Consider the following 57,671-nt stretch of genomic DNA (forward strand, 5'->3'; position numbering starts at 1 on the left):
GATTTTCCCCGGTTTTGGGCGGGGTGTAATCCACACTGTTCACGGTACGCAACCAGTGCGTTTTCTGGTGTGCGCTGAACTGGCCGGTAGTGGTATCAAATACCCCGTTACGAAAACCTATCAAGTGCCGGACGGGTGTTCCCATTTGTGGCACCATCAGCTTGAGCGTATCGAGTACGCTGTTTATCCCTGATGCTGAGAACGGGGCGCGGATTTTATGGAACAGAGCGGCAATCTCCCGACTCAGTACACGATACGGCAGCACCTGCCATGCCCCTTTCTCATAGCGGCACAGGTCTTCACCCACCTGTGGCACCGCCAATAAGTGCTGATAGTGCTCGGCTAATAGTTCGGCCTTTTCACTGGCGCTCATGGCTTTCAGGTCGGCGTCACTGAGCGTATCAAACGGGCTGGTCTGTTGCGGCTGATTGAATGCTTGTAACTGGGTCAGAGTAGCCAGTTTGCCTTGCTGCTGATAAACGTCGTTCCAGTCACCGACAACCGACGGCAACGCCAGCTTACCGCCGCTCAATTGGGCGGCCTCTGTTGCGCGGCTCTGGCCGGTGCCGTTCTCGTCATTATCGGCGGCCAACAATAGCAATGCATCCGGGTAGTGGGTACGCAACTGTTGCGCCAGTGCGGGCAGATTGTTAGCGCTGAGCGCGACACACACCGCTTCCCCGGTCAGGTGATGCACCGTTAGCCCGGTAGCATAGCCCTCTGTCAGCCAGATAACGGCGTTATCCTGCCCAGCCAAAAAATGACAGGCGGCTTTCACCTGCCCCCCGGCCAGTGTCCGCTTGTCACCGTCGGCGTTAATCAACTGAACATTAACCACTTCACCGGCACTGTCGGTTAGGGGAAATAACAGGTCGCCGGGCTGATAGGCAATACCCCCAACACGCAACGGTTTACCGTGTAATGTCAGCGTCTCCAGCTCTGGCCAGCCTTTGGCGGTCAGATAGGCATTCCCGGTCTGTAGTCTCGCTGCTGTCAGCAGTTGTTTAGCCTGTTCTGCGGCCTGCTGCCGTACTTGCGCTTTCTCCTGCGTTTCCTGTTCGGCATTGTGTGCCGGTAATGGCGGGAATGAGGGTTCCCCTAGCACCTCAGCCACTTTGCAGGCGGCTTCCTTGGTCGTGACCGCCAGCGCCTTTTCAACCAGATTCAGGCCATCGCCGCCGCCGCATTGGTTACAAAACCATGTGCCACGCCCTTGCAGGTTATCAAAGCGGAAACGGTCTTTACCGCCACACATTGGGCAGGGCTGCGCCCGACCTCCAGCGGTGATATGAATACCAAGAGCAGGGAGCAATACCGGCCACTGGCCGGTGGCTGCACGTGAGGTTTTTGAAACGTTTAATAGTGTCATTCTCTGTTTTTCCTCAGTGCAGGGTGGTTTGACTGGTTGTGGTTATCTGCGCTTGGCAAAGCTCATCCATCATTTTTTGCCCTAATACTGTCAGGCGCGGCGGAGCCAGCAAAATATCCGGCTGCACCATGTCACTGAGCATGGTACAGGCCATATCCATACCGGCTTCTGGCCCGTGCTGGCGCACAAAGTAGCCCTCAATATCCATCGCAATGGTCATTTGTAATTCATCCAGCGAGTAACCAAGGCTCACCCCGTGAGACACGCAGGTATCCAGATAGGCATGGGCTAACGCACGGCGATAAACAGCGGTACGGACTTCAACGGGCAGACAGGATTGATTCAGGGTATTCATACGATAGGTGCCTCCATGCGGGATAAAATTTGAGATTCGCAGGTGTTCATCACCTGTCCGAGCTGGTCAGTCAGTAACGCCACCATTGAGGCGAACGATTCAGGCGACGGCGGGGTAATGCCGTGCAACAGACTGCTTTGCGTTTCCAACATATCGAGGAACGTCACACCGACATTGTGTGCATGCTGGAGACGTAAGAAATCGGCGTGAGGGATGCTGTACTGCGTATCAAAGTCATAACGGGCGGCAAGGGTATTCATGCGACCTCCCCCAGTGGCAGACGGCCAGCAAACGACAGGATGTAGTCACGGGTTAAACGCAGGCGGGCATTTTTCTCACTGCTGGCGGTGGTACGCAACATGCAGGGACGCGCCGTTAATTCAGTACGGCGAACAGCAGCAAACAGATAGATAAATTGCGGGTGTAACGGGGTGAGGGATGTAGCCATAGTGGCAGCCTCCATTGAGTCATGGTTATTGCTACCACCGAAGTTCCTACGCTTATGGGTGGTAGCCCAGACGGGGGTAGGAATACCGGCCTCAATGGATACCGGCCAGCCCGAAGGCTGCCCCGCCTGAGCCACCATTGCTTGATAGCGACAGCGGTGTAGAAACCACTGCGCAAAAAACTGGTAGGCCGAGGCCACGACATAAAAAAACACGCCTGGCGCGTGTTGAGTCGCCATTGAGTAACACGGGTTCCTACGCCCGGCTGTCGATTTTGCGACAGCACGGCGACTATAACGCAAGGCCTGCAAAAAATGCAAGCCAGAGAAAAGCCCTTTATGCGGGATGAGCGTCATCGGTTTAACAGTCAGTCTGAATATCAGGCTTGGGCTGAGCAGGAGCACGGGAGTAGAAATTGGCCTGTGCTGGCGTACTCGGCGCATTGCCTGACATCACTTGCACCACGCCGTTTAGCTGGCTGCGGTACTTGGGTAAAGCAAGGCCGGGTTGTTGCTGCGCAATTTGGAACGCCTCAGCGATGTACTGCACGTCTCCATCATTCAGAGTGAAGAATTGCTCGCCGACTTTTAGAGTGATCATGCTGATACCCCCTGACGGTTAGCAATACGCTCTGCCATCCAGCCCTCAATCTCAGAGGCCAGCCATGCGACGTTCTTACCGCCGAGGGAAATCTGTGCGGGGAAGTGGTCACGGCTAATCAGTTCATAAATGGTCGAGCGGGATAATGCGGTGGTGTTAATCACTTCAGGCAAACGCATAAAGCGGTCACGAGGGTAGTGTGTTGCCATGGGTGGTGGCGTATTGGATAGAGCCTGTTGGGTCATTGCAAGCATGAAAAGCTACCTTGTTGTTGTCCGGCCATATACCGCCGGGTTTGCTGGGATTCAGTTGGGTAGCTCCCTATTGTGAGAATATTTTTATCTGATGCAACAAGCCGTTGTTGTGTGATTTCCCACAACAAACACGCGTAAAAATGACGGTATTTGACTCTCTGGGTCTATGTGGGTGTATTCGGGTATATGTGTGGAAGGGGTGTTTTTTTGTACTGAGTCGTTAAAGCTAAAATGAATTAAAAGACATTGATTGATATTAAAATGCTCTAAAAAGAGTGGTGGTGGTTGAGCACAACAGTGAGGGTTTTGCCTGCTTTTTAAGCTAGCCAGAGAAAAAGCTCTTTTTAACCCAGTGAACAGTAGTGAACACTTGGTGAATAGTTTCAAATGAACTGTTCACCCTTTTATTTATTGATTATTAATACTTTTTTCCTAAAGTGAAGAGTAGTGAACAGTTTTTATAAAACTATTATTTTTATGGCCTTTTTAGCTTGATGTGCAGAGTGTGTTGTATGGGGGATGGTACAACGAGCATTGATTGAGACGTTGTGTGAGAGCTTGCAAAATGACTCCACCTTGACTGAGACGGAGTTATAACTAGATGAGCCAAACAACCCCACACCCGATTACGCCCACCCTTGAAAACTTCAAAGTGGCGAAAGCGCAACACCTGAAGAATGAAGCAACCTACGAAGAAATTATTGCCTCCATTGCCCGTAGCCAGCAAAAACAGCGCGACGCGGAAAATCACAGTCAACAGGCTGATGGCAGTTGGCGCAAACTGTTTCGGAGTTTGCGCGGTGAAATGACGGATGAACTACAAACTGAACATATCCGTCGGATTTCACAGCGGGAGCTGGCACAAGAATTCGGGCATCTGATTGAAGAGCTGGAGTTGGATAAAGATTACACGTCACTGCAATTATGTGCTTCTGCAAGACCTTATAAAGACACGCATAGAGTAGCGTTGATGGAATACGCGAGGCTGGAAATGTCTGCTGCGATGAAAACCCTGTCACCCGAACTCATCCGGGCAGCGAAAATAATGGTAGCTGCGAACGAACTCTACACAGACTCATCACCGGCGAAGGCACTGGGTACACTGACAGCGACTCTTCTTTCATTAGCGGGGCTTTATTCGTTTGATATGGAGAAAGAATCGATATTAGCCGAACTCACACTACAACAACCACAACCGGGTTATGTGGACTCTACTCTGAATAATAGCCCGATAAAGCGGATGCAACTGGGCAAGCTGATACAGGAAAAGCGGGAGAAACTCAATCCAACCGGGGAACCGTCAATATGATGCGTTGTCCAGTATGTAAACATGCGTCTCATACTCGCGCCAGTCGCTATTTATCTGAGCAAACCAAAGAAGCGTATTATCAGTGTCAGAATATAGAATGTTCTTGTACCTTTAAATCGATTGAGAGTGTGGATAAAATAATTACCCGCCCTCCGATTAAAGAGCCTGAAATAATACCAGAGGTTATTCTACCAGAGCGAAAAGTATTAAATCGTTACGGCTCTAACGCACGAATTCATTAATAGTCTCACCCCGTCTGTAACCTCTCAAGGCGGGGGATTTTCTCCCGCTCTCGTCACTTCGCCCTTGCCGTTTAAGGGCTTTTTTTCTGGCTAGCCTGCCAAAATGAGCACTGCATGCATATAGTGCATGAATTTGCATGCAACACCCCAGCATCAAAACACCTGAAACACCGCACCACAAGGGCTTGTAGGCTCTCTATGTCATGCATGAAAAGTGCATGATAAAGTCAGAGCGCGTAGGCGGGGGACCATTGCGCGCAAGCGCAAATCAAACATATGTTGACTAGACAACTTTGGCAGTATAAGAATATTATTAATCACTAACTTAAAGTAATACATTGAATATTATAAGGATAAAAATGCGCCTAAAAGCTTTTCGTATTAATCATTATAGATCAATTAATTCAGAAGTCAGATTAGATACATTAAAAGGATTATCAATAGTCGGACCTAATAATTGTGGAAAAACCAATATTCTAAAAGGTATTAAAACTTTCTTCTCTGCTAAAGATGATGATGGTGCCTATTCATATAAGAGAGATATTCCTTTTGGAAGTAAAACTGGTCAGTCAAGTTTCACTGCAACCTTTGAGTTTGATGAAAATGATACACTAAAAGAACAATTCAATGAATTATTCGAAATGGTTGAAATAACATCACAAGATTTAAATGAGATAAATCTATACCTTACATTCTCTAATAAAGGGAATCCGTCATATGGTTTTTTTAAAGGTGTTAAAAGAAAAGAGGGTGTAAAATCTAATACATATACATATTTAGAACGAAAACTTGTGGACAAATTACTTAATTGTTTCGAATGCGTATATGTACCGTCAGCTAAAAGTGTAGAGCAATTATATAATACTTTAGTAATGCCATACCTTAGAAAAGTAGCATCAGATAAACTCAGTAACTCATTGCAGGTTCTCAAAGATGGACTGAAAGAAATATCGGAAAGTGTAGATACTGAACTCAGAGAATGCGGTATAGATGGCTACTCTACAGAATTCAAAGTTCCAGATGATCAACTCGAAAAAATCATTAGTGGGTTTGATTTTTCAATAACAGACACTGAAGAAACTGATATATTCAATAAAGGGATGGGTATACAATGCACTGCTTTATTTTCAACATTCTCATGGATTTCAAAAAAGAAAAAAACAGAAGAGGATAAAAGTCTAATATGGCTTATCGAAGAGCCTGAGTCATTCTTACACCCTGAGCTTACACGAAGCTGCAATAAAATACTTGATAATCTGAAAGATCATGCTTATGTTGTTCTGACTACACATTCATTATCATTTGTACATCAAGATACCAGAAAAGTTATTGGAGTTGAGAAAGTAGATGGGAAAACCACACCGATAAAATTTAAGACATACCCTGAAGCCACTAAAAAAATAAGAGAATCACTCGGCATAAAATTTAGTGATTTCTTTAATTTAGATAAATACAATATATTCTTGGAAGGACCAACTGACAAAGAATATTTTACTTGGTTCCTTGATATTACCTCTAGTGATCCCGAAATGGGAGTAATGTGGCAAGAATTACGAAAAGCTAAGTTTGAAGATTTCGGAGGAGTAAAATTCCTAACTGGATTCTTAAGAGCAAATTTTCAATTTTTATATAAAGAAACTATTTGCATCAGTGTTTTTGATGGAGATAAAGAAGGTAGTGATGAGCGGCAAAATATTCAAAGTTTTATAAGAGGAAAACTCCAAATACCTTTCGAACCTAATCGTGATTTCATATCTATAAGAAGTGGGTTTGCTGTAGAAGGATTATTTCCCGATGAATGGATTAAAGAGGCATACGCACAAAGCCCTACATGGTTTGATAATTACTCTGTAGATGCAGCTAATACTGTTGAACCATTCAAAATAAATGATACAAAAAAGAGATCATTCCTCAATTTTATGTGTTCCCACGAACGTGATACAGAAAAAGAATGGGCAATACATTGGATAGCTGTATGTAATGCTTTAGATAACGCCATAGTAAAAAAAATACGAATCTATTAATTAATTTAGATATGAGACAACCGAAATTGCCCCATATTATTATGGGGCAAGACAGTCTGAATACCACTGCAACATCTCTCTTCGCTTTTCAAGATACTGCGCATGGTTATAAGTACCGCGAATACTATTCTTATCAACGTGAGCCAATTGTAGCTCTATCCATGCACTATCATAGCCTTGCTCATGCAATATCGTTGACATGGTATGTCTAAATCCGTGACCCGTCGCACGGCCTTTATAACCCAGTAATTCAATGACCTGATTTACTGTTTCTTTACTTATAGGCTTTTTACGGTCATTTCGTCCAATGAAAATATAAGGATAATGTCCGGTGATAGGTAAGAGCTGTTTAAATAGGGCTATAACCTGCGTAGACAACGGCACGATATGAGGGCGGCGCATCTTCATTCGTTCTGCTGGAATCTCCCACAAGCCGCTCTCAAGATCGATTTCCTGCCAAGTAGCAAAACGCATTTCCTTAGTTCGTACACCAGTCAACATCAGTATCTTTGCGGCGTTCTTGGTTATAATACTGCCGGTGTAACCCTCTAGGTCACGAATAAAATATGGCATCTCTTCGGCAGACAGGAACGGGTAGTGCTGTTTCTTTGGCGTACTTAATGCGCTGGCAAGGTCAGGGGCGGGATTATATTCAGCCCGGCCGGTAATGATGGCATAGCGAAAGACTTCCCCGCAGCGCTGGCGTACTTTACGCGTTTTTTCTAAGGCTCCGCGCTTTTCGATACGTTGAAGCACATCAAGTAATTCCAGCGGTGTGATTTCTGCAATTGGCCGTTTACCAATATACGGGAATATATCCGCCTCAAAGGTACTCATGATTTCTTCCCTATATCCCAAAGACCAACGATCCGCTTTAGCTTTATGCCACTCGCGGCTAATGGCCTCAAAAGAGTTTTCCGATGAAAGCCGCTGCGCCAACTTCTCAGCCTTTTTCACCTCTGCGGGATCTGTTCCATCTGCAACCTGTTTACGTGCCACATCTCGCTTAGAGCGAGCTTCAGCAAGGGATATCAAGTCATAAGTCCCTAATGACATTAATCGGGCTTTACCGGCAAAACGATAGCGAAAGCGCCACCCTTTGCTGCCGTTAGGTTCAATTAAGAGTGATAGCCCTTGCCCGTCACTCAGGGTATAGGCTTTTTCTTGTGGTTTAGCACGGCGAATCTGGATATCTGAAAGTGGCATGTGTATAGCTCAAAAAGGTATAGGGTAATTCTATACCCTTTACTATACACAATTGTTACGGATTTAGAGAGATAAGCTCGGACACCTACGGACAATAAAACGCTATATCTATTGGTTTTACTGGGGTTTTAGGACTTTTGGGGAGTAATACGGAAGAGCTTTGGCGGAAGATCACAGGAGTCGAACCTGCCAGGGACCGCTGGCGGCCCCATCTGGATTTGAAGTCCAGCCGCCCCACCGGGGACGATGATCTTCCATCTGGAAGATGGGTAGTAAGTCGGTGATTATAGCGTGTTTATTATATGACGCTATTCATTCGATAGGCGCAGTGAATAAATCTCCTTCGAAAATTGGATGATAGAATCATCATTAGCGGCTCAAAAACAGTTAATAGCTGACTTCGCCATATTTATCACGATGCTCTTTCGGGGTAATTGAATAACCTTTTTTGAATACCGAATAGAAATATTGCAGCGAGGGATAACCACACATTTGTGAGATTTCATTAATAGGTAATGAAGTTGCAGACAACAAATTGAGCGCCCGATCGAGTTTTTCTTCATGGATAACGCCATGAATAGTCTGCCCAATATCATCTTTAAAGCGCTTTTCCAGATTCGATCGCGACATCCCAACGGCATCTAGCACCTGTTCAACCTTAATCCCTTTACAAGCATGATGGCGGATATAATGCATCGCCTGAATCACGGCGGGATCGCGCAATGAGCGGAAATCCGTCGAGCGCCGCGCCATTACTTTCACCGGCGGCACCAAAATGCGCTGTAATGGCGGGGTTTCTTGTTGTTTCTGGCGTTGATTGAGGCGCTGGTGCAGTAACTTAGCCGCCCGATAGCCCATTTGCCGCGTCCCTTGCACGACCGATGAAAGTGCCACCCGCGATAAATATCGAGTTAACTCTTCATTATCAATGCCAATCACACTCAATTTCTCCGGTACAGCAATATCCAAATGCTCACATACTTGTAATAAATGCCGCGCCCGAGCATCTGTTACCGCAATGATCCCCGTCTGATGTGGCAGCGTTTGTACCCAGTCCGCCAACCGGTTTTGGGTATATTGCCAATTAGCCGGAGCAGTGGCCATTCCCTGATAAACCACCCCTTGATATTGCTCTGCCGCCACTAATTGCCGGAAAGCATATTCCCGCTCCTGCGCCCAACGCTTATCACTACTGGCGGGTAGGCCGTAAAATGCAAAACGGTTTAAACCCTTTTCTTTCAAATGCATAAAAGCGGCTTCAACCAAGGCGGTATTATCGGTCGCGATATAATCTACCGGTGGATAATCTTCTGGTTGATGATATGACCCTCCGACGCCGATAATCGGTACATCGACATTTTCCAGCAATTGCTCTATTTGCCGATCATCAAAATCAGCAATAACACCGTCACCCAACCAGTCCCGAATATTATCAATACGGCAGCGAAAATCCTCTTCGATAAAAATATCCCAATCACATTGGGATGCCTGCAAATATTCGCCAACACCTTCCACCACTTGCCGGTCGTACACTTTATTAGCGTTAAATAGCAAAGTTATCCGGTAGCGTTTCTCGAACATGGAAATGGCTCCTGAAATAGATGGGAAAGGGATATAACAGACAAAGAGATCAATGCAGTATGGCATTGATCTCTTTGCAAAGATGGGATCAGACTCGGCGTTTGGTAGCGGAATCCATCCACACCGCCAGCAGCAAAATTGCGCCTTTAACAATGTACTGCCAGAAAGTCGGTACATCCAGCATGCTCATCCCATTATCGAGAGAAGCCATGATAAATGCGCCCATGACCGCACCTGCTACACTACCAATCCCGCCGGCTAGACTGGTGCCACCAATGACACAGGCGGCAATCGCATCCAGTTCAGCAATATTACCGGCAGACGGCGAACCGGCCCCCAGCCGTGAACTAAGAATCAAACCCGCTATTGCCACCATCAATCCATTGATAGCAAATACCGCGAGTTTGGTGCGCTCTACATTAATCCCCGACAAACGGGCGGCGTCGATGTTGCCCCCAATGGCATAGATCCGGCGACCAAAAGCGGTGCGAGTGGCCATAAAAATACCTGCCAGCATCAGTGCTGTGAGAATCAATACCGGCGTAGGGACACCCCGATAATCATTCAGTAAATATATAGCGCCAAGAACGATAACTGCGGTAATAGTCTGACGAGTAACATCCCCTTGTGGAGCCGCAACCGGCAAACCCAGCCGGATACGATGGCTGCGCCGACGCCATTGCCACACCACGAACAACATTAACCCAATGGCACCAATACCAAATCCGAAGCCATTGGGCAGATAACTTTGACCAATCTGCGACATAGCATTACTGGTCGGCGACACCGTGGTGCCGTTGGTGATTCCAATTAAAATGCCGCGAAAAGCCAGCATCCCCGCCAAAGTAACAATAAATGACGGCACTTTGCGATAAGCAACCCACCAACCATTCCATGCGCCGAGTACTAGCCCCAATCCGAGGGTGACAACAATAGTCAGAGGTAGTGGCCAACCGAGCCACACATCAAAAATGGCCGCCGCGCCACCCAATAACCCCATCATCGAGCCAACCGACAAGTCAATTTCTGCCGAAATAATGACAAAAACCATTCCCACCGCCAAAATGCCGGTGATTGCCGTTTGGCGAAGTAAGTTCGAGATATTCCTGGCGCTGAGATAGGCCCCTTCAGTGGTGAAAGTGAAAAACAGCATAATAATGGCGATAGCCGCCAACATGACAAAAACTTGCAAATTGACCGATTTTAGTCGAAATAATGGCTTTTTATCGCCATTTTCGGGTGTATTTACTTCAGTTTGATTAGCTTGCGACATGGGTTTCACTCCTGAGTGCGGCTTCCATGACCTTTTCTTGCGTCAGATTATGGTTAATAAGATCGGCTTTGATGCGCCCTTGATGCATGACCAACACCCGATCGCTTAATCCCAAGACCTCCGGTAATTCAGAGGAAATCACAATGACCGCAATTCCCTGCTGGACCAATTGGTTGATAAGTTTATAAATTTCATATTTTGCGCCGATGTCTATACCACGCGTCGGTTCATCGAGGATCAAAATCCGTGGGTTCAGCAGCAAGCATTTGGCTAAAATAGCTTTTTGTTGATTGCCCCCACTGAGTCGGGCAATCGCCAGCTCTGAAGAGGAGGTTTTCACCTTTAACCGGGCCAGAGATTGCACAATTGTCGACTGTTCTTTGGCATCATCCAGCATGCTAAAAGAGCCAGTGAAATCATCTAACGCAGCCAGTGTGATATTAGCCCCCACACCCATAACCGGTATGATGCCGTCTTTCTTGCGATCTTCCGGCACCATGGCAATGCCGAGTTTCATGGCTTGCTGGCAATGATTGATGGTCACCGCTTTACCATCAATGAATATTTCTCCCTGCCAGCGGCCTGGGTAAACACCAAACAAGCATTGCACGGTTTCTGTTCGACCAGAGCCGACCAGCCCGGCAATGCCCAATATCTCTCCGCGTCTCAGAGAGAAAGAGACCTTATCCACTCGGCGAATATGGCGGTTTACCGGGTGCCAGGCGCAGATATTTTCCACCCGCAGAATTTCCTCACCAATGTGGTGGGCTTCGTGTGGATAAAGCTCTTTAAGTTCGCGGCCCACCATCATGGCGATAATGTCATCTTCGCTCATGGTCGCCGCAGGGCGAGTCCCAATATGGCGGCCATCGCGGATCACACAGATATGATCGGATATCGCTTTTACTTCATTTAATTTGTGTGAGATGTAAATACAGGCAATGCCGTGATTCCGTAGATCACGGATAATATCCAGCAAAATAGCGGTTTCACTTTCTGTCAAAGACGCTGTCGGCTCATCCAATACCAACAACCGGACTTGTTTATTCAGCGCTTTTGCAATTTCGACTAATTGTTGCTGCCCAAGCCCCAATTCCCCCACTGGAGTATTCGGGTCTACCACCAGTTTTACTTGTGCCAGCATCCGTTGACAACGCAAGTACATGGCGTCGTAATCCATAATGCCAAAACGCCCCCACTCAGAACCAAGGAACATATTTTCCAGCACCGACATTTGCTTTACCAAAGCTAATTCCTGATGAATTATCGCAATACCTTTTTGTTCCGTTTCACGAATATTTTTAGCTTGAAGCGTTTCACCTGAAAAAATGATTTCTCCCTGATAGGAACCTGTGGGGTAAATACCACATAACACTTTCATTAGTGTGGATTTCCCAGAGCCATTCTCACCACACAACGATAATACTTGCCCGGCTTCCAGTGTCAGGCTGATATTATCTACCGCCTTAACGACACCGAATTGCTTAGTAATATTTTTCATTTCCAGCAGGTTGGGCATAATTTCCTCCATATATCTTTTATTCTTGAAGTTGCAGCATGATTAGCTACAACCTCAAGAAATTCGGATATATTAAACATCGAAAAAGCAATTAATAAACATCAGCTTTTTTGTGGAAACCATCAGCAATAATTGTGCTGTCGATATTGTTTTTATCCACTTGAATCGGTGTCAGTAAATAAGCTGGGACATCTTTTATTCCGTTATTTAATTGACTATTTGCTTTCGGCGCTTCGCCTTTACCCAAAGACACAGCAATTTCTGCGGCATCATTGGCTAATTTACTGATGGGTTTATATACGGTCATGGTTTGGGTGCCCGCAACAATACGTTTTATTGCTGCTAAATCAGCATCCTGCCCAGAAATAGCCACTTTGCCCGCCAGTCCTTGTGCTGCTAACGCCTGAATAGCCCCACCGGCGGTGGCATCATTAGACGCCACAACAGCATCAATTTTGTTATTGTTAGCTGTTAGAGCATTCTCCATGATTTTTAAGGCATTTTCCGGTAACCAGGCATCAACCCACTGATCACCAACAATTTTTATTTTCCCTTCTTTTATCAATGGATTAAGCACTGTCATCTGCCCCTGGCGGAACAGTTTGGCATTGTTGTCGACCGGCGAGCCACCCATCAGGAAATAATTACCCTGAGGTACCCGCTCAACCAAACTTTTAGCTTGTAACTCACCCACTTTTTCATTATCGAAGGAGATATAAAAATCAATATCAGCATTATTTATCATACGGTCATAAGCTAATACTTTTATACCTTCTCGCTTTGCCTCGGCGATCACATTACTTAATACTTGCCCGTTATAAGGAATAATAACCAGCACATCGACACCACGGTTAATCATATTTTCAATCTGTGACATTTGGGTTTCTTCATTGCCATTTGCCGATTGAACAAATACTTTAGCGCCGAGGGACTCAGCTTTGTTAACAAAAATATCGCGGTCTTTCTGCCAACGTTCAAGACGAAGATCGTCTATCGCCATCCCGATTTTAATTTCTTTACTGAATCCGGGCTGGCTAAACATTACCAGAGCGGCGCATGCGGAGAGTAAAATGTTCTTAAATTTCATCTTTCAGTACCTTTCTTATTGTGCAAGCAGGGTAAGAGAAACGGTAAACATCAACTGCAATAGGGATTGTTATCGCTTATTTGCACATCGGCAATTACAGATTTTCGTCCGCCAATTATGTTTTTTGGTTTAATGTTAATTTTATGATAACGATCATGTTTTCTTTCCTGCAAAATGCATAATTCCAGTCAGAGATGTTATCCATATAATGAATATCAGAAAGTTTCTATAATTAATCGGGTATTTATGAGATCTACACCACAATTAATAATTCTCTGAATTTAAGTGTGAAATAACGTAATTGTGAGAATCGCCAACAACTCCGAAGATAAAAGCTCATTAGCCCGATAACGCGGGTCAGCTTCCAAGGAGTATTGCATGCAATCTTATTTTAATGAATTAGAACAAGTGCGTTACGAAGGCAGCCAGAGCACTAACCCACTGGCATTTCATCACTACAATCCGGATGAAATTATCCTTGGTAAGCGAATGGCCGATCACCTGCGGTTCGCCGCCTGCTACTGGCATACTTTCTGCTGGGGCGGGGCGGATATGTTTGGCAGCAATGCGTTTGAACGCCCATGGCAGCAGGCCGGCGATGCACTCACACTAGCCAAACGCAAAGCCGATGTGGCTTTTGAATTCTTCCATAAACTGAATGTGCCTTATTACTGCTTCCACGATGTGGATGTTTCACCCGAAGGCGCATCATTAAAAGAATATCTGAATAATTTTGCCGTCATGACGGATGTATTGGCCGAGAAACAAGAGAGTAGCGGCGTAAAATTATTATGGGGCACAGCTAACTGCTTCACTCACCCGCGCTACGGTGCTGGGGCCGCGACCAATCCAGATCCAGAAGTTTTTAGCTGGGCTGCGACCCAAGTCTTTACCGCCATGAATGCCACCCAAAAGCTCGGCGGTGAAAACTATGTATTGTGGGGCGGCCGTGAAGGTTATGAAACGCTGTTAAATACCGATTTACGGCAAGAACGTGAGCAAATTGGCCGCTTTATGCAAATGGTGGTCGAACATAAACATAAAACCGGCTTCCAGGGCACCTTGTTAATTGAGCCAAAGCCACAAGAACCGACCAAGCATCAGTATGATTATGATGTTGCTACTGTTTATGGTTTCCTTAAGCAGTTTGGGCTGGAAAAAGAGATCAAAGTTAATATTGAAGCCAACCATGCCACTTTGGCCGGGCACTCTTTCCATCATGAGATTGCCAGCGCGATTGCATTAGGTATTTTCGGCTCTGTGGATGCCAACCGTGGCGACCCGCAATTGGGTTGGGATACAGACCAGTTCCCAAACAGTGTGGAAGAAAATGCACTGGTGATGTTTGAAATCCTTAAAGCTGGAGGGTTCACTACCGGCGGGTTGAATTTTGATGCCAAAGTACGCCGCCAAAGCACCGATAAATACGACCTGTTCTATGGTCATATCGGGGCGATGGACACCATGGCATTAGCCTTGAAAATTGCAGCGAAAATGATTGAAGATGGTCAGTTAGATCAGCAAGTTGCGAAACGTTATGCCGGTTGGAATACAGAGTTGGGCCAGCAAATTTTGAAAGGCAAACTGTCGCTGGAAGATTTGGCGCGCTATGCCGGTCAACATAATCTGAACCCACAGCACCACAGTGGGCATCAAGAGCAACTGGAAAATCTGGTTAACCGCTATATCTTCGGCTGATAGTTTTATTTATCTGATGTCTGCATCGAATAGATGAGATTTTGTTGAAAAATAGCTGATAGGCGTTATTGGTGCCAGCAGTTTGGACCTGACCAGCGCACAGAAACCGGAGCGTACACGCAGTACGTGAGGATTTCGAGCACTGCTCAGGTTCAAAATGGCAAGTAAAATAGCCTATTAATATGAGGAACACATATGTACCTTGGCATCGATCTAGGCACCTCCGGCGTTAAAGCCATTCTCCTGGCCGAAAACGGGCAAGTTATTGCCAGCCAAGGTGCTGCATTATCCGTTTCCCGCCCACATCCTTTATGGTCTGAGCAAAACCCCGCCGATTGGTGGCAAGCCACTGATCAAGCTATGCAATCCTTAGCCGCAGACCATGATTTAAAACAGGTAAAAGCCCTCGGGCTGACCGGCCAAATGCACGGCGCAACCTTGCTGGATAAACAGCATCGGGTGCTGCGTCCGGCTATTTTATGGAATGATGGCCGCAGTTTTGCCCAGTGCCAAGCACTGGAAAAATCAGTACCAGAATCCCGCCAGATTACCGGTAATCTGATGATGCCGGGCTTTACCGCACCGAAGCTAAAATGGCTGGCAGAATATGAGCCAGATATTTTTAATTGCATTGATAAGGTGCTCTTACCCAAAGATTATTTACGTTTTCTGATCAGTGGTGATTTTGCCAGTGATATGTCCGATGCCGCCGGAACAATGTGGCTCGATGTAGCAAAACGCGACTGGAGCGATGAAATGCTGGCGGCCTGCGGCCTAAATCGCCGGCACATGCCCGCCCTCTTCGAAGGTAGCCAAATTACCGGCCATGTCAGTGCCGATATTGCGCGCCGCTGGGGCATTAACCCGGTTCCGGTGGTTGCTGGCGGAGGTGATAATGCTGCCGGAGCAATCGGGGTGGGCTTGTATCAAACCGGGCAGGCGATGTTGTCGCTGGGCACATCTGGCGTCTATTTTGCGGTCAGTGAGGGTTTTTTGAGTAACCCTGCCAGCGCCGTGCACAGCTTTTGCCATGCTTTGCCGAACACTTGGCACTTGATGTCAGTAATGTTGAGCGCTGCATCATGTCTTGATTGGGCTTGCCAACTCACTGGGGCCGAGAGTGTCCCTGCGCTGATTGATGAAGTGGAAAATACGCCGCAAGCCGCCACGCCAGTGTGGTTCCTGCCCTATCTTTCCGGCGAACGAACTCCCCATAACAACCCAAATGCTAAAGGGGCTTTCTGGGGCTTTACCCATGAACATCGCCGGGCAGATTTAGCCCGTGCGGTATTGGAAGGAGTAGGATTTGCTTTAGCCGACGGAATGGATGCCCTGCATGCCAGTGGATTACAGCCCAAATCGGTCACATTAATTGGTGGCGGAGCACGAAGCCCTTATTGGCGTCAAATGCTAGCAGATATTAGCGGCCAAACGTTGGAGTATCGAACTGGAGGTGATGTCGGCCCTGCTTTAGGTGCCGCCCGATTAGCCCAAATTGCTCTCAATCCGGATATTCCATTAGCTGATTTATTGCCTGCACTGCCACTGGAGCAAACACATTTTCCAGATGCACTGCGCCATCAGAATTATGCTGCTCGTCGCGTCATCTTTAAAAAGCTTTATCAGCAATTACTGCCATTATGTCAATAAGCTAAATTGTGTGAATAAGCTAAAGTGCAGGCTATAAGGCACCACAGGTTGTGGAGAGAATTATTTCTTTTCCACAGCCTGAATCTGGCAATGACCTATCGAGCAGTTAACATGACGAATGATCATCTGACCAAAATCATCTATATAGCCGATGCTATAATGGTCGCCACTATATCCGGGAGTCTTGATGGACTCAGTGTTAAATGGCGCAATCATGACACTGTCAAAACCGGGGAAATTACCGCGATTATCCTGATTTAAATGCCCTAGCGTGACGTAATACGGCGTAGGATTATGAATTTTAAGAATTTCTCTTTGCTGGCTGAACTGCAATTTCTCCTGCCAGACACTCTTATTATCCGCTTTAATCGCCGCTGGCCGATAAAATAATTTTATTTTGCTTTGGATTGCTATTTGTACCGCATCAGTTACTTCACTCTTCGTCGGTATTTCCCGTACATTAAAATAGAACAAAGTTTCACGGTCAGTGGCTAACTGTTCCACATCCGGTAGCGAGATAATGCGTACTAAGGTTTTTTGACCCGCATCAATCCGCTGTATCGGGGGCAACACAGATAATGGGCTTTCCACTTTTTGTCCGGCTGTATTTTCTAACCAAGCTTGCGCCAAATAAGGCGATTTCTCGCTTTTATTTTGCAAAACAATGCTGGCTGATGTGTCCGCACTATTGAAAATAATCCGCGTTCTATCCAGATTGATTGCCGCCTGACTCACTCCCGTGCCAAGCAAAAGCGCTATTCCCATCAGGACGTTATTTAACTGATAGCTTTTCTTTATCAACATCGCGTTATTAAGGTCTTTCATGGTTTATTCCATTCCAATGTATATCGTCTTGCCGTGAATAACGTTTTTCCTTAATCAGTGTTTTCGGCCAATAAACTATTTTAATGAATATTTTTCTTATTAACTTTTTAATCTACTGGAGCGGAAGTGAAATCTGGTCCCTTTTATCCCCTATGATGGCCGGATTTGGCATTCCGTTCAGCCTAAAACCCACTAATAATGGAGCCATACCCATATGGTGGAGGGCCGGAAATGACTAACAGCGCATTACTGATCATTGATGTTCAACAATCTTTCGAACATAAATCTTTTTGGCAGCAAGAAGACTTACCCGCTTTCTCTATAGCGCTGAACCAACTGATTGCGGGCTGTAAACAGCGGGACATTGCACTAGTGGATGTCTTCCATGTTGCTCCTGATGGCCCGTTTTCATTGGCTTCTGGCTATGTGAAGCCCATGTCGCTGGTATCCCATCAAGCGGATGTCACCGTGCATAAACGGGTGCATAATGCACTGACCGACTCAGGGCTGGATCAATGGCTTAAAGAGCGGCAAATAAATCACCTGATTATTGCTGGCATGCGCACTGAACAATGTTGTGAAACCACAGCGCGCGTGGCGTCAGATTTGGGTTATCAAGTCACTTTTGTCACGGATGCCACATTGACATTCCCTATGACTCAGCCTAATGGCATTGTCTTGAGTAGTGCTGAATTAAAATTACGCACCGAAACCGTGCTCATCGACCGGTTTGCCGCGGTTCGTACCGTAGCAGAAACATTGCATGCCCTGGATGAATCATGCAATAAATGATATTCAACCAAAGCACCTGATATCCCCTATCGCCAAAAGGGGATAAATCAATCGGTAACTGTAGATTAATAATGCAACGAAATGTCTATTTTCTCTTGCTGCCCGGCGTGTTATCGCTGGATTTAACCGGCCCCGCTGAAACACTACGGCTGGCGGGGGCATTTAAGTTGTTTTATATCAGCCCGTTACCAGAAGTGATGTCCTCCACGGAGATGATGTTGGGCCAGTTGCAGCCACTGCCAGACAGCTTACCGGAAGGCAGTTTACTGGTGGTGCCGGGTGTGAGCGATTCGCACCACTATTTTGCGACCGAAACTGCAGCAATAGCTCGCCACTGGCTACAACAGCAAAAAGCCGCCATTACACAGCAAAAGACGACGCTGGTTTGTGTCTGTTCTGGGGCGTTGTTAGCCGCCCAAGCCGGGCTACTGGATGGCTACCAGTGCACGACTCATCACCATGTGCTTGAACGGCTGCGCCAACAGGCTCCGGCGGCCCAAACCAAAGAAAATCGTATTTTTGTGGAAGATCGCGGGGTCTACACCAGCGCAGGGATTACCGCCGGCATTGATCTCTCGTTGCATCTGATTAGCCGCTATTGCAGCCCGCAAACCGCGCTGGAAGTGGCCCGTGAGATGGTGGTTTATTTCCGCCGTTCCGGTGATGACCCCCAACTGTCGCCGTGGTTACGTTACCGCAACCATCTCCATCCGGCGGTACATCGAGCGCAGGATGTGATGTCCGCAGCCCCCCAAGCGGAGTGGTCGCTGCTTCAGGTCGCGCAGAAAGCCCATGTCAGCAGCCGTCATTTAACCCGGTTATTCCGCGAACATGTCGGGATCAGTGTGCGAGAGTTTCACGAGCAACTACGGGTCGCCGTGGCTGAAGTCCGCCTGCAAGAGGGGTTTAATCTGGAGAAAGCGGCACTGGCGGCGGGTTTCTCCTCCACTCGCCAGCTTCGACGCGCACAACAGCGCGGGCAGGCCACAGCTAACTGACTAATCGCCGCCGGTCAATGCGCTGTAATCCCATGGATAGTAAGGTACTCAGCGCCAGCGCTAACGCGAAGACATAGAAAATATCCAACACCGGATAGCCAGTAAAATCATAATGATGGGTGCGGATAAAATGAATAATAAGCGCATGGAAACCGTAAATCGCTAGCGAATGCCCGGCAAGCCAACTCAACCAGGCAATGGGCTGATTCAGACAATTTTTAAACCATACCAGCAGTGATACCGCCGCAACAAAAACTAACGGGCCGCAGTACATATAGAATGTATCCGCAAAGCTGCCATTGATTCGCGTCTGTTTCTCCGTTGAGACAGCAATAAATATCACGCTCATAATAAACAACAATGCAGCGCCCCAACTGATGGCCCGTCCCCGCGTATCAAGCATGCCAATGGCCCGCCCCAGCAACGCATACAACAAGTAATAGAAGGTATCGCCGTAGATATAGAGATTGATTGGCAATAAATGGAAGTGGTCAAAGGTGTATTGGCTGGTCTGCGGGTTAGCCACCACCGCTAGCAACAGAATGACCACCGCCAGATAGCGGCCTGATACCGGTTTAACATTAATCAGCGGTGAAACCAGGTAAACCACGATAATGGCGTAGAAAAACCATAAATGATAAAACACCGGTTTTTGCAGGATATTGTTCAGCGCCGCCCAACCATTGATGGGAGTCAGCGTCGAAATATAAATCAGTGCAATCAAACTGTAGAACAATAAACACAGCCCAATGCGGGTAAAATGCTTTTTCTGTGCGCTTTTTTCACCAAAAAATAGATAACCGGAGATCATAAAGAACAAAGGCACACAAGCTCGGGAGGCCGAATTCAGCAGATTGGCAATGTCCCAATTCATTTCTCCCACCTGCGCACCACTGGTGACGTAATAAGTCGTGGCATGGATCATGACCACCATAATGCAGGCGACGGCCCGCAAGTTATCAATCCACCCTATCTTATTGGTCATGCATACTCTCAATCACCTATTTTTATACTTAGAAGCGCCTAGTTATTTAGGGCATCAATAATCAGGTTGCAAACAATAACGTAAATTCAACTTATACCCAAAGTAAATGAAACTGCGTCAAGGACAAAGGCATTACCCAAAATCTACAAAGGGTTATTGTTGCTAAAACGTTATATTGACGGCAAAATAACCGCCCTAATACACTCAGATGCTATACTTTATCTGAGTGCCTCCATTTTTTATGTTTATTATTAATAGCTTAACTTATGCAAACTTCATTTTCACCCGCGACGCGTTTAGGTCGACGGGCGCTTTTATTTCCCCTGTGTTTGGTATTATTCGAATTTACCACCTATATCGCCAACGATATGATTCAGCCCGGTATGCTGGCGGTGGTTGCCGATTTTAATGCCAGCATTGAGTGGGTTCCGACCTCCATGACCGCTTATCTGGCTGGCGGGATGTTTCTGCAATGGTTGCTGGGGCCATTATCGGATCGCCGTGGACGTCGCCCGGTGATGCTGGTTGGCGTCGCATTCTTTGTGGTGACGTGCCTTGCCATATTATTGGTCACGTCAATTGAACAGTTTATCGCCATGCGCTTCCTGCAAGGGATCGGCTTGTGCTTTATCGGCGCTGTCGGCTACGCCACTATTCAGGAGTCATTTGAAGAAGCGGTCTGTATTAAAATCACCGCGCTGATGGCAAATGTGGCGTTAATTGCTCCGCTGCTCGGCCCCTTGGCCGGTGCCGCCTTGATACATGTCGCCCCGTGGCAATCCATGTTTGTGATATTCGCAGTGCTGGGTGCCATTTCATTTGCCGGATTGTGGCGCGCAATGCCAGAAACCGCCTCGCGCAAAGGGGAGAAACTGTCAGTAGGGGCGATGTGGCACGATTATAAGCAAGTGCTCGCCAACCGCCGTTTTCTGTGCGGATCCCTGGCATTGGGTTTTGCCAGTTTGCCCCTGCTGGCATGGATTGCACAATCGCCAGTGATTCTGATCAGTGGTGAAAAATTATCTACTGTGGAATATGGCGTTTTGCAGGTGCCCATTTTCGGCGCACTGATTATCGGTAACCTGGCACTGGCGAGACTGAGCGGCAAAACCTCAATTCCACAGCTTATCCGCTATGGCGCAGGCCCGATGATTATTGGCCTAATGATTGCCGCCGGCTCTACCCTCTATTCATCCCATGCTTATTTGTGGATGACGGCGGGATTGAGTCTTTATGCTTTTGGTATCGGCCTGGCAAACGCCGGTTTGGTGCGCCTAACCCTATTCTCCAGCGATATCAGTAAAGGCACGGTGTCGGCTGCCATGGGGATGATCTGTATGATGGTCTTCACCTTGGGAATTGAGTTCGCCAAAGTGGCCTATTTGTGGGGCAACAGTGGAATATTTAATCTGTTCAATCTCATCAGTGGCCTGCTATGGCTGGGCTTGGTGATGATTTTTATCCGCCGTCAGCCGGATACAGTGGTCGCGGAGTAGTCTATTTTGTGTTGGGGAATAAACTCCCCAACATGTTTATAGTCGAAATCAGTGTGTAACTGCGACCAATGTGCACGTAACATAATCTTATGTTCTTCATTCATCGGTAATGTAGCCAACATATCAGGCCAGTCGCGACGGGCTGTTTGTACCGCGTCTTCCAGATGGTTTTTTATCGCAGGATAGGATACTCCGATGCGTTCACTCCATATTTTGAACGTCGCCAAACTCATTGAATACCAGCGTTTTTCTCTCGCCATATTCAACGCCAACTCAGACTCATGCGGAATATAGGCTTTAGTAAAAACAATATCATAGGCTGGAGAGAGTGTTGCGTGGCGACCATCAGGGTAGATGACGGTCCAATTTTTAAGATGAGCATCACCATTAGCCAACATGATGTTAGCCAACAATCGGCAGGCCATTCGTTGAATATCAGCTAATCCACCGCCGTTGTCATGCAAAATACCAGCAATTTGTTCATAATTATTACCTTGGTATTTTTTGTCGGGGTACACATTAAATATTTGTGCAAAGTCTTCAGTATGTACTCGCCCCTGCACTGTGCGATCAAAACGTCGGATCAGATAAATATGCTCACCCGGCGGTAATTGGATGTCAGGTAAATAATCAATCTGCTCTCTGGATACCAATTTAATATCGGGTATAGTGAACCGACACCCCGATGCGAACCTCTCCCAGAAACAGTGCCAGCCCTTCAACTCTCTCAACCTGTTGGCGCATCAATTAATCCTCCAGATGTTTATATTTCTGCTGCTATGGGTTGCTATGCTCGCCGTTCTTTTCAATCTCTGCCATGCTTATCGAGTTCAGCCCTTGGCGCAATTCCCGAGCTTGTTCACGCGTCACGAAGACCATTTCCAAATTAAAACCATCCAGAATACGCAGCAGAGTGGAAAGATTGATATCTCCGCCTTTTTCAAACTTAGAAACCTGTTGTTGCGTCATGCCATTAACCAGCCGCATATCAGATTGTTTGAGTTTCTGCTGCTGACGGATACCTTTTATTTCCTCTGCAATCTCTGTCAATGTTCTCATATCAGCTCAATTACATTCTTTGTGATGTATTTTAACCATAGCTCATGTTAAGAGATGTTAGATAAATGAGAGAGTCAATTCCCAGAAGAAAACAGCCCGCTGTCGCGCAGGAAATGGTCATTGCCCCGGCGGCGGGTGAAGCCACTGCGGTCAAAGAATTCAAGAATTTGAATCGCCAATTTGCGACCGATACCCAGTCTATCGCGAAAATCTGCTGCACTGGTACTGCCTTGGCTGGCATCCAGCTCACGAATTAAATCAGCAAACTGCTCAATACGCTGGCTCAGATAATAGCGGTCGGGAACAATTGCCGTGATGTAGCCCAGCTGCGCGGCCTTGCGTAATAAGTTGCGCATTTCGCCTTCATCCATTGCCAACTCTGCGGCTAAATCACGTACCCACCATGGTAAATCAACAAAATAGTGGGAAACTTGCTGCCATCGTGCTTGTTCTTGCGCAGTAAATCCTAATCCATGTTCGGGCAGGTGCAGCCAACCGCGAGTATTCTTTAGCGCGCCCTGTTTTAGCAAATTATCAATCAAACGAAACACTAAATTTTCATCCAGTGTCGGCAATGCCATGCGCCGCAAACGCGCCCGACCTAACCCTAACTGATCATTATGTTGCTGATGATAAAGGCATAAAACATGCAATAAGGTTTGTTGCGCTTGTTGGGCATGAGGGCTAGACAATGCAATATCACCGGCAATAACGCAGTCAGTATCTGCCAATAATGCGGCCATATCATGGCTGCTAAGCTGGCGCGCCCAACTGAACTTACCCACAGAGAGCGGCCCTTGCGCCAAATGCAGCTCCAGCACTTCACTGTCTGACTTCGCTTGCGCTAACGCGGTTAACCACGCCAAAAATGCCGGTTGCCGCTTACCTCGTTTTGGCACCGCCAGGTGGAGAACCCGCGCGGCACCCAAGGTCTTTTTCGCGGCAATATCCCGCAGGATTAGCCGGTCATTCTCAGCCAGCCATAGGGGGGTATCCAGCAATATCTCGGCCAGTATCGATTGGGATTTATTGCCCTCCGGCTGAGAGCTGCTCAGCAGTGAAAAGCGCCCGGTAATATGGCTGGCAGCATGATGCAAATGCAGCGGTTGCCAATGCTGTATCGGTTCATCGGCATCGACAATAACCAAAACCCGATCAACGGATTCTGGTGGCTGTTGCCCTAATAGCCAGTCGCCGCGATTGATTTGTTGTTTGCTAATATCGCCGGTGATATTCAGCGCAATGCGCTGCCCCACTTGCGCCTGTTGCGTATCTTGGTTTTGAGCATGGATGCCCCGCACCCGCACCGGACAATCGCTGCCAGTGAGCCATAGAGTATCGCCCACCGCCACTTTGCCCGCCAGCGCCGTCCCCGTGACCACTAAACCGGCACCTTTCACACTGAATGCGCGGTCAATCGCCAGCCTAAAACGCCGCTGTAGCCGGCTATTATTTTCATCTTGCTGATGACATTGCGCCAGATGCTCGCGCAATTCGCTGATACCGCAATCGGCTGTCGCTGCCGTGACAAACAGAGTGACTTGCTCTGCTGGCCAGCCTTGAGCTGACAGTTCAGCCATCACTTGCTGGCGGACTTGCTCAATCCGCTCGCCAGATGCTCGGTCAGCTTTAGTCAGCGCGACCGTCAATGTCGGGTGGCCCGTCAGCCGTAAAATCGCCAGATGCTCGCGAGTTTGCGCCATTACGCCATCATCACACGCCACCACCAGCAAAGCTTGATCAATGCCGCCCACGCCAGCCAACATATTGGCAAGAAATTTCTCATGTCCGGGGATATCAATAAACCCAATGATGCTGTCATCCGGTTGTGGCCAATAGGCATAGCCCAAGTCAATGGTCATTCCGCGCTGCTTTTCTTCCGGCAAGCGGTCAGCATTGACCCCGGTAATCGCCTGTAAAAGCGTGGTTTTACCGTGGTCAACATGTCCCGCGGTTGCAATAATCATGGTGCCAACTCCCTGAGCAACGCCGTTTCATCCTCCAGACAGCGCAAATCCAACCATAAACGCCCATCAGCCACGCGGCCAATAATGGGTTTAGCCAAGCTACGCCAGCGTGCCGTCAATGCCTCCAGCGCACTGCCGCTGCCATTTTTAGGCGTAAATGTTACCGCCCAACTGGGTAACCGGCCTACCGGTAATGAACCACTGCCAATTTGCGACCAGCATGGCTCAACAGCCAATGTAAAATCGACACCATAGCTGCCATTGAGTGCCGCCAACACCCGCTGGGCGCTCTCGGCAATATCCTGCGCCGGACGAGTCAGTCGCCGCAGGGTCGGTAACAACTCACTCAAGCGGTCGGGCTGCTGATAGAGGCGCAAAGTGGCGTCTAGCGCGGCTAATGTCATTTTATCGGCTCGTAATACCCGCTTGAGCGGATGCTGCTGTAATTGTTCAATCCACTGTTTTTTACCGAGAATGATCCCCGCCTGTGGGCCGCCAAGCAGTTTATCCCCCGAGAAAGTCACTAAATCGACACCCGCCGCAATCAACTGCTGTGGCATCGGCTCAGCCGGTAAGCCGTAGCGGATCATATCCACCAGCGAACCGCTGCCCAGATCTGTTGCGGTCGGAATCGCAAATTCATGCCCCAAAGCTGCCAATTGTTGCTCCGCCACCGAGGCCGTAAAACCCTCAATACTGTAATTGCTGGTGTGCACTTTCATCAGCAGGCCAGTGTGTTCATTAATGGCCTGGCGGTAATCTTTCAGATGGGTGCGGTTGGTAGTGCCGACTTCAACCAGGTCACAACCGGCCTGACGCATCACATCCGGAATGCGAAAAGCACCGCCAATTTCGACCAACTCGCCACGAGAAACCACCACCTGCTTCCCGGCCGCCATGACCGTCAGCAGCAAAAATACTGCGGCGGCATTATTATTGACGATGCAAGCATCTTCCGCCCCGGTCAGTTCGCAGAGTAAATCGGCCACCGCGCGATCACGATGGCCGCGACCGGCACCACTCAGGGAATATTCGAGAGTTACCGCGCCACGCATGGCGTCAGTCACCGCAGCAATAGCGGATTCCGCTAAAGCGGCTCGTCCTAAATTAGTGTGTAAAACCGTGCCGGAGAGGTTAAAAACGGGTTTCAATGCGGGTTGACGTTGGTTTAATCGCTGACGTAAAGCCGCTGGCCAGTCTGCGCACCAATCAGCCAATGTATGGAATTGACCAATATATTCACGGGCCTCGGCCTGCATCAAACGCAGGGTTTCAGTTAACAGAGCTGCGCCATATTCATCAAGTAAAGGGGCCATTTCTGGCGACCGCAACAAGCTGTCTATGGCGGGTAACTGGCTGTAAAGATGATGGGATTCTGCGCTCATAGTCACTCAGCGGGGTTATTAAATGATACTGTAACCAATATTATATATGACTCACCGGGAAGCTGACTCCCCGGGATACTTATTCCCCAGAAAACCTATTCACTCGGAAAAAGTTACTCACTTGGAAAAATAAAGGGATTAATACTGCTGCGAGCAAAACCTTCGCCTTCCATTTTTGCATCGAGGATCAGCGAGGCTAAATCGTCCGCCACCGCTTCGACCATCGGGTCTTTTTCCTGATATAAGATTTTCAGGTAAGTGCCACAATCGCCACAACTTTCTGCTTTCACGGCGGCCAATTCACTGTCTAGCGACCAGTAGTTCAAATCACGCGTTTGCTCGCAATTACTGCATTTAATCCGCACCACATGCCACTCGCTTTCACACAAATTGCAGTGCAAATAACGCAAGCCGCTGTGGGTGCCAATGTGTACCACACTGGAGACAGGAATACTGCCGCACACCGGGCAGAATTGGCGGTGTTCACCATATTCAGCTCGGGCTTTACCGGGGATTTGGCTGGCCATTTGCGCCCAATACAAGGATAGCGCCGCCCAGATAAAGGGCGCTTTTTCGCTACCAACATTGGCAAATTCGCGGTTTAACAGCGCATCGGCGTCCAGCTCCAGCTCATGTACCGACGCCTTATCCAGATTATCCAGCACCGCCGCAATATGGTCGGGCGCATCAGGGCGCAGTTCAGCAATCAGCGCTGACAAGAGCTTGCGCCAGTGGTCAGTGCGGGGAAAAACGCTTAAATCCAGCGGCGGTTTACCACTGGCTGCGGATTGCGCCAACTCAGCCTGCATGTCCAATACCAGCGGGTGGTCATGCAGCGCATTTTGCTGCGCTTGCGTAATTTTAGCCGCAAAATCCAGATAGTCAGCCAGCGGATTATCCAGCGCTAGCTGCTGCAAACGTTCGGTGCGCCGGGTGTACAGGCTTTTTAAATTCGCGAAAAGTAACGGCGGGATATTCCCCGCCGTCGTACCTTTTTCGCTCTGTTTTCCTAATTGATCTTTAGGGACAATGCGAATACTCATCAGGGTTTCTCTTCCTGTTTGTTCCGAAGCTGCCGTTTGGCGTTAACTTCACGATACCAACGCGGATGGTGCTTTTTAGCCCATGCTGCCGGTACCCAACCTTCCACCATCGCGGTAATCGTGCCTTTCACCCACAGGGCGGCATAAATATGCACCATTATAACGATAATCAATCCTACCGCCGCCAGCGAATGCACCAGCAGAGCCAAACGAATCAGCGGGATCGGGAAAGAAGGCGCAAAGTAAGGCCGCCAAATCACTACGCCACTGGCCAGCAATAACACCAGGCTGATAATAGCAGCCCAGAATACGCATTTCTGACCAAAATTATAGCGCCCCGTGTCACCCACTTCCTCATTCATGGCGATTTTATGGATATTTTTAGCCCACTCGAGGTCTTCCTTGTTGATCAAGTTATGTTTCCAGTAACGGAAAAACATGATCAGGAAGGCGGCGAACATAATCACCCCCGCGAAGGGGTGAAGGATGCGTGCCAACTGCGGCGAACCAAAAATATTCATCAGCCAGTTAAATGACGGGAAGAAGAACCCCAGACCACTGATGGCGGCCAGCATAAAACAAAAGGCCACTATCCAGTGGTTGATTCGCTCCGGCGCACTGTAGCGCTGGATCCGCTTTTCTTTTTTCATTTCCGCGTCTCCCCGTCGTCTGAGTGTTCAGCGGTGGTTGGCTCAGGAGCCTTGGATGCCGTATCGGAAGGTGTGGAATCTGATTTATCGTCTTCGTCCTCTTCTTCCTCAACCCGGTTCGGGCCGACGCCCACGTAATGGAAGATACTGGCAGCAAAGGTCGCAGCAAAGCCGATCGCCGCCAGCGGTTTCCAGATGCCTTTCCAGAAAGTGATGGTCGGGCTGATAGTCGGGTTCTCCGGCAAGCCATGATAAAGCTGAGGTTTATCTGCATGATGCAGAACATACATCACGTGGGTGCCCCCAACACCCGCGGGGTCATATAACCCGGCGTTATCAAAGCCACGCGTTTTCAACTCGCTCACTCGGCCCGCGGCCACTTCTTTCATTGCTTCTTTGGTACCAAAGTGAATAGCCCCAGTCGGGCAAGTTTTCACACAAGCAGGTTCTTGACCAACTCCGACACGATCGACGCACAGAGTACATTTGTACACCCGATTGTCGTCTTTATTCATGCGCGGCACGTCAAATGGGCAACCGGCGATACAGTAGCCGCAGCCGATACAGTGCTCTGATTGGAAATCGACGATGCCATTCGCATACTGAATAATTGCACCCTCTGATGGACAGGCTTTCAAGCAGCCCGGATCAGCACAATGCATGCAGCCATCCTTGCGGATGAGCCACTCCAGCTTGCCGCTATCTTCGTCTTCAACTTCAGAGAAGCGCATCACCGTCCAGGATTTAGCGGTCAAATCGGCGGGGTTATCGTACACCCCGACGTTATGGCCCACTTCATCACGGATATCGTTCCATTCCGAACACGCCACCTGACAGGCTTTGCAGCCAATACAGGTGGTGACGTCGATAAGCTTGGCAACCTCTTCCTGGTGGTTACGAGCTTGCGGCGGCGGCGTAAGGGAGTTGGTGCCGGAGCGCCGGATAATGTCTTGAGTTTGCAGTGACATAGATTATCTCCGTTACACCTTTTCCACGTTGACCAGGAACGCCTTGAACTCTGGCGTTTGTGTATTAGCATCACCGACAAAGGGTGTCAGGGTGTTGGCAATAAAGCCTTTTTTCGCTACCCCTTCATAGCCCCAGTGGATCGGGATACCAATAGTGTCAACTTCTTGCCCATGAACATTCAGCGTACGAATACGTTTGGTCACTACCGCCTTGGCTTTGATATAACCCCGGTTGGAACTGACTTTCACGGTATCGCCCTGCTTAATGCCTTTTTTCGCCGCCAGTTTTTCGCCAATCTCGATAAACTGTTCCGGCTGCGCGATAGCATTGAGCAACGCATGCTTAGTCCAGTAGTGGAAATGCTCGGTCAGACGATAAGTGGTGCCGACATACGGGAACTGCTCATGAGAACCCATAGCAGCCAAATCGTCTTTAAAGACGCGCGCGGCTGGGTTGGATATCACATTCGGATGCAGTGGGTTGGTGCCCAGCGGCGTTTCGAACGGCTCATAATGTTCCGGGAATGGCCCTTCCGCCATTTTGTCGATGGCAAACAGGCGACCCATGCCCTCTGGCTGCATGATAAATGGCCCGACATCACTGCCCGGTGCGGCGGCGCTGTAATCAGGAATATCCACGCCCCCCCATTTGGCCCCATCCCACTCCAACAACTGGCGTTTCGGATCCCAAGGTTTACCCTGTGGGTCAGCAGACGCGCGGTTGTAAAGAATGCGGCGGTTGAGCGGCCATGCCCATGCCCAGCCCAAGGTATTGCCCAAACCGGATGGATCAGCATTATCGCGCCGTGCCATCTGGTTGCCCGCCGGTGTCCAACTACCGGCAAAAATCCAACAACCACTGGCGGTGGTGCCGTCATCGCGCAAGTGAGCAAAGGTACTAAGCTGCTCGCCTTTTTTGACCAACACTTTGCCGTCTGCATCGGTGAGATCCGCCAGCGCTCGCCCATTGCTTTCCATTGCCACTTCTTCTGGCTCTGGATTATCTGGCGTCAGGTAATCCCAAGTCATATTGAGCACTTGTTCTGGCACCGCACCACCTTCCCGGCGGTACATATCGCGTAGACGGCTAAAGATACCGGCCAAAATAGCACCGTCGTTCAATGCTTCGCCCGGTGAATCCGCACCTTTCCAGTGCCATTGCAGCCAGCGGCTGGAGTTAACGATGGAACCGTTTTCTTCAGCAAAACAACTGGATGGCAAGCGGAATACCTCGGTTTGAATTTTCGATGGGTCGACATCGTTAAATTCGCCGTGGTTTTGCCAGAAATTCGAGGTTTCCGTATTGAGCGGGTCAATAGTTATCAGGAACTTCAGTTTCGACAGTGACGCTACCACTTTGTTTTTGTTCGGGAATGAAGCAACCGGGTTAAAGCCCTGGCAAATATAGCCATTCACTTTGCCCTGCGACATCATCTCGAAATACTGCAATACGTCGTAGCCTTTATCCCACTTCGGCAACCAGTCGTAGCCCCAGCCATTTTCTTTCTGGGCATTGTCACCGTAGAAACTTTTCATCAAGCTGACGAAGAATTTCGGGTAATTGCTCCAGTAGTTAACCTGGCCTGGCAACAGAGTTTTCGGCGTGTTGGCCTTCAGGTAAGTGTCAATATCCAGCTGTTTTTCTGACGGTAAGTTCAGGTAGCCCGGTAAGCTTTGCGACAGCAAACCCAGGTCAGTTAAGCCCTGAATATTAGAGTGACCGCGCAAGGCGTTAATCCCGCCCCCCGCCATGCCCATATTGCCGAGCAACAACTGGATCATCGCCATGGTACGAATGTTCTGCGCGCCAACTGAGTGCTGTGTCCAGCCCAATGCGTACAGGAATGTGGCGGTTTTATTGGACACACTGGTTTCGGCGAGATATTCGCAAACCTGCAAGAAATCTTCTTTTGGTGTGCCGCAAATGTTGGAAACCACATCCGGCGTGTAACGGCTGACGTGTTCTTTTAGCAAGTTCCACACACAGCGCGGGTCTTGCAAGGTGACATCACGTTTAGCAAAGCCGTTTTCATCCAGCTGGTAATTCCAGGTGGTTTTATCGTATTTGCGATTTTCGGCGTCATAACCACTGAACAAACCATCGTCGAAAGTATAGTCTTCCCGCACCAGCAAGCTGGCGTTGGTATAGGCCTCGACGTATTCGCGGTTAATTTTGTTGTTGGTCATCAGATACAACAACACGCCGGACAGGAACGCGATATCGCTACCGGAGCGGATTGGCGTATAGAAGTCAGCCACCGATGCAGTACGTGTAAAGCGCGGGTCGATCACCAGCAACTTGGCATTGTTGTGGATTTTGGCTTCCATCGCCCAGCGGAACCCCACCGGATGCGCTTCTGCCGCATTACCGCCCATGACAATAATTAAGTCTGCGTTCTTGATATCAACCCAGTGGTTGGTCATCGCACCGCGACCAAATGTTGGAGCAAGACTTGCTACCGTTGGTCCGTGTCAGACACGTGCTTGGTTGTCTACGGCAAGCATGCCGAGAGCGCGACTAAATTTCTGGGTCAAATAACCCGTTTCATTGCTGGATGCCGAAGCACACAACATACCGGTACTCAGCCAACGGTTGACGGTCACACCCGCGTCGTTGGTCTTAATGAAATTAGCGTCCCGGTCTTCTTTCATCAGCTTGGCAATGCGATCAAATGCATCATTCCAAGTGATTCGCTGCCATTTATCTGAACCTGGCGCGCGATACTCTGGGTATTTCAAGCGGCTTTCGCTGTGAATGAAATCCACCAGCCCCGCACCTTTAGGGCACAGTGCACCACGGTTTACCGGATGATCCGGGTCCCCTTCAATGTGGAAAATACTCTCTTTGGCGTTTTTAGCACCATCGCCGAGGCTATACATCAAAAGCCCGCAACCGACGGAGCAATATGTGCAGGTATTCCGCGTTTCGCGGGCGCGCAGCAACTTATAATTGCGCGTTTCCGCCAGCGCCACAGACGGCGTAAAGCCGAGTGCCGCGACCGTGGTTCCTGCCATACCGCCAGCGCAGATCTTAAAGAACTGCCTTCTGCTGACCTGCATGGGTCTCTCCTTCATTCATTGTCACATTGTATGAATTTAAAATTCAGTTCGCGCTTCCCTCAACAAAACCAGAAGCGCTAAAATCGCTAACGCGATATCACCTTTATCGGGATGGGATACATTCCTATTGAAATTGAATCATACCCATACCATTCTTAATGTGAATGTTACCACATTGTGATTATGGGTTATAACTTTCAGGGCTGCATAGTGAGCCAGATCAAACCTTCAGATATTGACCTTTCCACCGGAATTTGCGGCGCCCGACAACTTAACGTGCTACAGCGCCATAAAATGGCCGAGCCACAGTTGGATTGGTTAGCGGAGGAAGTGCCGGTAGCACTGGTGTACAACGGCATTTCTCATGTCGTGATGATGGCCACCCCCAAGGATTTAGAGGCTTTTGCGCTGGGGTTTTCATTATCAGAGGGAATTATTAGTGCGCCGCAGGAAATCTACGCCATTGATGTTAATCCTGGCTGTAATGGCATAGAAGTTAACATTGAACTCTCCAGCCGCCGTTTTGCCGGTTTAAAAGAACGCCGCCGGGCGATGGCCGGCCGCACTGGGTGCGGTGTTTGTGGTATCGAGCAACTGGACGATATCTTCCGCCCAATCACGCCCTTACCATTCACGCAAACTTTTGATTTCAACAACCTCGACCGCGCCCTCGCACAGCTCAAACAGGTACAAACCGTCGGCCAACTGACCGGCTGTACTCATGCCGCCGCTTGGATTAATCCTCAAGGCGAATTACTAGGGGGCTGTGAAGATGTTGGTCGCCATGTCGCGCTGGATAAATTGCTTGGAATTCGAGCCAAACAGCCGTGGCAGCAAGGCGCGGTGCTGGTTTCCAGCCGCGCCAGCTATGAGATGGTACAGAAAGCCGCCATGTGCGGGGCCGAGATTTTGTTTGCTGTTTCAGCTGCAACAACCTTAGCAGTTGAAGTCGCCGAGCGCTGTAATCTCACCTTGGTTGGTTTCAGTAAACCCGACCGGGCAACAGTGTATACACATCCGCAGCGGATTCAGGAATAGAAAGACCGTACAATAAGTAAGGCATTGATAATCATTTTCAATATCATTTAATTAACTATAATGATCCGAATGCTTACGCGGTGCTTACTTTTTTTGCGCCGCTCTACACCTACGGAGACGATGATTATGAGTTACTCACTGCCATCCCTGCCTTATGCTTACGATGCTTTAGAACCCCATTTCGATAAGCAGACGATGGAAATCCATCACACCAAACACCACCAAACCTATGTTAATAATGCAAACACGGTGTTGGAGAGCTTCCCTGAGCTGGCTAAATTCAGCGTTGAAGACCTGATCAAAGATCTGGACAAAGTCCCGGCAGAAAAACGCACCTTTATGCGTAATAACGCCGGCGGCCACGCTAACCATAGCTTTTTCTGGAAAGGCCTGAAACTGGGCACCACTCTGACCGGTGACCTGAAAGCCGCTATCGAGCGCGACTTCGGCAGCGTTGACAGCTTCAAAGAAAAATTTGAGCAAGCTGCGGCAACGCGTTTCGGTTCAGGTTGGGCTTGGCTGGTTCTGAAAGATGATGGCAAACTGGCGGTTGTTTCTACTGCTAACCAAGACAGTCCGCTGATGGGCGAAGCTGTTTCTGGCGCATCTGGCTTCCCGATTATTGGCCTGGATGTGTGGGAACACGCTTACTACCTGAAATTCCAAAACCGCCGCCCAGACTACATCAAAGCATTCTGGAACGTCGTTAACTGGGACGAAGCCGCCGCGCGTTTCGCTCAAGCTAAGTAATTCTCAGCTAGCAACGCTGCGGCTTCAAGCCCGCAGCGTATAAAACCAAAACCATGCCAGCAAGGCCTTCTTGCTGGCATTTTTATTGCTTATTGTTGGCATTTATATTGTTAAAGTTTGCTTGATTCCTGCCGATAGAATGTACAAGAAGGTCACTGGTATTCATGGATATTAAGTCCATGAACTATAACCCTAAATAATTCGAGTTACAGGAAGGCGGCAAGCGAATGAGTCCCGATGAGCTTACTCAAGTAAGTGATTCGGGTGAGTGAGAGCAGCCAACGCACATGCAACTTGAAGTATGACGGGTATTACGTTTGGGAAAAGCACTCTTGCCAAGGCTGCCCCACCTATCACCAGTTCCCCGAAATCCTCTAATAATTAGACCGACCCCCCACTCACCTACACTGATTGATTTGCATCAGAAACACCGTATAACGGAGCAGAACATGGCAGGATTTAGCAAAGTTTTTGGTAACTTTGACAATGTGAAAGTCGGTAAAAAGCTGGGATTAAGCTTTTTCCTGATGTTGTTGTTAGTTGGGATCATCGCTGGTACCACTGCATATCATTTTTCCGTCATTGAAGAACATGCTTATAAAGTCGACTTGAGTTACAAAATTAATGATGAAGCCAACCAGGCAAAATATAATCGTGCGTTATATGAACGCACTTATGACCTGAAATACATCGAAGAAAATTCTGAATATATCAATAAGATAAAAAATCTTCTCACCCAAAGTGAAGGTCTTGTTTGGTCGGAAAGTAACCGTAAAACGATCAGTAGTATTGCCGATGTGGTAGAGGAATATCTGCAACAACAAAGCAACTTTGTGAATGCAGTCGCCCATAAAGATGATGTGCGTAAAAGCTGGAATATCTCTGAAACTCAAAAGAATCTCAATGAGTTACAACAAAGCTTGCTCAGTGAGGGCGCAGATACCAACACCCGGATTCTACTGGCAGAAATGAACCAAAAATTAATGACCGTGCGCTATAACGCGCGGGGTTTATTGCTGGAGCGCAACCAAGAGGCAGAATCTTCGTTGATAACCTCGATCAATATTGCCAACAGTGCGGCGAATGCTTTCATGCCGGTGTTATCCGCCGACCAGCAAAAGTTATTAGCCCCGGTTATCTCCAGTCTCAACACCTATAAAGACAATGTGCTGGCCTATTTACCGGCTTATCAACAAGAGTTGGACGTGGGTAAGGTGATGGAAGATAATGCCAATGAATTGAATAAGTTGGCGACACATCTTTTCACCCAAGAACTGCAAGGCACCCATGACGAAATCAATAATGCGCAATTGCAGTTAGCCATTACTGTCATTGCCGCTTTGCTATTTGGCTTACTGATTTCATGGCGCATGACCCGCCAGATTACCGTGCCATTGCGCACGACGTTGGCGATGGCTGAACGCATTGCTAACGGCGATTTAACCGCAGAGACAACATCAAACCGTACTGATGAACTGGGCTTGCTGATGAATACCGTCGCCCGGATGAATGAAAACCTGCGCGCCATGATTGATGAAATTCGTATCGGCGTCAGCCAGGTGTCTCATGCTTCCGGCGAGATTGCGGCTGGCAATACTGATTTATCATCCCGAACAGAGCAACAGGCCGCCGCTGTAGAAGAAACTGCCGCCAGTATGGAGCAATTGAATGCCACGGTTAAACAGAATGCCGATAACGCTCACCACGCTAATCAACTGGCCGCCGAGGCATCAAAAACCGCGCAACAGGGTGGCAAGCTAGTTAATGATGTGGTGCGTACCATGAATGATATCTCTGGCAGCTCTAAACGCATTTCTGAAATCACCTCGGTGATTAACAGTATTGCTTTCCAGACCAATATCTTGGCGCTGAATGCCGCAGTTGAAGCCGCGCGCGCCGGTGAGCAAGGCCGGGGCTTTGCTGTGGTCGCCAGTGAAGTGCGTAATCTGGCGCAGCGTAGTGCGCAGGCGGCGAAGGAAATTGAAGGGTTGATTGGCGAGTCGGTATCTCAAGTCAATGCCGGTACCTCACTGGTACAAAATGCGGGTCAAACTATGGAGGATATCGTCCGCTCAGTCACCCATGTGCGCGATATCATGGCGGAGATCGCCTCAGCCTCTGATGAACAAAGCCGGGGTATCACACAAGTCAGCCTGGCTATTTCCGAAATGGACAGCACCACTCAACAGAACGCCGCGTTAGTGGAAGAGTCCGCCGCCGCCGCTGATTCACTGGCTGAACAAGCCATCTTACTGGCGCAAGCGGTCGCGGTATTCCGCCTGTCCGAAGCTGAAACTGAAGCTGTTCAAAGTAATACTAGCGCCCCGCGCGTAACCACACCGCGCCCGGCCCCAGAAGCTAGCCGCAACAATCAGCAGGATAATTGGGAAACTTTCTGATTATTTATTAAACCGTGCTAATGCGCTTCGCCCAAGAAATATTGGGGATTTTAATCAGCGGTGACAGGAAGATGTCTACCAAGAGAGGTTATTCAATAACAAAACATGCCATGTTGCCGCTTATTGTAAATGACACGCCGCTAAGGGCGGAATGGTTAGACCATCCGCTTAAAGGAGATTGGGGAAACTTCCGAGAGTGTCATGTCGGAGGAGACTTTCTACTCATCTGCAAACTCAATAGCCGTAGTAAGATAAGTCAGATTATCTTTACCCGCACAGGAACACGATCAGAACTCTTTGATTGATAATGTGTATATAAAAAAACCGGGGGTGGCCATGCCACACCCCCGGCTCTATCGAAAATAGCAATCAGAATGCTTTTTTGGCGAAACCAGTCACTTCTTTCAGGCCCATCTCGCGACCTAATGCTGTCATTGGGTGAACCACCACAATGCCGCGCACCGCTTTCTTCAAAGTGCCCATATCCGCTTGCTCTTTCTTGGTAATCGCTCGGCTGAATGGCAGTTGCGCCAGCTTCTGAGCTTCAGCACTCAGGTTTTTAACCCGCACTTCTTTCAAACGCTGAATTTCAGCAGCCAGTTTCTCTTTTTCCTTCATATGCTGTGCAATTAACTCCACATTACCCTGCTGTATAACAGTCGGATCTTTGTGGTTCAGCGCATCCAGCATATCGCTTAGACGTTTGATTTCTGCATGTTCTTTCATAGTATTGGCCCGTACATGCCGCTGATGGGCACGATATTTCGCTAAAGTTGGAGATAGGATAGCACTGATTGTGCATCAAGATGGATAGTGTATCAGGATGCGGGCCTTTCGACAGCAGCCTCCTGTGCCGATTGCCACTGCATTCCGGCGGGTAAGCCGCTAATTTCACATGCAACCGCCCCCAACCGCTCCAACGCCCCGGTATAGCGGCTATTGAATGGGTAACAGCAAGATAGGCGAAATGCATTGCGATACCGGCCGCTGGGTGAATAAAGCGTCCCCGGCGTCAGGCAAATCTGCTCTTGCAGCAATTGATGGAACAGCGCGACGGTATCGACGCTATTAGGAAATTCGACCCAAAAGACAAACCCGCCAGCCGGCTGTGTCACTGTGGTTCCTCGCGGAAAGGAGCGGGTAATCAGTTGTTGAGCTTGCTGAACCTGCTGCGCATAACGGCGGCGCAAACTGCGCAAATGGTGGTCATAGCCGCCAGACTCAAGGAACAGTGCTAAGGTTTCTGACAGCAGCATCGGCTCCGCCATTGACGATACCGCTTTTAGCTTGTGCAATGCTTCTGCGAAGCGACCCCCATCAATCCAACCAATACGGAAATCCGGTGCCAGCGTTTTAGTAAAGCTGGAGCAAAACAGTATCCAGCCGTCACGATCGAATGCTTTGACTGCCGGAGATAAAGCCGAGCCAAATTGAATCTCGGCATATAAACCATCTTCAATTAATGGCACTTGATGATCGTTCATCAGCTGCGCCAATCTTTTTTTCGCGGCGAGCGGCATGGTATACCCCATGGGGTTTTGCACCGTCGGCATTGCAATCAGTGCATTCAACCGCCCTTCTTTAAGCAATAACTCCAACACATCCAATGAAAGTCCCTGCTGCGGATCAGTCGGAATCTCCACGGCTTTCAGCCCGAGGCTTGCCAATAATGGCATCAGATAGAAATAAGTCGGCGACTCCAGCCCGACACAATCCCCTGGCTTGGTGGTCACCCGGAGCGCTAATTGCAGCGCCTCCATACACCCATGGGTAATAGTGATTTCTGCTGGATCGGCCAGCATTCCCAACGTCATAGCGCGGCGAGCAATTTGCTGGCGTAGGCGCTGACTGCCGGGTGGCAAAGCATATTGACTGATCAACTGCGGCTGACGGCGTAATAAAGAAGCCATAATACGCCCCAACTTGGTGCTGGGATAGAAATCGCCAGTCTGCGGGCAGGCCAGCGAAATATTGGTAAAACGCGGATTTTGTTGCGCAGCAAATACGGTATCAATCAAATCCAGCACTTCATCCACCGGTTTCCCCACTGTAGCGGTTGGCACCACGGCGGTTGACGGGCTACAGACATAAAAACCTGACTGCGGGCGGGCTTCAATCAGGCCACGGTCTTCCAATGTGCGATACGCAGCCACCACGGTATTGACACTCACCTGATGGCTCTGCGCGTAGCCCCGCACCGAGGGTAAGCGGCTGCCCGCCAGGAGACTGCCATTCTTAATGGCTTGTGCCAAATTGTCAGCCACTTGTAAGTAGCGAATTTCATTCATAACAAGGGACATGGTGACAGTTCTCTAGAGAATTGATGGGTACAGTTCAGTGTTATGCAAACTGTACCCATAACAATAGATAACTTCTGCTTCTGATGCCATCACGGATTGATGTTTATACTCGTCATACTTCAAATTGCATGTGTGTTGGCTGCGCTCAATCACCCGAATCATTGACTCACGTCAACTCATCGGGACTCACTCACTTGCCGCCTTCCTGCAACTCGAATTATTTAGAGTACATGCCGAATCTCTTGATAACATTAATAGGATCTCCCCCATGTTGGACAGTGCTTTCATCAGTTACGTCACCGTAATGTCGATCACCCCAGGCCCAAATAACCTGCTATTGGCCGCCTCTGGTGTCAATTTTGGTTTGCGCCGAACTTTCCCGATGATGCTGGGGATTACCTTTGGTTGTGCATTGCAATGCGCATTAATGACCACGCTATTGGCATTTATCCTCAGTTGGGTCGGGGTTGTTCGCTTGCCATTAGTAACATTGGGCGGCGGTTATTTACTGTGGTTATCCTGGAAGATTTTTAATTCTGGCAGCCCCAATGCTCGGGATAGGGAGCAGCCGATGGGGTTCATTCAGGGGGCATTATTTCAAGCGATTAATCCAAAAGCCTGGCTGATGGCAATGAATGTCGCCATCTTATTCACCCCAAGGGAAGGCGCGACACTGAGTCATACTTTGTTGATTGTCGGTGGCTTTGCTTTATTGAATCTCCCTTGCGTGGCGGTTTGGGCGGTGATGGGTGATCAATTGCGTCATGCGCTGCGCATTAATTGGAAGTTGCGACTATTTAATGGCGTGATGGGCGGCTTGATGGCAATAACAGCCCTGTGGTTGTTAGCTGAGGAATGGCTCAGTGTTTTCAATAATTAAACATGGCCGAGTGGCGAGAGTTTAGAAACTTGTTTTTGACTGATACGGGAGAGTAATTCAGTAATCGACAGCACCATAGTGGAGCGCACCATTTGCTGATAACGCTGGCGTTGCATAGCAATCAGCGAAGCATCTGCTTCATCCGGGCGTAAGAATGTCGGGACTGGCGGCAATTCAGCCACACAATGTAGTTCACCAAATGGCCCGAGGATTTCGTCATCAGTAAAGCGATACTCGGTGCCATCATGGTTTAGCTCTTCACGCAGCGCCATCAATAGCTCGGCATCTTCATATTCATGCCGAGTTATGACGCCCAAGGCATAAACCAACTTCAATCGTACCGATAACTCACCCAACGGCCCATCCCCGACCAGCAATGGCTCCACGGCATATTTCACCGCATAGTCATCTTTACGGAAAACCTGCACCACGAGAATGTTCAATGCTTCTGCCAATAAGTCGACAGCAGCCATCAAGAAACTCCGAACGGTCTTCCCCGCGTTCAGATGTTCAAGTACCCGATTCTCAAATGCCTGTGTTTTTTCAATCATCGCTGGTCACTGGGGTGGTTAATGAGTATCCGTCCAACGGGTTTGGAGAGCCGGCCAATACAACAACCGGCTCATCTGAGCACTGAGCATCAGTGCGCCAGCTTGTCCTGCATGGCGTTATACACACTCACCGCCTGTTCCACAACCTCGCTATCAGCTGGCAGCCCGGAAATTTGAGCAAGAGTGGCTTTCGGCCCTAACTTAGCCAGTAATTCAACCAGTTCCTGCGCTTGCGGGTCTTGCTCACTGCGGTAGCTCATGGCCGCGGCAATGCCGGTCACCAGGTTATTATGTGGCAACTGATATTCCAAAGTCCCCAACAGCGGTTTGATCAACCGGTCACCGGCACTCAGTTTACGCAGTGGCTGACGGCCAACGCGCTCAACATCGTCATGCAGGTAAGGGTTTTCAAAACGGGAGAGAATTTTTTCGATATAAGCGGCGTGTTTCTGTGGATCAAACGCATAGCGCTTAATCAGCACCGCACCACTCTCTTCCATCGCACCTTTCACTGTCTGGCGAACGGCTGAGTCAAGGATGGCATCACGAATGGTTTGGTGACCAGCAAGCTGGCCCAAATAGGCGGTAATGGCATGCCCGGTGTTCAGCGTGAAGAGTTTGCGCTCCACAAAGGCCATCAGGTTATCCGTCAGTTCCATACCGGCGATTTGCGGCGGCTGCCCTTTAAATTGGGTACCATCAACAATCCACTCGCTGAATGTTTCTACTGTCACGGCCAGAATATCAGTGCTGCCCGCTTCTGATGGCGGCACAATCCGGTCTACCGCAGAATCAACAAAACCAACATGTTGCTCAACCCACGCTTGCTCACTTTCTGGCAAGACGGCAAACACATGCTGTTTTAACTGGCTAGTGCCGCGCACCATATTCTCACAAGCAATAATATTCAGTGGGCGGGTATTACCTTGTTGATGACGGGCCACCAAACCTTGCGCCACGGTGCTGGCGATGCGGGCCAAAATTTGTGGGCCAACAGCGGTAGTGACAATATCAGCATCAGCAATCAGTGCCACCACTTCCGGGCTACCACTGTTCACTGCGCTAACATTTTTCACTTCTTCAACACGGGCTTGCTCACCCACCACATTAACCTGATAACTCTTACGCTTATTCAGTTCATCCAACAACGGCTGGTTCACATCGGCGAAAGTGAGTTGTGCACCGGCATCAGCAAGAAGTTTACCAATGAAGCCCCGGCCAATATTACCCGCGCCAAAATGTAATGCTTTCATATTTTTTACCTTTTGCTGTGTAGCTGTGAAAGGGCCGCGTACTCCCCACGGCCCTATTCAGGTTACGGCAGTTATCCGTCACAACCGGACAACACTCATCGCCGTTCAGTTACTCACACCTATCAAGCGGATTTTTTACCGCCGAGCAAATCCAAGACTTCTTGCACACTGGTGGTTTTGCTTAAACGCTCAATGACAGAATCATCGTCCAGCGCGTTGGTCAGACTGGTAATGACATGAATATGCTCATTGTTACGGGCGGCAATACCAATCACCAAGCGAGCCACTTCATCTTCTTCTTCGCCAAAGCGCACACCTTCAGGGTATTGGCAGAACACCACACCAGTCTTCAGCACACGGTCTTTTGCTTCGATAGTGCCGTGTGGCACGGCGATAGATTCGCCCAGATAGGTGGAAGTCAGTTTTTCACGTTCCAACATCGCTTCAACATATTCTGGCTCGACATAACCGCCTTTTACCAACTGCTCACCGGCGAAGCGAATGGCTTGCTCTTTGTTCGTAGCATGTTGATTGAGGAAGATATTCTCCGCACTCAGTTTGAACAGGTTGGCTTCTGATGGCTCAAAGCTATCATCCAGCGTTTCAATCACTTTTTGTGTGGTCGCGGTCGCGTTACTCACTTCGACTAAACGTACCGTCAGGTTGGTATACAACTGGCTGTCGAGGAAGTTAGTCAGCGAAATATGCTGTGCTTGCGGTGCATGACGCATTGCTCGCTCAGTCAAATCACGGTGCGTGATAACTAAATCAACATCTTCCGGCAGGTTGTTGATGGCGCAGTTCGTGACCGAGATGTACTTCAAGCCCGCATCTTGCACTTTCTTACGCAACACACCAGCACCCATCGCACTGGAACCCATACCAGCATCACAGGCGACAATGATTTTCCGCACCGTGCTCAAGTCGCCCGCAGCAGCAGCTGCATTGGCTGCTTGTGCGCCTTTAGATTGCGCTTTCATGTCTTGCATACGGCGAGTCGCGTCTTCCAGGCTGTCTTCTTCTTCGTCTTTAGCTTTAGACGTTTTCAGCAAGATAGCTGATACGACGAAGGACACCGCAAACGCAGCAGCAACCGCAGCAATGTTGGCAAAGTAAGCACCTTTTGGTGTCATCGCCAATACTGCCAGGATAGAGCCTGGAGAAGCTGGAGATACCAGACCGCCATTCAGCAGGGTCAGAGTAAACACGCCAGTCATACCGCCCAGAATCACCGCCAGCAATAAGCGTGGGTTCATCAAAACGTATGGGAAATAGATTTCGTGGATACCACCAAAGAAGTGGATGATAGCCGCGCCGCCAGCAGATTGCTTGGCGTTACCTTTGCCGAAGAACATATAAGCCATCAACACACCCAAACCTGGGCCTGGGTTAGCTTCAATCAGGAAGAAGATAGACTTACCGGTTTCAGTCGCCTGCTGGATACCCAGCGGTGAGAAGATACCGTGGTTGATAGCGTTATTCAGGAACAGGATTTTGGCTGGTTCAACAAAGATTGACGTCAGTGGCAGCAGGTTATTCTGCACCATGATGTGCACGCCAGCAGCCAGTGCTTTAGACAACACTTCTACCAATGGGCCAATCGCCATAAAGGCTAGAATAGCCAGCAACATCCCGATAATACCGGCTGAGAAGTTGTTAACCAGCATCTCAAAGCCGCTTTTGATTTTACCTTCAACCCAGCGGTCAAAGTGTTTGATTGCCCAGCCACCCAATGGGCCTGCAATCATCGCACCGAGGAACATTGGCATATCAGCACCAACGATAACCCCCATGGTGGTGATAGCACCCACCACACCACCACGGTCACCACCAACCAAGCGACCACCGGTAAAACCGATCAGCAGTGGTAACAGGAAGGTGATCATCGGGCCAACTAATTTGGCTAGCGTTTCATTCGGCAGCCAACCCGTTGGGATAAACAGTGCGGTGATAATACCCCAGGCGATAAATGCGCCGATGTTGGGCATGACCATGTTACTGAGGAATCGGCCAAAATTTTGAATTCTGACCTTTGCATCTGGTGAAAACATAAAACACCCCTATTGGTACGCGCTAACAATAAGAGCGCGATATAATTGTTTTGTTGAGGCAGTTCTGCAAAACCCGCCGGTGTTATCGAATACAAACCCGCTGTATGCAAAACAAACTTTAGCATGCTCCTTTACTCTCGCGTAGCTCACTCCCAGCATGTGACGAATGTCACACTAAAACCCCCACTACAGGGGTGGATTTGTTGATCAAGGTCACACTATTGGGGTGTAAGAAAGCCACGCCGGAGAATTTTTAAGCTAAAAGCGGCCAATATAGTGATTCATATCACACTTTCGTGGCGGCCCTTTGTTTTGAAAATGTGATGTTAATCACAAGTTATTTTTGCTCGTAGAGGAAGGATGAGACATTCACCCATCTTATTCTGATCGAACTGCCCAGTTGCGTGGCAAATGTGTAATAAAAAAACAGGGGGAAGGGGGAGATGTTTTTGGGTTTTGGTTGATATTCTTTCGGTGATTGGGTTCGGTTGACATGATATTTGTGCTCATTTTGCCTCCAATGCCTCAACCGCCAAGGGGGTTACAAACGCGTAACCCCCTTGGATCCCCTGCGCTTCGCACGTGTCGCTTGCCTGCTGCGCAGGTTCCCTCGTTCATCATTACGCTGGCGGGACGGCTTTATTCGCATCCCTGCTCATGACACCTAAATCCGCCGTCCATGGCGGATTTCCCTGGCTTCATTCTTCACTCGGCAGCTCAAATGTGCTTTTAAACATCAAAACCTAAAACCATGGTTTTGACGTTGAGCGCAATCAGGAATGTTGCCGACAAGGAGAGAGGGTAGAGTGAGCGGCCATGGACGCCCGCGAAAAGTGCGCTTGGGCAGGGATGCCCATCGCGCTGGCTCGTCAGCCCGAAAGACGCAGACGGTTTACCCGCAGGGCAATATTTCGCGCAAGCGCGGGATTGCACAAGGGGCCACGCTTATGGCCCCTTTGCCGGTTGGTTCATCGTAGGTTAAGTAAACTCAGTTGCTTTAACAACCGAACTTATTCACTTATCGAATACCAACCGAAAGAATAACTCGATCAGTCCTAACAACCGAACCGATCACTAAATCAAATCAACCAAAACCATCACTGAATAACACTCATGACACTCTTCTGTGCCGCCATCATCGCCGGGTACTTGGCGACCAAATTAGCCATCATCGCGTTGTATTGTGCCGCTTGTTGCGCAGTCTGGAACTGAACACCACCATTATTAAAGGTCACTTGAGTCCCCTGCTGTTGCAGGAAATCCCCAACCTGCGCCAGATCCTGCACAAAGGCAGAAACAACTGGAACAGCCGGAATCAGCACATTAGTAGGTTGAGTCACAATATTATCAAAAGCTTTATTGAAAACGACTTTCAAATCATCTGGCTGCTTCAATGCGGCTACAGCGGCATCTGCCTGTGTTTTGGCGGTACGAATCTGCTGTACTAACAGATTCAACACACCCGCTGACTGCTGCAATGCATCACGCTTATTAAGATAATCCTGCGCCATACGAATCTCATTGATTTGCGCAATCGCGGGGCTCAGGCTAGCATCCACAGATTTACTGAGTTGCTGAGAAAAAGTCACTAAAATCGCATAATCACTGACATAAGGGCCAAACTTCTGTTTTTGATCTTCACTCAGCGTTGGCAGTTTCATCCCACTGCGCATCACTGTATTTTGCAGATAATCAATAAAAGCCTTACGTTGCTCTGGCTCTTTATCCCCGCAGGCGGTCAATTGGAACACCACCAGCAACGCCAGAAAAGGCGCTAACCAACGTGAATATCGGGTCGTATTCAGTGCAAAAGTCATGTGAAGCTACTCCTGTAATAAGTACTTATTTTCACCAAATCCTATTCTTACCCAGTAAGAATAGCTAAGGGGAGCGCATACCCTCTTGGTAAATACGCTCCCCTGTGACGAGCCGAGTACAGGATTACTGCAACAGCGAAATATCAGCAACCTGTAAGAACAGCTCGCGTAATTTGCTCAACAACGTCAGGCGGTTAACTCGCACAGCATCGTCTTCGGCCATCACCATCACACTATCAAAGAACTCATCGACGGTTTCCCGCAACGCTGCCAGTTCAACCAGTGCTTCCTGGTATTGACCCGCAGCAAATACTGGCTCCAGCTTATCGCGCAATACCACCAAATGAGTGGCCAGTTTCAGCTCCGCCGGTTCTTTTAACACCGAAGCACGAACATGGTCATTCAGGGTATCAGTGGATTTTGCCAGAATATTTGACACACGCTTATTCGCGGCAGCCAATGCGGCGGCGGCATCCAGTGTGCGGAAATAGGTTACCGCTTTCACCCGAGCATCAAAATCAGCCGGTTTGGTTGGTCGACGAGCCAATACCGCCTGAATGGTATCGACGCTATGACCTTCATCCTGATACCAGGCGCGGAAGCGGCCCAGCATGAACTCAATCACTTCGTCGACCACTTTGGTGTTGGTTAGCTTGCTACCATATAGGCTCACGGCCTCTTCGGTCAGCGTTTGCAGGTCCAGCGGCAAATTCTTCTCAACGATAATACGCAATACACCCAACGCCGCGCGGCGCAGAGCGAATGGGTCTTTATCGCCTTTCGGATGTTGACCGATACCGAAAATCCCCGCCAGCGTGTCCATTTTATCGGCAATAGCCAATGCACAAGCAACCGGATTTGACGGCAAATCATCGCCCGCAAAACGTGGCTGATATTGCTCATTCAGCGCAACCGCAACGTCTTCAGCTTCACCATCGTGACGGGCGTAATGCATCCCCATCACACCTTGGGTGTCAGTGAATTCGAACACCATATTGGTCATCAGGTCGCACTTGGACAGCAAACCGGCGCGCGTGGCATGGTTAACATCAGCACCAATTTGCGCTGCAACCCAACCGGCCAGCGCTTGAATACGATCCGTTTTATCGCGCAAGGTGCCCAATTGCTGTTGGAACAGCACGGTTTCCAGACGCGGTAGATTGTCTTCAAGGCGTTTTTTACGGTCGGTATTAAAGAAGAACTCGGCATCTGCCAGGCGTGGGCGTACCACTTTCTCGTTACCCGAAATAATCTGCTGAGGATCTTTCGATTCAATGTTGGCAACAAAGATAAAGTTTGGCAGCAAATTACCGGCAGTGTCGTAAACCGGGAAATATTTCTGGTCACCCTTCATGGTGTAAACCAGTGCTTCCGCAGGAACTGCCAGGAATTTCTCTTCAAACTTGGCAGTCAATACCACCGGCCATTCCACCAGTGACGCCACTTCTTCCAGCAGGCTTTCACTCAGATCAGCAATACCGCCAATCTTTTGTGCCGCCAATTCTGCATCACGCTTAATGATAGTTTTGCGCAATTCATAATCAGCAATGACTTTACCGCGCTCCAGCAAGACTTGCGGGTATTGGTCAGCATTATCGAGCGCAAACTCAGATTCACCCATAAAACGGTGACCACGAATAACGCGGTCTGAATCAATACCCAACACGGTGCCAGGAATCACTTCAGAACCTAACAGCATGGTCACGGTATGAACCGGGCGAACGAATTGGGTTTCTTTATCACCCCAGCGCATCAATTTAGGAATTGGCAATTTACTCAGCGCGGTTGTCACCATCCCCGCCAGCAATAATTGTGCTGATTGCCCTTTTACATGGGCGCGATACAGCAGCCATTCGCCTTTATCAGTGACCAGACGCTCCGCCCTCTCCACAGTAATACCACAGCCACGCGCCCATCCTTCGGCCGCTTTGCTTGGTTTACCTTCAGCATCAAATGCTTGCGCAATTGCTGGGCCGCGTTTTTCAACTTCACGATCAGCCTGAGCAGCACTTAAATTAGCGACTTTTACCGCCAAACGGCGCGGCGCGGCATACCAAACAACTTCGCCGTGTGGCAAGTTGGCGCTATCGAGTTCAGCCGTAAAATTGGCAGCAAAAGATTCGGCCAGAGAACGAAGAGCCTTCGGCGGCAGCTCTTCCGTGCCGATTTCCACCAGGAAAGTCTGTTGAGTCATGACAGCCTCTTAGTTCTGATTCTTTTTGCACATAGGGAAGCCCAATGCCTCGCGAGAAGCATAATAAGCTTCGGCGACCGCTTTGGTCAGCGTACGAATGCGCAGAATATAACGCTGACGCTCAGTCACCGAGATGGCTTTACGGGCGTCGAGCAAGTTAAAGGTGTGGCCAGCTTTCAGAATGCGTTCATAGGCAGGCAGCGGCAGTGGGGTTTCCAGCGCCAGCAGTGACTGAGCTTCTTTCTCATACTGTTCAAAGCAGGAGAACAGGAAGTCCACATCGGCGTATTCAAAGTTATAGGTGGATTGCTCCACTTCATTCTGATGATAAATATCGCCGTAAGTGGTAGTCCCCAGCGGGCCGTCACACCAAATCAGGTCATAAACGCTGTCAACGCCCTGAATGTACATGGCGAGACGTTCCAGACCATAAGTAATTTCGCCAGTAACCGGTTTACATTCCAAACCGCCCACTTGCTGGAAGTAAGTGAACTGAGTGACTTCCATGCCGTTCAGCCACACTTCCCAGCCCAGACCCCAAGCACCCAGAGTTGGGTTCTCCCAGTTATCTTCGACAAAGCGAATGTCGTGGATCAACGGGTCAAGGCCCAGCTCTTTCAATGAACCTAAATAGAGTTCCTGAATGTTGTCTGGTGAAGGTTTGATAATCACCTGGAACTGATAATAGTGTTGCAGGCGGTTCGGGTTCTCACCGTAGCGACCATCGGTCGGGCGGCGTGAAGGTTGTACATAAGCGGCAGCGATTGGCTCTGGGCCAAGTGCACGCAGGCAGGTCATTGGGTGGGAGGTACCCGCGCCGACTTCCATGTCCAGTGGTTGAACAATGGTGCAGCCTTGGCGCGCCCAATAGTCCTGTAACGTCAGGATCAGGCCCTGAAAGGTCTTGGTATCAAACTTTTGCATGTTGGATTCGCACGCGATACAAGTGAATTAAAATGGAATGAGTCAGTATACCCGTTGACCGTAAGATATACAGCTTGAATCCGGCAAGATGCATGAATGAAAGTTAATTTGTTGATTAATTATCCGAATGAGAGAGGGAACCACGCGCCGTGGCTGACATAACCCATAGCGGGGTATAAAGAAAAATAGTTCTTTGGTTATCGCATATACGGTTGCTGACAACAACCTGCCCAGCAACCGTATATATGTAAGATTTTGAGAGGTTAACCCGCGCCGTCAACACTCAAAATTTTACACCTAACCTAGTCTTACACCGTTGGCGTTGTTGGCAAGGTTGGTGTTGATGGAAGGTGACTCATCGTTTGAGTCAGTGTTTTCATCATTGAGTCAATGACGCATTTCAGGTCCAGCATACTGCCAGCACTCAAACAACTTACAACCGGTGGAGTTGGCGGTACTATTGTATCTATGCCCGGCACTGTTGGTGTGGTCGGTAACACAGAGGTAATATCAGTGGCCATTACCTGCCCGGAACTTAATAACAGAGCAAAAGCAGCACCTGTCAGAAGAGATTTACTGGAGTGTTTTATATTCTTCATCATATTAATGATCCTATAAAGTATTTAAAGAAATACCAAAAGCAGCGTTTTATGCTTGTGGCAATACAATTATTGCCCAAAAAAGATAATATTCAAGAAAATAACTCAATAAAAACATATAGATGACTAATAGATATATAATTAGTGATTATCTTTAAAAATATTGTTTACCTAATTAAAAGCATTTCCTCAGTGGAAAAAATTCAAATAATCAGATAACTAACGCAAATTATAGGTGGGTTTTCTCACCACACTTCCCCCCTATTTTTCAGGGCAAAGGGCAGCCAAACCAACATTTCCATTGCACCGGCGGGGGCACAGTGAAAGAGGACATTGAGGAATAACTGCCTGTCGGATATAAAACAGCATCGTTGAGGGGGCACTCGTCGGAGGTATCGTCATCACACTTGTCACTACAGGGGTGGCATAAAAGCAGCTCCTCACTCGACAGATGTGACATTGCCGTAGGAACAACCGCAAGAAATAATCCCAGACAGAATGAAGCTGCCAAGAATGACTTCAGAGTCTTTTGCTTAATTTGCATGTTATTAACTCCAATATAATTTAAAATAACAAAAATAACAGATTATTATTCTGTACATGGTTAATTGTTAAACAATAACTGCCTGCGTCAAATTTATTATTCAATATAAAATTACGTTGGTTGCTTATCGTTATCTGAACCGCCATTATTCTTCACTCAGTCAGACAATAAACAGGAAGTCAGGTTATGGATTTACAGCGCTGCGGTTGGGTCACCTCAGATCCCCTTTATCTTGCTTATCACGATACCGAATGGGGAATTCCGCGTACCGATAGCCAAGCATTATTCGAGATGCTTTGCCTCGAAGGTCAACAAGCCGGGCTTTCGTGGATAACCGTGCTGAAAAAACGCGAACACTATCGCAAATGCTTCCATAACTTTGATCCCGTGCGTGTGGCAAAAATGGGGCCAGAAGAGGTCGAGAAACTGGTGCTAGACAGCGGTATTATCCGCCACCGCGGTAAGATTCAGGCCATTATCACCAATGCTCAGGCCTACCTGGCAATGGAAGCCAACGGCGAAGATTTTTCGCGTTTTATCTGGAGTTTTGTCGACGGTGAGCCAAAAATTAACCATTGGTGGTGTTTGGCTGAATGCCCGGCAACAACACCAATCTCAGATGCGATGTCAAAAGCACTCAAAAAACGAGGTTTTAAGTTTATCGGCTCCACCATTTGCTATGCCTTTATGCAGGCCAGTGGGCTGGTGAACGATCATCTGGCGAGCTGTTTTTGCCACCCGGATAACGTAGTAAAATGATAAGAACTTACCAACCGGACGATCTTGATGCCGTCATGCAATTGTGGTTGAGCAGCACAATTGCTGCGCATCCTTTTGTTACCGAACAATATTGGCACGAGAGCGCCTCGTTGGTGCGAGATACCTATCTTCCGGCGGCGCGGACTTGGGTGTATTTATCGCAAGAAGTACAATTGGAATCCACTGCCGGCGGAAACGCTATTGTCGGATTTATTAGTATCCTTGAAGAACAACTGGTAGGCGCATTATTTGTTGACCAATTCTATTACGGTAAAGGGGTGGGAAAAATACTGATGGATGGCGTTCAGCAACACTATAAAGCGCTAACCCTGGAGGTTTATCAAAAAAATTACCGGGCTTATCAATTTTATCGTAAGCAAGGTTTTATTGTCACCGCACGGGCCTACAATGCGGAAACTAAAAACGTTATTTTAACTATGCAATGGCAATGCCATCAGTAAATAAACCATCGAATATTCCAGCATGGTTTAGTCTAATTAAATACTCATCATCTTCGCTTCACATATTTAATATAACATTCCCAATAAAAAAAATTCCACCCCATAAAAGAACAAAAAATAAATAAAGAGATGATTAAAGAGCTTATTCACTTTCTATTCTCTATAGTAGCCATTGGACTTGTCGTTTTAAAAAACATTAATAATATAACACAAGAATGACACGGAGTTATTATGCATAAAAAACATAATTTGTTATTTTCACTCTGTATATTGTTACCTCCACTAGTTTACTCTGGGTTGGATATATCTTTTGATTATGCCACTTCTCCAATGCAAAATAACACTGAGTGCCATCATGATTTAATTGATGAAAAAACCCATTTCTATCAAGAAGATAATATCAATTCAGATATCAAAGATAATAAAATAGAAATTATTACAGAAAATAATAATTCTTGGGTCTGTGAAATAAACTGCATAATATCAAGTAAAATGATTATTCCTTTGAACGATCTATTTTCCATTGTTACTGATCAAGAACGTCAAAATAAAGTGGCGTTATTTAATTTTGAATTAAATCGTCATTCTACATTTAATATAAACCTGGAAGATAACATCGACATTACTATTGATGAAGATGAGATGTATATTCTGGCCTCTGACATAAACAGTCAGCAAATTAATTATAAACTTCATCCAGACACCACGGCCATTGCATTTATTTTCGAGATTTCAAATGGAAGGTTAGCAATAAATTACCTGGAAAGTAATTCTGCTAAACAGGGCTATCTATCTCCCACTCTTATTTTTAACGCCGAACGGACAAATAATCCCACTGTTTTCCCCGACTTGGCTATTTATAACAATCTCCTCAACGGCCCCTTAGTGATGAATCGCTATCTGATGGCCACCATGAGTGATAACCACCGCACCAAACGGGGGGCGGTGGGAGTTATGGGCTGTCTGTTGTCCGGTCCTTTAGCCCTTTACAATGTGGTCGTACATGGGCGCTGTAATCAGGTGGAGTCGGCCTGGGCCAGTATTAAGTCATTTTTCGGCGGTAAAGATAAAGCGAAAATGCAGTTGGTTGCCGGTTCGGCTACAGCCTTAAAACCACACCCAGCGGCATCTGAAGAAGCAGAAAAACAATCTGAAATATTGGCATTAACCCATATTGACCTCCCTTCATTGTACCAACAGAGCTTAACCCTGCCCGCCGTGGCAGAAGCCTGCAACATTCCGCTGGAAAATTTAGTTAGCAGTCGTTTTCCGCGTCAGATAGATGGCCTCGCATGCGGTTCCTGGCTGTCCCGTTTGCTGGCTGATTTTACCTTATTGTTTGGGAATAGTTTACGTGACTGGTCGACGGAGCGCTTACGTCAGGTATTAGACAGCGCTATTGATGCAGATAGCACTGGGTATGCCGGGATTGATATCGGAACAGAACAACGTCTGGTTCAGGGGGTGAGAAGAGGAGTAAGAGAACTTGGCCGGGTAGAGGCTATCAATCAAATCACTCGCTCATTTCATTATGCGGAGAGGGAACTTGCCCACTATTACTTACAGACTAATGGTGAAAATATCATGCCCTCGGCGGTCCAAAATCTCCCGTTAGGTCATTATGTACTATCTCTTGATGCCTATACTCCCATTACTGACCCCATCCCAGTGCGTATTCGTAGAAATGGCGAATGGGAAACATCGGATTCATTGGCTTTTCAGATAGAAATCATCTCGGGAGAACATCAAGAAGAAGAGAGGGAGTTGCGCACCGCCTCCCTGGAAGTTATTAATGAATGGTTCGATAAATATTACTCTCTTAGCTATGGCACGATGTTAACGAAAGATAAAGAAACCCATAAAGAAGTCAGAGTCCCTGTAACCGCTGCTGATAGAATTATCTACTCTGCACGTATTACGAGCAATTCATTGAAAATTCATTTGGAAGAAAACACACCAGGATATTTATTTGTCATTGTGAAAATTAATGGGGAAATCATCCATATACTAGAAGCAGAGAAATATCAAATAAATAATGAACTTCAGGAAGGACATTATTATCTGGCAAACTTTCTCACCGTGCCAAAATATATCATAGATGCAGATTCTGACGGCAGTATTCGAGGAGCCGGCACTGCCGCAGTTCATGGATTAGCTCGTTACCTTAAAAATAAAGGAGTTAAATTCATCCACTCCGATGTATTTTCAGACCCCTCTGCCAGAGTGAAACAAAAGCTGGGTTTTGAACATGATGAACTTTAAAAAACAGTAGACTTTATTAAGGATCTGGCATGAAAAAATTATTATTCTTACCGTTATTTATTGTAATAATTTCAGGGAGTGCTAAATCAAATGGAGTTTTACCTGATGAATCAAAAAACTATTCTTTTCCTTATGAAGAGAAAGTTCAAGAAATTGAAACCACCTGTTTCTACTCAGAAGATAACTATCAAGGTGAAGCTATTTGCCTGAATGGATCTAAAAAAATAGATCTCTATAACGCTAAAGATAATTACTTCAATGATCAGATATCTTCAATTACAATTCCTAAAAATTTATCCACCACTATTTATAAAAACGATCATTATAACCCCCTCATTACACGCTTATGGAAACTATAAATGGAGAGCAACTAAAAAGTATCGGGATGCATAAAGTAATCAGCGGTATCAGTATAGAAAATAGCGGGGTACTTCCTTGTATTCATAACTGTGTTATTTTAGAAGGGTTTAATTTATCTCTTAGAGATATTTTTAAAAACTATTGGAATCTATCAGACAAACCAAACAAACAAATACTATTAAACTTTTTGATTAACAATCAAACAGACTTATTCATTGACATAAAAGGCTATTTTTACTTTATGCTAGAAAATAAAAAACTGACTATTTCAGCACCAAATAAAACCTTCAGCTTTTACCTGAAAGATAAAACCCAAGATTTATCATTACTGTTTAAAATTGAAAATAATGTCTTCAGCACTCAATATATTGAGTCTATTGGCACGAACATGACCAATAGTTCACCCATGATAGATTTCCACTGGCCATTTACTGGATGGTCATCTACTCAATTGTCTATTTTAAATTTTAGCGATACCCCGCAAATATTACGCAATATAACTATGACTGCTAATACCAACAATACCAGAGTGAAACGAGACCTTATCAGTAAGCTTGCTTGTTGGGGTATCCCGGCATTAGCCATTTACAATTATGTGGTACAAGGGCGCTGCAACCAATTAGATAAACTTACCCATAAGCTCAAAGATTTATTTCATGGTGACAGCATTAAAATTGCTGGCCATGCTGACATGCTGCCTTTAGCAGCTGACGTCAATATTCCTCCATTATCCGAAATAGCGCCAGGAACCCAGATCCTCGACCACATTGATACCAATATAAAAGAAGAGGGGCTGACCTTGCCGGCCACCGCACGCTATTGTGGTACAACATTAGCTGCGATTATTCATGAGCGCTATCCCCGTCAACCGATGCACCCCTGCCCCCAATGGGTATCACAGTCATTGGCCGATTTCACCTTACTTTTTGGTTATAATCTACACACTTGGTCTGGCGATTATTTACATACTCTAATAAATAACATTATTACCCATCAACGTATTAATATTGACGATGAAGCGCTACCTGAATATCACCACCATGATACCGAACAACGGTTGATTCATAGTATTACCACTCAAGTTAGAGAGTTAGGACAGGTTGAGGTACAAAATACCCTGGCTCGAGCTTTTGAATATTCACAACAAAATTATGCTAATTATTTAACCCATGCAGTGGGGGCTAATGCCCAACCTTTATTGCCCCCTCAAGCAGTACAAGAATTACCCCTCGGTTATTATGAACTGGATTTACTGTCTTATAACTTTCAGGATACTCAGGTAAGAGTTTTACACAATAATCAGTGGGTAGCATCTACTCACCATTTCGAAGTAGACGTTATTGATGGCTCGCGAGAAGAAACACAATCTGTCAGAGATGCGGTATTAACTGTTATTAATCAATGGAAGGAAAAATACAGTAATCAGATTATAGAACGCGATGGAGCAAACGGTGAATTAACGCCTGAAAGTGCAATAATTGAGGCAGGGCAGATATTAAGTCACACCATTGCCAGTGGGTTAACTTATTACTTAGGTTTGGGTACTGATCAGTTTTTTATTGTTCGCTTAAATGGTGAGATAGTCAGTATTTTACAATCTGACAGTATTCATAACTCTGATAATGCTGAAATTACTGCCTCACTGACTCACCCTGATTATGTGCTGAGACCGAATGCAGAGGGTACCATTAGAGGTGCAGGGACTGCCGCTGTCAGAGAAATGGCCCGTTATATGCAGGCCAAAGGACGCAAAAAAATTATTAGCGATGTACTATCACAGCCCTCGGCGATGGTGAAAAGTAAGCTAGGTTTCCACTCCATAGAATTATAAATACCCTGATAATAAAAATAAACTCTATATCCTCATATTTTGATCGAACGCCATAGGCTTAAACAATGGAGAAATAATCTATATAAGTTAATTATCTCGGGAAGCTAGCCATTCCATTTATTGTGATACCGCCAGTGAAATACCACCAAAAAAAATAACACCTATAAGTAACACGTTTCCCAGCAATAATATTTATGTAGCCAAGGAACATTGATAAATCAACGAATAACAGAAAAAGGAACCAGTATGAATAAACTATTATTTCTATTTTTATTATCTATCACTTTTATCGGGGATGTTAAGTCCAATGAAGAACATATTCATGAACCAATAGGTAAGCCATTATATTTTACAGCAAAAAAATATGCTCCGGTTTGTTTCTACACCGAAGATAACTTTCAAGGAGAATCCGTTTGCCTGACGCCACCTATGATGATGGATTTTTATAATACTAAAGATCATCACTTCAATGATAATATATCTTCTATTAAAATTCCTGAAGATGTGCATGTTACTATTTATAAAAATGATAATTATAATCAACCGAGTTATAAACTAATGGAGTCTATTAATTTAAGTGAGTTAAAAAAATAGATATGTCAGGTCAAATTAGTGCTGTTATCACGGCCCAATCGCCTGGTTTTTGCGATGAAAACTGCGTTATCCTAACAGAACAAAAAATAGAATTAGAGGAAGTGTTTAACAAATACCACGAAATTAAACACAATACTAATAAACTTATATTAATGAATTTTGAAGTAAATAAAGACAGTGACTTTGTCGTAGGATTTATTGACTACCCTTTGGCTCTAGTTATTGGCAATGATCTGCTTTTTTATACTACAGCACACAGCAAGCCCCTCAATATGAGGCTTAGAGAAAATACTGATAATTTATCTCTCTTATTTAAATTAAATGAAAATAGTTTACAGTTTCAATATCTGGCAGCTAAAGGGACTGAACCCCTCAATACCCCATTTTGGATTAATGCAAAATATTCGTATGAAAAATTGCCAACTTTATATATCAGTAATGGCATCCCCACGGATGATGAGGATAGCTCGTCTGAGCATCTCACCCCATTAATACTGAATAAAACGATTATCGCACTCAACAAACACCCCCAACGCAGTAAACGAGGGTTCTTAGGACTTGCTGCCTGTGTAGGTATTCCAGTGCTGGCAATTTATAACCTTGTTACTCATGGGCACTGTAATCAGCTTGATAGATTGGTTGGCATGAATGAATTTTCTCATGACGATGGCGAGGGAAAAACGCTGGTGGTAGCAGGCCCGGCAACTCCCGTGCCACCTGCAAAACCGGGTGCTGATTCCCCCTTAGAACAACCCACGCCGGTGGCACTGGTATTAACTCATCTTAATACTCACCTGCATCACCAGGCACTGACGCTACCCGCAGCAGCAAGAGCCTGTAATACCTCGGTAGAGAATATTATCGGCGCCCGCTATCCGCGCCAAACAGGGATTCGCTGCGGATCCAGACTGTCCATTATACTGGCTGATTTTACATTGCTTTTTGGTGAAGGCTTATTGAATTGGACAACCGAGCATCTAAACCAAGTTTTACAAAGTATTAATGAGCATGGTACCACTGGCTATGCAGGATCTGACCGGGCCACGGAGTCTCGATTAGTCGAAAGGGTGCAACAGGCAATATCCGATCTAGGTATTAGGCAATTAACCGAGATATTGCAGCATGCTTTTAATGACGCAGTACTCAATTACACTCAGTATTTGATGCAAAATGAAGAACAAGAGACTCTTGCCACGCCTCTGGCCGCACAAGACTTACCTCTGGGGGATTACACTTTATTTTTAGAACAATATATTCACCCAGAGGAACTTCCTGCACCATTAATTATGGATAACGACCAATGGATTAGACCAGATGGCCTTTATTTTGAGGTAAGCGTTATTCCTGGCGGCGATCATCATCTTCCAACCAATTTAACCGATGAAATACTCGAAGTTGTCGATAATTGGCGGATATCTTATAGCCAAATCGAATATGACAAGGATAATTCGGGTATGCCATTAACCAGCCAAGACCGAACTAAATATGCCGCGCAAGTGACAAGCCATATGTTATCGGAACTTTTATCTGCTAACTCGAGTAATTATCAATTTGTCATTGTTAAGCTAAAAGGAAAAGTCATTAGCGTATTAGCATCGCGGAATGATGAGAATGGTGTAGATAGTTATCTCAACTTCTCTGTAACAGCTCCTCAATATGTCTTAACCCCAAATGAAAATGGCAGTGTTCGCGGCGCAGGAACTGCGGCGGTAAGAGAGTTAGCGCGTTATCTTAAAGAGAAAGGGAAAAAAACACTCAGTGCTCATGTTATTTCCCAGCCCTCTGCCAAAGTGAAACTCAAAATTGGTTTTGTTCATAAAGATGAGCTTTAACTCCGCCACAAAATCATGCGTATTTATTCTGTGACGACACGATATACACAGCGGCGGGAGCCAGCGAGGATATGCTCAGTTCGCTCGACAGGTGCTTGTAGCGCCTGACGAAATACATCCAATTCGGCGCGGCAAAAACCCTGACAATGGGTGGCTGCCGCGCAAATTGGGCAGTGATTTTCAATCAGCAATATTGAGCCATCGGCCTGAGTTTGACATTCTGCCATGTACCCCTCCTGAGAGCGGATAGCCACCAGCCGCTCCACCCGTTCATCAATACTATTGGCCCCTTTCATCGCCTCGCAATAGAGTTCGCGCGTTTCCTGCTCACGGGTATCTATCAGTAAATTAAGCGCTTCTTCGCCTAATTTGGTGCGCACCATCCGCAATAATTGCACCGTTAACTCGCCGTGAGCATCCGGAAAGCGGGC

Annotated in this window: 52 protein-coding genes and 1 tRNA gene (2 of these 53 cut by a window edge); 20 read left to right on the top strand and 33 right to left on the bottom strand. The window is 47.4% G+C overall.

Going from position 1 to position 57,671, the window contains the following annotated elements; genetic code table 11:
• The 6 genes in view from DXZ79_RS20015 to DXZ79_RS20040 are tightly spaced (at most 13 nt apart) and all read right to left on the bottom strand, a layout consistent with a single transcriptional unit that may run on beyond the window.
• Positions 1 to 1,369 carry the 5' portion of a primase-helicase zinc-binding domain-containing protein gene (locus DXZ79_RS20015; protein ID WP_120011575.1) on the bottom strand. The gene continues 965 nt to the left of window position 1, outside the view, so the window shows 1,369 of its 2,334 coding nt (coding positions 1-1,369); the start codon lies at positions 1,367 to 1,369; the stop codon falls past the left edge of the window.
• A gap of 13 nt (positions 1,370 to 1,382) precedes the next feature.
• On the bottom strand, positions 1,383 to 1,724 hold the full coding sequence (locus tag DXZ79_RS20020; RefSeq protein ID WP_042547991.1) for a DUF5375 family protein: 342 nt from the start codon (positions 1,722 to 1,724) through the stop codon (positions 1,383 to 1,385).
• Complete coding sequence (locus tag DXZ79_RS20025; RefSeq protein WP_050109210.1) at positions 1,721 to 1,984, bottom strand: hypothetical protein; 264 nt, start codon at positions 1,982 to 1,984, stop codon at positions 1,721 to 1,723. The genes DXZ79_RS20020 and DXZ79_RS20025 overlap by 4 nt, the downstream gene beginning before the upstream one ends.
• The gene (locus tag DXZ79_RS20030) at positions 1,981 to 2,526 is read right to left on the bottom strand and encodes a host cell division inhibitor Icd-like protein (protein ID WP_057648052.1); all 546 of its coding nucleotides are present in this window, start codon (positions 2,524 to 2,526) and stop codon (positions 1,981 to 1,983) included. The genes DXZ79_RS20025 and DXZ79_RS20030 overlap by 4 nt, the downstream gene beginning before the upstream one ends.
• A 4-nt stretch (positions 2,527 to 2,530) precedes the next feature.
• The gene (locus tag DXZ79_RS20035; protein ID WP_244942301.1) at positions 2,531 to 2,770 is read right to left on the bottom strand and encodes a hypothetical protein; all 240 of its coding nucleotides are present in this window, start codon (positions 2,768 to 2,770) and stop codon (positions 2,531 to 2,533) included.
• Positions 2,767 to 3,024 carry a helix-turn-helix transcriptional regulator gene (locus DXZ79_RS20040; protein WP_025381895.1) on the bottom strand — a complete coding sequence of 86 codons (258 nt, stop codon included), beginning with the start codon at positions 3,022 to 3,024 and terminating at the stop codon, positions 2,767 to 2,769. Before DXZ79_RS20040 ends, DXZ79_RS20035 begins: the two co-directional genes overlap by 4 nt.
• Before the next feature lie 601 nt (positions 3,025 to 3,625).
• Here DXZ79_RS20040 and DXZ79_RS20045 point away from each other — a divergent pair.
• The 3 genes from DXZ79_RS20045 (at position 3,626) to DXZ79_RS20055 (ending at position 6,599) form a co-directional block, all read left to right on the top strand.
• Positions 3,626 to 4,333, top strand: a complete 708-nt coding sequence (locus DXZ79_RS20045) for an aldehyde dehydrogenase (protein WP_099529055.1) — start codon at positions 3,626 to 3,628, stop codon at positions 4,331 to 4,333.
• Entirely contained in the window at positions 4,330 to 4,575 is a 246-nt protein-coding gene (locus DXZ79_RS20050) for an ogr/Delta-like zinc finger family protein (RefSeq protein ID WP_042817718.1), read from the top strand. Before DXZ79_RS20045 ends, DXZ79_RS20050 begins: the two co-directional genes overlap by 4 nt.
• 359 nt (positions 4,576 to 4,934) lie before the next feature.
• On the top strand, positions 4,935 to 6,599 hold the full coding sequence (locus DXZ79_RS20055) for an ATP-dependent nuclease (protein ID WP_120011576.1): 1,665 nt from the start codon (positions 4,935 to 4,937) through the stop codon (positions 6,597 to 6,599).
• A 39-nt stretch (positions 6,600 to 6,638) separates the two neighbouring features.
• On the opposite strand, the gene DXZ79_RS20060 is transcribed toward DXZ79_RS20055, so the two are convergent.
• The 6 genes from DXZ79_RS20060 to xylF form a co-directional block, all read right to left on the bottom strand.
• Complete coding sequence (locus tag DXZ79_RS20060) at positions 6,639 to 7,805, bottom strand: tyrosine-type recombinase/integrase (protein WP_120011577.1); 1,167 nt, start codon at positions 7,803 to 7,805, stop codon at positions 6,639 to 6,641.
• A gap of 161 nt (positions 7,806 to 7,966) precedes the next feature.
• Positions 7,967 to 8,061, bottom strand: a tRNA-Sec gene (locus DXZ79_RS20750).
• A 131-nt stretch (positions 8,062 to 8,192) separates the two neighbouring features.
• Positions 8,193 to 9,386 (bottom strand): D-xylose utilization transcriptional activator XylR, encoded by a 1,194-nt coding sequence (gene xylR, locus DXZ79_RS20070; RefSeq protein WP_120011579.1) that lies wholly within the window; start codon positions 9,384 to 9,386, stop codon positions 8,193 to 8,195.
• An 88-nt stretch (positions 9,387 to 9,474) separates the two neighbouring features.
• Entirely contained in the window at positions 9,475 to 10,659 is a 1,185-nt protein-coding gene (xylH, locus tag DXZ79_RS20075; protein ID WP_038637527.1) for a xylose ABC transporter permease XylH, read from the bottom strand.
• Positions 10,646 to 12,178 carry a xylose ABC transporter ATP-binding protein gene (locus DXZ79_RS20080; RefSeq protein ID WP_038637530.1) on the bottom strand — a complete coding sequence of 511 codons (1,533 nt, stop codon included), beginning with the start codon at positions 12,176 to 12,178 and terminating at the stop codon, positions 10,646 to 10,648. The genes xylH and DXZ79_RS20080 overlap by 14 nt, the downstream gene beginning before the upstream one ends.
• A 91-nt stretch (positions 12,179 to 12,269) precedes the next feature.
• Positions 12,270 to 13,265, bottom strand: a complete 996-nt coding sequence (gene xylF / locus DXZ79_RS20085) for a D-xylose ABC transporter substrate-binding protein (protein ID WP_038637534.1) — start codon at positions 13,263 to 13,265, stop codon at positions 12,270 to 12,272.
• A 378-nt stretch (positions 13,266 to 13,643) separates the two neighbouring features.
• Between xylF and xylA the strand changes: the two genes are divergently transcribed.
• Positions 13,644 to 14,963, top strand: a complete 1,320-nt coding sequence (gene xylA / locus DXZ79_RS20090; protein WP_038637537.1) for a xylose isomerase — start codon at positions 13,644 to 13,646, stop codon at positions 14,961 to 14,963.
• A 195-nt stretch (positions 14,964 to 15,158) separates the two neighbouring features.
• Positions 15,159 to 16,613 (top strand): xylulokinase, encoded by a 1,455-nt coding sequence (xylB, locus tag DXZ79_RS20095; RefSeq protein ID WP_038637540.1) that lies wholly within the window; start codon positions 15,159 to 15,161, stop codon positions 16,611 to 16,613.
• Between the two features lie 60 nt (positions 16,614 to 16,673).
• On the opposite strand, the gene DXZ79_RS20100 is transcribed toward xylB, so the two are convergent.
• On the bottom strand, positions 16,674 to 17,438 hold the full coding sequence (locus DXZ79_RS20100) for a fimbrial biogenesis chaperone (RefSeq protein WP_038637543.1): 765 nt from the start codon (positions 17,436 to 17,438) through the stop codon (positions 16,674 to 16,676).
• Positions 17,439 to 17,669: 231 nt separating this feature from the next.
• Here DXZ79_RS20100 and DXZ79_RS20105 point away from each other — a divergent pair, with 231 nt between their 5' ends.
• Positions 17,670 to 18,230: a cysteine hydrolase family protein gene (locus DXZ79_RS20105; RefSeq protein ID WP_038637547.1), complete on the top strand. Its 561-nt coding sequence runs from the start codon at positions 17,670 to 17,672 to the stop codon at positions 18,228 to 18,230.
• Between the two features lie 71 nt (positions 18,231 to 18,301).
• The gene (locus tag DXZ79_RS20110) at positions 18,302 to 19,228 is read left to right on the top strand and encodes a GlxA family transcriptional regulator (protein WP_050291879.1); all 927 of its coding nucleotides are present in this window, start codon (positions 18,302 to 18,304) and stop codon (positions 19,226 to 19,228) included.
• Here DXZ79_RS20110 and DXZ79_RS20115 read toward each other — a convergent pair.
• Positions 19,221 to 20,213, bottom strand: a complete 993-nt coding sequence (locus DXZ79_RS20115) for an acyltransferase (RefSeq protein WP_038637553.1) — start codon at positions 20,211 to 20,213, stop codon at positions 19,221 to 19,223. The two genes, DXZ79_RS20110 and DXZ79_RS20115, sit on opposite strands and share 8 nt — an antisense overlap.
• 266 nt (positions 20,214 to 20,479) lie before the next feature.
• Between DXZ79_RS20115 and DXZ79_RS20120 the strand changes: the two genes are divergently transcribed.
• On the top strand, positions 20,480 to 21,709 hold the full coding sequence (locus tag DXZ79_RS20120; protein WP_120011580.1) for an MFS transporter: 1,230 nt from the start codon (positions 20,480 to 20,482) through the stop codon (positions 21,707 to 21,709).
• Here DXZ79_RS20120 and DXZ79_RS20125 read toward each other — a convergent pair.
• From DXZ79_RS20125 to fdnG, 8 genes are all read right to left on the bottom strand, one after another.
• Positions 21,682 to 22,362 (bottom strand): type II toxin-antitoxin system HipA family toxin, encoded by a 681-nt coding sequence (locus DXZ79_RS20125; RefSeq protein WP_244942302.1) that lies wholly within the window; start codon positions 22,360 to 22,362, stop codon positions 21,682 to 21,684. The genes DXZ79_RS20120 and DXZ79_RS20125 overlap by 28 nt on opposite strands.
• A 124-nt stretch (positions 22,363 to 22,486) precedes the next feature.
• Complete coding sequence (locus DXZ79_RS20130; protein ID WP_038637558.1) at positions 22,487 to 22,768, bottom strand: helix-turn-helix domain-containing protein; 282 nt, start codon at positions 22,766 to 22,768, stop codon at positions 22,487 to 22,489.
• 74 nt (positions 22,769 to 22,842) lie between these two features.
• Positions 22,843 to 24,735, bottom strand: a complete 1,893-nt coding sequence (selB, locus tag DXZ79_RS20135; protein ID WP_038637562.1) for a selenocysteine-specific translation elongation factor — start codon at positions 24,733 to 24,735, stop codon at positions 22,843 to 22,845.
• The gene (gene selA / locus DXZ79_RS20140; RefSeq protein WP_038637564.1) at positions 24,732 to 26,120 is read right to left on the bottom strand and encodes an L-seryl-tRNA(Sec) selenium transferase; all 1,389 of its coding nucleotides are present in this window, start codon (positions 26,118 to 26,120) and stop codon (positions 24,732 to 24,734) included. The genes selB and selA overlap by 4 nt, the downstream gene beginning before the upstream one ends.
• Before the next feature lie 113 nt (positions 26,121 to 26,233).
• On the bottom strand, positions 26,234 to 27,163 hold the full coding sequence (fdhE, locus tag DXZ79_RS20145) for a formate dehydrogenase accessory protein FdhE (protein WP_038637566.1): 930 nt from the start codon (positions 27,161 to 27,163) through the stop codon (positions 26,234 to 26,236).
• Complete coding sequence (gene fdoI, locus DXZ79_RS20150; protein ID WP_038637569.1) at positions 27,163 to 27,813, bottom strand: formate dehydrogenase cytochrome b556 subunit; 651 nt, start codon at positions 27,811 to 27,813, stop codon at positions 27,163 to 27,165. The genes fdhE and fdoI overlap by 1 nt, the downstream gene beginning before the upstream one ends.
• Positions 27,810 to 28,781: a formate dehydrogenase subunit beta gene (gene fdxH / locus DXZ79_RS20155; protein ID WP_038637573.1), complete on the bottom strand. Its 972-nt coding sequence runs from the start codon at positions 28,779 to 28,781 to the stop codon at positions 27,810 to 27,812. Before fdxH ends, fdoI begins: the two co-directional genes overlap by 4 nt.
• 12 nt (positions 28,782 to 28,793) lie before the next feature.
• A complete protein-coding gene (gene fdnG, locus DXZ79_RS20160; protein ID WP_120011581.1) occupies positions 28,794 to 31,841 on the bottom strand; it encodes a formate dehydrogenase-N subunit alpha in 3,048 nt (1,015 codons plus the stop codon).
• Between the two features lie 183 nt (positions 31,842 to 32,024).
• On the opposite strand from fdnG, the gene fdhD reads away from it, so the two are divergent.
• The 4 genes from fdhD (at position 32,025) to DXZ79_RS20180 (ending at position 36,333) form a co-directional block, all read left to right on the top strand.
• Positions 32,025 to 32,879, top strand: a complete 855-nt coding sequence (gene fdhD, locus DXZ79_RS20165) for a formate dehydrogenase accessory sulfurtransferase FdhD (RefSeq protein ID WP_071841752.1) — start codon at positions 32,025 to 32,027, stop codon at positions 32,877 to 32,879.
• Positions 32,880 to 33,005: 126 nt separating this feature from the next.
• On the top strand, positions 33,006 to 33,629 hold the full coding sequence (gene sodA, locus DXZ79_RS20170; protein WP_038637579.1) for a superoxide dismutase [Mn]: 624 nt from the start codon (positions 33,006 to 33,008) through the stop codon (positions 33,627 to 33,629).
• A gap of 449 nt (positions 33,630 to 34,078) precedes the next feature.
• Entirely contained in the window at positions 34,079 to 36,028 is a 1,950-nt protein-coding gene (locus DXZ79_RS20175) for a methyl-accepting chemotaxis protein (RefSeq protein WP_038637582.1), read from the top strand.
• 110 nt (positions 36,029 to 36,138) lie between these two features.
• Positions 36,139 to 36,333 carry a type II toxin-antitoxin system YafQ family toxin gene (locus tag DXZ79_RS20180; RefSeq protein ID WP_038639947.1) on the top strand — a complete coding sequence of 65 codons (195 nt, stop codon included), beginning with the start codon at positions 36,139 to 36,141 and terminating at the stop codon, positions 36,331 to 36,333.
• Positions 36,334 to 36,397: 64 nt separating this feature from the next.
• Here the strand turns inward: DXZ79_RS20180 and DXZ79_RS20185 are convergent, their stop codons facing one another.
• Complete coding sequence (locus DXZ79_RS20185; protein WP_038637586.1) at positions 36,398 to 36,754, bottom strand: YibL family ribosome-associated protein; 357 nt, start codon at positions 36,752 to 36,754, stop codon at positions 36,398 to 36,400.
• A gap of 92 nt (positions 36,755 to 36,846) precedes the next feature.
• Positions 36,847 to 38,328 (bottom strand): aminotransferase-like domain-containing protein, encoded by a 1,482-nt coding sequence (locus tag DXZ79_RS20190; RefSeq protein WP_038637589.1) that lies wholly within the window; start codon positions 38,326 to 38,328, stop codon positions 36,847 to 36,849.
• A 268-nt stretch (positions 38,329 to 38,596) separates the two neighbouring features.
• On the opposite strand from DXZ79_RS20190, the gene DXZ79_RS20195 reads away from it, so the two are divergent.
• Complete coding sequence (locus tag DXZ79_RS20195; RefSeq protein WP_038637591.1) at positions 38,597 to 39,208, top strand: LysE family translocator; 612 nt, start codon at positions 38,597 to 38,599, stop codon at positions 39,206 to 39,208.
• Here DXZ79_RS20195 and DXZ79_RS20200 read toward each other — a convergent pair.
• From DXZ79_RS20200 to DXZ79_RS20230, 8 genes are all read right to left on the bottom strand, one after another.
• A complete protein-coding gene (locus DXZ79_RS20200; RefSeq protein ID WP_038637592.1) occupies positions 39,205 to 39,759 on the bottom strand; it encodes an MltR family transcriptional regulator in 555 nt (184 codons plus the stop codon). The genes DXZ79_RS20195 and DXZ79_RS20200 overlap by 4 nt on opposite strands.
• Positions 39,760 to 39,848: 89 nt before the next feature.
• The gene (locus tag DXZ79_RS20205; RefSeq protein ID WP_120011582.1) at positions 39,849 to 41,012 is read right to left on the bottom strand and encodes a mannitol-1-phosphate 5-dehydrogenase; all 1,164 of its coding nucleotides are present in this window, start codon (positions 41,010 to 41,012) and stop codon (positions 39,849 to 39,851) included.
• A gap of 122 nt (positions 41,013 to 41,134) precedes the next feature.
• Complete coding sequence (locus DXZ79_RS20210; protein WP_038637598.1) at positions 41,135 to 43,063, bottom strand: PTS mannitol transporter subunit IICBA; 1,929 nt, start codon at positions 43,061 to 43,063, stop codon at positions 41,135 to 41,137.
• A gap of 729 nt (positions 43,064 to 43,792) precedes the next feature.
• The gene (locus DXZ79_RS20755; protein WP_158501195.1) at positions 43,793 to 43,996 is read right to left on the bottom strand and encodes a hypothetical protein; all 204 of its coding nucleotides are present in this window, start codon (positions 43,994 to 43,996) and stop codon (positions 43,793 to 43,795) included.
• Positions 43,997 to 44,160: 164 nt separating this feature from the next.
• Positions 44,161 to 44,880, bottom strand: coding sequence for a DUF3053 domain-containing protein (locus DXZ79_RS20215; RefSeq protein WP_038637601.1), 720 nt, complete (start codon positions 44,878 to 44,880; stop codon positions 44,161 to 44,163).
• Positions 44,881 to 45,004: 124 nt separating this feature from the next.
• Complete coding sequence (glyS, locus tag DXZ79_RS20220) at positions 45,005 to 47,074, bottom strand: glycine--tRNA ligase subunit beta (RefSeq protein WP_038637604.1); 2,070 nt, start codon at positions 47,072 to 47,074, stop codon at positions 45,005 to 45,007.
• 9 nt (positions 47,075 to 47,083) lie between these two features.
• A complete protein-coding gene (glyQ, locus tag DXZ79_RS20225) occupies positions 47,084 to 47,998 on the bottom strand; it encodes a glycine--tRNA ligase subunit alpha (RefSeq protein WP_038637607.1) in 915 nt (304 codons plus the stop codon).
• A 308-nt stretch (positions 47,999 to 48,306) separates the two neighbouring features.
• A complete protein-coding gene (locus tag DXZ79_RS20230; protein WP_042562527.1) occupies positions 48,307 to 48,600 on the bottom strand; it encodes a hypothetical protein in 294 nt (97 codons plus the stop codon).
• A 727-nt stretch (positions 48,601 to 49,327) separates the two neighbouring features.
• Between DXZ79_RS20230 and DXZ79_RS20235 the strand changes: the two genes are divergently transcribed.
• From DXZ79_RS20235 to DXZ79_RS20260, 7 genes are all read left to right on the top strand, one after another.
• The gene (locus tag DXZ79_RS20235; RefSeq protein WP_038637610.1) at positions 49,328 to 49,900 is read left to right on the top strand and encodes a DNA-3-methyladenine glycosylase I; all 573 of its coding nucleotides are present in this window, start codon (positions 49,328 to 49,330) and stop codon (positions 49,898 to 49,900) included.
• On the top strand, positions 49,897 to 50,361 hold the full coding sequence (locus DXZ79_RS20240) for an N-acetyltransferase (RefSeq protein WP_038637613.1): 465 nt from the start codon (positions 49,897 to 49,899) through the stop codon (positions 50,359 to 50,361). The genes DXZ79_RS20235 and DXZ79_RS20240 overlap by 4 nt, the downstream gene beginning before the upstream one ends.
• Before the next feature lie 231 nt (positions 50,362 to 50,592).
• Entirely contained in the window at positions 50,593 to 52,623 is a 2,031-nt protein-coding gene (locus tag DXZ79_RS20245; RefSeq protein WP_120011583.1) for a hypothetical protein, read from the top strand.
• Positions 52,624 to 52,652: 29 nt separating this feature from the next.
• Positions 52,653 to 52,982, top strand: coding sequence for a peptidase inhibitor family I36 protein (locus DXZ79_RS20250; protein WP_120011584.1), 330 nt, complete (start codon positions 52,653 to 52,655; stop codon positions 52,980 to 52,982).
• A 26-nt stretch (positions 52,983 to 53,008) separates the two neighbouring features.
• Positions 53,009 to 54,814, top strand: a complete 1,806-nt coding sequence (locus tag DXZ79_RS20255; protein ID WP_120011585.1) for a GNAT family N-acetyltransferase — start codon at positions 53,009 to 53,011, stop codon at positions 54,812 to 54,814.
• A 246-nt stretch (positions 54,815 to 55,060) separates the two neighbouring features.
• Positions 55,061 to 55,408 (top strand): beta/gamma crystallin domain-containing protein, encoded by a 348-nt coding sequence (locus DXZ79_RS21080; protein ID WP_244942303.1) that lies wholly within the window; start codon positions 55,061 to 55,063, stop codon positions 55,406 to 55,408.
• Between the two features lie 2 nt (positions 55,409 to 55,410).
• Positions 55,411 to 57,240 (top strand): hypothetical protein, encoded by a 1,830-nt coding sequence (locus DXZ79_RS20260; RefSeq protein ID WP_244942304.1) that lies wholly within the window; start codon positions 55,411 to 55,413, stop codon positions 57,238 to 57,240.
• 23 nt (positions 57,241 to 57,263) lie between these two features.
• Here DXZ79_RS20260 and DXZ79_RS20265 read toward each other — a convergent pair whose 3' ends face one another.
• Positions 57,264 to 57,671 carry the 3' portion of a helix-turn-helix transcriptional regulator gene (locus tag DXZ79_RS20265; RefSeq protein ID WP_120011586.1) on the bottom strand. It continues 237 nt past the right edge of the window, so the window shows 408 of its 645 coding nt (coding positions 238-645); its start codon lies beyond the right edge, outside the window; its stop codon occupies positions 57,264 to 57,266.

The sequence above is a fragment of the Yersinia rochesterensis genome (assembly GCF_003600645.1).
In the GTDB taxonomy this organism is placed as follows: Bacteria; Pseudomonadota; Gammaproteobacteria; order Enterobacterales; family Enterobacteriaceae; genus Yersinia; species Yersinia rochesterensis.

Bases quoted from the DNA above. Each gene is read 5' to 3' on its own strand.
- DXZ79_RS20020 (WP_042547991.1), bottom strand. From the start codon at position 1,724: ATGAATACCCTGAATCAATCCTGTCTGCCCGTTGAAGTCCGTACCGCT.
- DXZ79_RS20025 (WP_050109210.1), bottom strand. From the start codon at position 1,984: ATGAATACCCTTGCCGCCCGTTATGACTTTGATACGCAGTACAGCATC.
- DXZ79_RS20030 (WP_057648052.1), bottom strand. From the start codon at position 2,526: ATGACGCTCATCCCGCATAAAGGGCTTTTCTCTGGCTTGCATTTTTTG.
- DXZ79_RS20035 (WP_244942301.1), bottom strand. From the start codon at position 2,770: ATGATCACTCTAAAAGTCGGCGAGCAATTCTTCACTCTGAATGATGGA.
- DXZ79_RS20040 (WP_025381895.1), bottom strand. From the start codon at position 3,024: ATGCTTGCAATGACCCAACAGGCTCTATCCAATACGCCACCACCCATG.
- DXZ79_RS20045 (WP_099529055.1), top strand. From the start codon at position 3,626: ATGAGCCAAACAACCCCACACCCGATTACGCCCACCCTTGAAAACTTC.
- DXZ79_RS20050 (WP_042817718.1), top strand. From the start codon at position 4,330: ATGATGCGTTGTCCAGTATGTAAACATGCGTCTCATACTCGCGCCAGT.
- DXZ79_RS20055 (WP_120011576.1), top strand. From the start codon at position 4,935: ATGCGCCTAAAAGCTTTTCGTATTAATCATTATAGATCAATTAATTCA.
- DXZ79_RS20060 (WP_120011577.1), bottom strand. From the start codon at position 7,805: ATGCCACTTTCAGATATCCAGATTCGCCGTGCTAAACCACAAGAAAAA.
- xylR (WP_120011579.1), bottom strand. From the start codon at position 9,386: ATGTTCGAGAAACGCTACCGGATAACTTTGCTATTTAACGCTAATAAA.
- xylH (WP_038637527.1), bottom strand. From the start codon at position 10,659: ATGTCGCAAGCTAATCAAACTGAAGTAAATACACCCGAAAATGGCGAT.
- DXZ79_RS20080 (WP_038637530.1), bottom strand. From the start codon at position 12,178: ATGCCCAACCTGCTGGAAATGAAAAATATTACTAAGCAATTCGGTGTC.
- xylF (WP_038637534.1), bottom strand. From the start codon at position 13,265: ATGAAATTTAAGAACATTTTACTCTCCGCATGCGCCGCTCTGGTAATG.
- xylA (WP_038637537.1), top strand. From the start codon at position 13,644: ATGCAATCTTATTTTAATGAATTAGAACAAGTGCGTTACGAAGGCAGC.
- xylB (WP_038637540.1), top strand. From the start codon at position 15,159: ATGTACCTTGGCATCGATCTAGGCACCTCCGGCGTTAAAGCCATTCTC.
- DXZ79_RS20100 (WP_038637543.1), bottom strand. From the start codon at position 17,438: ATGAAAGACCTTAATAACGCGATGTTGATAAAGAAAAGCTATCAGTTA.
- DXZ79_RS20105 (WP_038637547.1), top strand. From the start codon at position 17,670: ATGACTAACAGCGCATTACTGATCATTGATGTTCAACAATCTTTCGAA.
- DXZ79_RS20110 (WP_050291879.1), top strand. From the start codon at position 18,302: ATGCAACGAAATGTCTATTTTCTCTTGCTGCCCGGCGTGTTATCGCTG.
- DXZ79_RS20115 (WP_038637553.1), bottom strand. From the start codon at position 20,213: ATGACCAATAAGATAGGGTGGATTGATAACTTGCGGGCCGTCGCCTGC.
- DXZ79_RS20120 (WP_120011580.1), top strand. From the start codon at position 20,480: ATGCAAACTTCATTTTCACCCGCGACGCGTTTAGGTCGACGGGCGCTT.
- DXZ79_RS20130 (WP_038637558.1), bottom strand. From the start codon at position 22,768: ATGAGAACATTGACAGAGATTGCAGAGGAAATAAAAGGTATCCGTCAG.
- selB (WP_038637562.1), bottom strand. From the start codon at position 24,735: ATGATTATTGCAACCGCGGGACATGTTGACCACGGTAAAACCACGCTT.
- selA (WP_038637564.1), bottom strand. From the start codon at position 26,120: ATGAGCGCAGAATCCCATCATCTTTACAGCCAGTTACCCGCCATAGAC.
- fdhE (WP_038637566.1), bottom strand. From the start codon at position 27,163: ATGAGTATTCGCATTGTCCCTAAAGATCAATTAGGAAAACAGAGCGAA.
- fdoI (WP_038637569.1), bottom strand. From the start codon at position 27,813: ATGAAAAAAGAAAAGCGGATCCAGCGCTACAGTGCGCCGGAGCGAATC.
- fdxH (WP_038637573.1), bottom strand. From the start codon at position 28,781: ATGTCACTGCAAACTCAAGACATTATCCGGCGCTCCGGCACCAACTCC.
- fdhD (WP_071841752.1), top strand. From the start codon at position 32,025: ATGGGTTATAACTTTCAGGGCTGCATAGTGAGCCAGATCAAACCTTCA.
- sodA (WP_038637579.1), top strand. From the start codon at position 33,006: ATGAGTTACTCACTGCCATCCCTGCCTTATGCTTACGATGCTTTAGAA.
- DXZ79_RS20175 (WP_038637582.1), top strand. From the start codon at position 34,079: ATGGCAGGATTTAGCAAAGTTTTTGGTAACTTTGACAATGTGAAAGTC.
- DXZ79_RS20180 (WP_038639947.1), top strand. From the start codon at position 36,139: ATGTTGCCGCTTATTGTAAATGACACGCCGCTAAGGGCGGAATGGTTA.
- DXZ79_RS20185 (WP_038637586.1), bottom strand. From the start codon at position 36,754: ATGAAAGAACATGCAGAAATCAAACGTCTAAGCGATATGCTGGATGCG.
- DXZ79_RS20190 (WP_038637589.1), bottom strand. From the start codon at position 38,328: ATGTCCCTTGTTATGAATGAAATTCGCTACTTACAAGTGGCTGACAAT.
- DXZ79_RS20195 (WP_038637591.1), top strand. From the start codon at position 38,597: ATGTTGGACAGTGCTTTCATCAGTTACGTCACCGTAATGTCGATCACC.
- DXZ79_RS20200 (WP_038637592.1), bottom strand. From the start codon at position 39,759: ATGATTGAAAAAACACAGGCATTTGAGAATCGGGTACTTGAACATCTG.
- DXZ79_RS20205 (WP_120011582.1), bottom strand. From the start codon at position 41,012: ATGAAAGCATTACATTTTGGCGCGGGTAATATTGGCCGGGGCTTCATT.
- DXZ79_RS20210 (WP_038637598.1), bottom strand. From the start codon at position 43,063: ATGTTTTCACCAGATGCAAAGGTCAGAATTCAAAATTTTGGCCGATTC.
- DXZ79_RS20215 (WP_038637601.1), bottom strand. From the start codon at position 44,880: ATGACTTTTGCACTGAATACGACCCGATATTCACGTTGGTTAGCGCCT.
- glyS (WP_038637604.1), bottom strand. From the start codon at position 47,074: ATGACTCAACAGACTTTCCTGGTGGAAATCGGCACGGAAGAGCTGCCG.
- glyQ (WP_038637607.1), bottom strand. From the start codon at position 47,998: ATGCAAAAGTTTGATACCAAGACCTTTCAGGGCCTGATCCTGACGTTA.
- DXZ79_RS20230 (WP_042562527.1), bottom strand. From the start codon at position 48,600: ATGATGAAGAATATAAAACACTCCAGTAAATCTCTTCTGACAGGTGCT.
- DXZ79_RS20235 (WP_038637610.1), top strand. From the start codon at position 49,328: ATGGATTTACAGCGCTGCGGTTGGGTCACCTCAGATCCCCTTTATCTT.
- DXZ79_RS20240 (WP_038637613.1), top strand. From the start codon at position 49,897: ATGATAAGAACTTACCAACCGGACGATCTTGATGCCGTCATGCAATTG.
- DXZ79_RS20245 (WP_120011583.1), top strand. From the start codon at position 50,593: ATGCATAAAAAACATAATTTGTTATTTTCACTCTGTATATTGTTACCT.
- DXZ79_RS20250 (WP_120011584.1), top strand. From the start codon at position 52,653: ATGAAAAAATTATTATTCTTACCGTTATTTATTGTAATAATTTCAGGG.
- DXZ79_RS20255 (WP_120011585.1), top strand. From the start codon at position 53,009: ATGCATAAAGTAATCAGCGGTATCAGTATAGAAAATAGCGGGGTACTT.
- DXZ79_RS21080 (WP_244942303.1), top strand. From the start codon at position 55,061: ATGAATAAACTATTATTTCTATTTTTATTATCTATCACTTTTATCGGG.
- DXZ79_RS20260 (WP_244942304.1), top strand. From the start codon at position 55,411: ATGTCAGGTCAAATTAGTGCTGTTATCACGGCCCAATCGCCTGGTTTT.